42 protein-coding genes and 1 other RNA gene (1 of these 43 only partly in view) are annotated in these 50,261 nt (G+C 65.4%); 16 read left to right on the top strand and 27 right to left on the bottom strand.

Annotation, left to right across the window (positions count from 1 at the left end):
- Positions 1-112 precede the first annotated feature (112 nt).
- The 5 genes from pyk to gcl form a co-directional block, all read right to left on the bottom strand.
- Positions 113-1,528 (bottom strand): pyruvate kinase, encoded by a 1,416-nt coding sequence (gene pyk / locus LU671_RS21185; protein ID WP_232856782.1) that lies wholly within the window; start codon positions 1,526-1,528, stop codon positions 113-115.
- Positions 1,525-2,799, bottom strand: a complete 1,275-nt coding sequence (locus LU671_RS21180; protein ID WP_232856781.1) for a glycerate kinase type-2 family protein — start codon at positions 2,797-2,799, stop codon at positions 1,525-1,527. The genes pyk and LU671_RS21180 overlap by 4 nt, the downstream gene beginning before the upstream one ends.
- 218 nt (positions 2,800-3,017) lie before the next feature.
- Positions 3,018-3,911: a 2-hydroxy-3-oxopropionate reductase gene (locus LU671_RS21175; protein WP_232856780.1), complete on the bottom strand. Its 894-nt coding sequence runs from the start codon at positions 3,909-3,911 to the stop codon at positions 3,018-3,020.
- 179 nt (positions 3,912-4,090) lie between these two features.
- On the bottom strand, positions 4,091-4,873 hold the full coding sequence (hyi, locus tag LU671_RS21170) for a hydroxypyruvate isomerase (protein ID WP_028692836.1): 783 nt from the start codon (positions 4,871-4,873) through the stop codon (positions 4,091-4,093).
- A 54-nt stretch (positions 4,874-4,927) separates the two neighbouring features.
- Entirely contained in the window at positions 4,928-6,703 is a 1,776-nt protein-coding gene (gene gcl / locus LU671_RS21165) for a glyoxylate carboligase (RefSeq protein ID WP_232856779.1), read from the bottom strand.
- A 257-nt stretch (positions 6,704-6,960) separates the two neighbouring features.
- Between gcl and LU671_RS21160 the strand changes: the two genes are divergently transcribed.
- The gene (locus tag LU671_RS21160; protein WP_028692837.1) at positions 6,961-7,401 is read left to right on the top strand and encodes a GlcG/HbpS family heme-binding protein; all 441 of its coding nucleotides are present in this window, start codon (positions 6,961-6,963) and stop codon (positions 7,399-7,401) included.
- Between the two features lie 126 nt (positions 7,402-7,527).
- On the opposite strand, the gene LU671_RS21155 is transcribed toward LU671_RS21160, so the two are convergent.
- Positions 7,528-8,139, bottom strand: coding sequence for a TetR/AcrR family transcriptional regulator (locus LU671_RS21155; protein WP_102684647.1), 612 nt, complete (start codon positions 8,137-8,139; stop codon positions 7,528-7,530).
- A gap of 130 nt (positions 8,140-8,269) precedes the next feature.
- Here LU671_RS21155 and LU671_RS21150 point away from each other — a divergent pair, with 130 nt between their 5' ends.
- Positions 8,270-9,184 carry a DUF808 domain-containing protein gene (locus tag LU671_RS21150; protein WP_203651736.1) on the top strand — a complete coding sequence of 305 codons (915 nt, stop codon included), beginning with the start codon at positions 8,270-8,272 and terminating at the stop codon, positions 9,182-9,184.
- A gap of 145 nt (positions 9,185-9,329) precedes the next feature.
- On the opposite strand, the gene LU671_RS21145 is transcribed toward LU671_RS21150, so the two are convergent.
- From LU671_RS21145 to puuE, 7 genes are all read right to left on the bottom strand, one after another.
- Complete coding sequence (locus LU671_RS21145) at positions 9,330-10,112, bottom strand: outer membrane protein OmpK (RefSeq protein WP_046856491.1); 783 nt, start codon at positions 10,110-10,112, stop codon at positions 9,330-9,332.
- Positions 10,113-10,462: 350 nt separating this feature from the next.
- Positions 10,463-11,248 (bottom strand): outer membrane protein OmpK, encoded by a 786-nt coding sequence (locus tag LU671_RS21140; RefSeq protein ID WP_186715585.1) that lies wholly within the window; start codon positions 11,246-11,248, stop codon positions 10,463-10,465.
- A gap of 118 nt (positions 11,249-11,366) precedes the next feature.
- Positions 11,367-12,722: a nucleobase:cation symporter-2 family protein gene (locus LU671_RS21135; protein WP_028692843.1), complete on the bottom strand. Its 1,356-nt coding sequence runs from the start codon at positions 12,720-12,722 to the stop codon at positions 11,367-11,369.
- A gap of 179 nt (positions 12,723-12,901) precedes the next feature.
- Positions 12,902-14,221 carry a urate hydroxylase PuuD gene (locus tag LU671_RS21130; RefSeq protein ID WP_186715589.1) on the bottom strand — a complete coding sequence of 440 codons (1,320 nt, stop codon included), beginning with the start codon at positions 14,219-14,221 and terminating at the stop codon, positions 12,902-12,904.
- A gap of 45 nt (positions 14,222-14,266) precedes the next feature.
- A complete protein-coding gene (locus tag LU671_RS21125; protein ID WP_050706598.1) occupies positions 14,267-14,770 on the bottom strand; it encodes an ureidoglycolate lyase in 504 nt (167 codons plus the stop codon).
- 47 nt (positions 14,771-14,817) lie between these two features.
- Positions 14,818-15,333 carry a 2-oxo-4-hydroxy-4-carboxy-5-ureidoimidazoline decarboxylase gene (uraD, locus tag LU671_RS21120; RefSeq protein WP_028692845.1) on the bottom strand — a complete coding sequence of 172 codons (516 nt, stop codon included), beginning with the start codon at positions 15,331-15,333 and terminating at the stop codon, positions 14,818-14,820.
- Complete coding sequence (puuE, locus tag LU671_RS21115; protein ID WP_232856778.1) at positions 15,333-16,259, bottom strand: allantoinase PuuE; 927 nt, start codon at positions 16,257-16,259, stop codon at positions 15,333-15,335. The genes uraD and puuE overlap by 1 nt, the downstream gene beginning before the upstream one ends.
- Positions 16,260-16,636: 377 nt before the next feature.
- On the opposite strand from puuE, the gene uraH reads away from it, so the two are divergent.
- On the top strand, positions 16,637-16,990 hold the full coding sequence (uraH, locus tag LU671_RS21110) for a hydroxyisourate hydrolase (RefSeq protein ID WP_028692847.1): 354 nt from the start codon (positions 16,637-16,639) through the stop codon (positions 16,988-16,990).
- Between the two features lie 278 nt (positions 16,991-17,268).
- On the opposite strand, the gene LU671_RS21105 is transcribed toward uraH, so the two are convergent.
- Positions 17,269-18,618 carry an NCS2 family permease gene (locus tag LU671_RS21105; RefSeq protein WP_203651739.1) on the bottom strand — a complete coding sequence of 450 codons (1,350 nt, stop codon included), beginning with the start codon at positions 18,616-18,618 and terminating at the stop codon, positions 17,269-17,271.
- 359 nt (positions 18,619-18,977) lie between these two features.
- On the opposite strand from LU671_RS21105, the gene LU671_RS21100 reads away from it, so the two are divergent.
- Positions 18,978-19,733 (top strand): GntR family transcriptional regulator, encoded by a 756-nt coding sequence (locus LU671_RS21100; RefSeq protein WP_203651740.1) that lies wholly within the window; start codon positions 18,978-18,980, stop codon positions 19,731-19,733.
- 227 nt (positions 19,734-19,960) lie between these two features.
- Positions 19,961-20,659, top strand: a complete 699-nt coding sequence (gene aqpZ, locus LU671_RS21095; protein ID WP_203651742.1) for an aquaporin Z — start codon at positions 19,961-19,963, stop codon at positions 20,657-20,659.
- 47 nt (positions 20,660-20,706) lie between these two features.
- Here the strand turns inward: aqpZ and guaD are convergent, their stop codons facing one another.
- The 4 genes from guaD to xdhA all read right to left on the bottom strand — a co-directional run bounded on the left by guaD (position 20,707) and on the right by xdhA (position 26,866).
- Positions 20,707-22,011 carry a guanine deaminase gene (gene guaD / locus LU671_RS21090; protein ID WP_203651744.1) on the bottom strand — a complete coding sequence of 435 codons (1,305 nt, stop codon included), beginning with the start codon at positions 22,009-22,011 and terminating at the stop codon, positions 20,707-20,709.
- Between the two features lie 10 nt (positions 22,012-22,021).
- Entirely contained in the window at positions 22,022-22,867 is an 846-nt protein-coding gene (xdhC, locus tag LU671_RS21085) for a xanthine dehydrogenase accessory protein XdhC (RefSeq protein ID WP_232856777.1), read from the bottom strand.
- Between the two features lie 152 nt (positions 22,868-23,019).
- Positions 23,020-25,419 (bottom strand): xanthine dehydrogenase molybdopterin binding subunit, encoded by a 2,400-nt coding sequence (gene xdhB, locus LU671_RS21080; RefSeq protein ID WP_232856776.1) that lies wholly within the window; start codon positions 25,417-25,419, stop codon positions 23,020-23,022.
- Entirely contained in the window at positions 25,412-26,866 is a 1,455-nt protein-coding gene (xdhA, locus tag LU671_RS21075; RefSeq protein WP_232856775.1) for a xanthine dehydrogenase small subunit, read from the bottom strand. Before xdhA ends, xdhB begins: the two co-directional genes overlap by 8 nt.
- A gap of 272 nt (positions 26,867-27,138) precedes the next feature.
- Between xdhA and LU671_RS21070 the strand changes: the two genes are divergently transcribed.
- From LU671_RS21070 to LU671_RS21040, 7 genes are all read left to right on the top strand, one after another.
- On the top strand, positions 27,139-27,798 hold the full coding sequence (locus LU671_RS21070) for a GntR family transcriptional regulator (RefSeq protein ID WP_232856773.1): 660 nt from the start codon (positions 27,139-27,141) through the stop codon (positions 27,796-27,798).
- 3 nt (positions 27,799-27,801) lie between these two features.
- Positions 27,802-31,290 (top strand): chromosome segregation protein SMC, encoded by a 3,489-nt coding sequence (gene smc, locus LU671_RS21065; RefSeq protein WP_232856771.1) that lies wholly within the window; start codon positions 27,802-27,804, stop codon positions 31,288-31,290.
- Positions 31,291-31,495: 205 nt separating this feature from the next.
- A complete protein-coding gene (gene zipA, locus LU671_RS21060) occupies positions 31,496-32,386 on the top strand; it encodes a cell division protein ZipA (protein WP_203651753.1) in 891 nt (296 codons plus the stop codon).
- Positions 32,387-32,486: 100 nt separating this feature from the next.
- Positions 32,487-34,829, top strand: a complete 2,343-nt coding sequence (ligA, locus tag LU671_RS21055) for an NAD-dependent DNA ligase LigA (protein WP_232856769.1) — start codon at positions 32,487-32,489, stop codon at positions 34,827-34,829.
- A 188-nt stretch (positions 34,830-35,017) separates the two neighbouring features.
- Positions 35,018-35,114, top strand: an RNA gene (gene ffs / locus LU671_RS21050) — signal recognition particle sRNA small type.
- Between the two features lie 163 nt (positions 35,115-35,277).
- Positions 35,278-35,673, top strand: a complete 396-nt coding sequence (locus LU671_RS21045) for a hypothetical protein (RefSeq protein WP_203651755.1) — start codon at positions 35,278-35,280, stop codon at positions 35,671-35,673.
- A 23-nt stretch (positions 35,674-35,696) separates the two neighbouring features.
- Positions 35,697-37,646, top strand: a complete 1,950-nt coding sequence (locus tag LU671_RS21040) for a hypothetical protein (protein WP_232856786.1) — start codon at positions 35,697-35,699, stop codon at positions 37,644-37,646.
- 30 nt (positions 37,647-37,676) lie between these two features.
- Here LU671_RS21040 and LU671_RS21035 read toward each other — a convergent pair whose 3' ends face one another.
- Positions 37,677-38,081, bottom strand: a complete 405-nt coding sequence (locus tag LU671_RS21035) for a helix-turn-helix domain-containing protein (RefSeq protein WP_232856767.1) — start codon at positions 38,079-38,081, stop codon at positions 37,677-37,679.
- Positions 38,082-38,165: 84 nt separating this feature from the next.
- Here LU671_RS21035 and LU671_RS21030 point away from each other — a divergent pair, with 84 nt between their 5' ends.
- Positions 38,166-38,672, top strand: coding sequence for a DUF2938 domain-containing protein (locus tag LU671_RS21030; RefSeq protein ID WP_232856784.1), 507 nt, complete (start codon positions 38,166-38,168; stop codon positions 38,670-38,672).
- 358 nt (positions 38,673-39,030) lie between these two features.
- Here LU671_RS21030 and LU671_RS21025 read toward each other — a convergent pair whose 3' ends face one another.
- Positions 39,031-39,789: a substrate-binding periplasmic protein gene (locus LU671_RS21025; RefSeq protein ID WP_232856765.1), complete on the bottom strand. Its 759-nt coding sequence runs from the start codon at positions 39,787-39,789 to the stop codon at positions 39,031-39,033.
- 131 nt (positions 39,790-39,920) lie between these two features.
- On the opposite strand from LU671_RS21025, the gene dnaX reads away from it, so the two are divergent.
- From dnaX to recR, 3 genes are all read left to right on the top strand, one after another.
- Positions 39,921-41,975 carry a DNA polymerase III subunit gamma/tau gene (gene dnaX / locus LU671_RS21020; RefSeq protein ID WP_232856764.1) on the top strand — a complete coding sequence of 685 codons (2,055 nt, stop codon included), beginning with the start codon at positions 39,921-39,923 and terminating at the stop codon, positions 41,973-41,975.
- Between the two features lie 63 nt (positions 41,976-42,038).
- Positions 42,039-42,374 carry a YbaB/EbfC family nucleoid-associated protein gene (locus LU671_RS21015; RefSeq protein WP_023632783.1) on the top strand — a complete coding sequence of 112 codons (336 nt, stop codon included), beginning with the start codon at positions 42,039-42,041 and terminating at the stop codon, positions 42,372-42,374.
- Between the two features lie 88 nt (positions 42,375-42,462).
- Complete coding sequence (recR, locus tag LU671_RS21010) at positions 42,463-43,065, top strand: recombination mediator RecR (protein WP_028692866.1); 603 nt, start codon at positions 42,463-42,465, stop codon at positions 43,063-43,065.
- A gap of 246 nt (positions 43,066-43,311) precedes the next feature.
- Here the strand turns inward: recR and LU671_RS21005 are convergent, their stop codons facing one another.
- From LU671_RS21005 to LU671_RS20975, 7 genes are all read right to left on the bottom strand, one after another.
- Positions 43,312-43,860 carry an adenine phosphoribosyltransferase gene (locus tag LU671_RS21005; RefSeq protein ID WP_232856763.1) on the bottom strand — a complete coding sequence of 183 codons (549 nt, stop codon included), beginning with the start codon at positions 43,858-43,860 and terminating at the stop codon, positions 43,312-43,314.
- Positions 43,861-43,912: 52 nt separating this feature from the next.
- Complete coding sequence (gene fnrA / locus LU671_RS21000) at positions 43,913-44,647, bottom strand: Crp/Fnr family transcriptional regulator FnrA (RefSeq protein ID WP_232856762.1); 735 nt, start codon at positions 44,645-44,647, stop codon at positions 43,913-43,915.
- A gap of 187 nt (positions 44,648-44,834) precedes the next feature.
- On the bottom strand, positions 44,835-46,217 hold the full coding sequence (gene hemN / locus LU671_RS20995) for an oxygen-independent coproporphyrinogen III oxidase (protein ID WP_050706579.1): 1,383 nt from the start codon (positions 46,215-46,217) through the stop codon (positions 44,835-44,837).
- 128 nt (positions 46,218-46,345) lie between these two features.
- Positions 46,346-47,029, bottom strand: coding sequence for a sulfite exporter TauE/SafE family protein (locus tag LU671_RS20990; protein ID WP_203651764.1), 684 nt, complete (start codon positions 47,027-47,029; stop codon positions 46,346-46,348).
- A complete protein-coding gene (gene ccoS, locus LU671_RS20985; protein ID WP_050706577.1) occupies positions 47,022-47,234 on the bottom strand; it encodes a cbb3-type cytochrome oxidase assembly protein CcoS in 213 nt (70 codons plus the stop codon). The genes LU671_RS20990 and ccoS overlap by 8 nt, the downstream gene beginning before the upstream one ends.
- Positions 47,216-49,687, bottom strand: a complete 2,472-nt coding sequence (locus tag LU671_RS20980) for a heavy metal translocating P-type ATPase (RefSeq protein ID WP_232856761.1) — start codon at positions 49,685-49,687, stop codon at positions 47,216-47,218. Before LU671_RS20980 ends, ccoS begins: the two co-directional genes overlap by 19 nt.
- 148 nt (positions 49,688-49,835) lie before the next feature.
- Positions 49,836-50,261, bottom strand: partial view of a FixH family protein gene (locus LU671_RS20975; RefSeq protein ID WP_232856760.1) — the 3' portion only. 105 nt of this gene lie beyond the right edge of the window; only the last 426 of its 531 coding nucleotides appear in the window; the start codon falls outside the window, past its right edge; its stop codon occupies positions 49,836-49,838.

Raw genomic sequence — 50,261 nt, 5'->3', positions numbered from 1 at the left:
CACTGATTTTGCCTCCAATTGGGCGCCATCATAGCGCCCGATGAAGGTGTCCAAAATCATTAGGCCAGTTCACCTTGTGCCGCGAAAGGGGCGCAGGGCGCCCCAGGCGATCTCAAACCAAGGTCTCGATCCGCAAGGTGTTAGTCGAACCCGGCTTGCCGAAAGGCACACCGGCGGTGATCAGCAGCGTGTCGCCACGGCTGGCCATGCCTTGCGCCTGGGCGATTTCCAGCGCCGTGGAGACCACCTCGTCGACCTGGCGCAGGCGGTCGTTGACCACCGAATGCACGCCCCAGGCCACGCTCAGGCGGCGTGCGGTGTTGAGGTTCGGCGTCAGGTTGAGGATCGGCGCCCGTGGCCGCTCGCGGGCGGCGCGCAGGGTCGAGGCCCCCGACTCGCTGTAGTTGACCAGCACCGCCACCGGCAGGATGCCGCTGATGCGACGGATCGCGCAGCTGATGGCGTCCGACACCGTGGCCTCGGCCTTGGGCCGGCCGACGTCGAGCTGGGCCTGGTAGTCCGGGCCGTTTTCCACCTGGCGGATGATCTTGCTCATCATCTGCACCGCTTCCAGCGGGTAGTCGCCCGAGGCGGTCTCGGCCGACAGCATCACAGCATCCGCGCCTTCGGCCACGGCGTTGGCCACGTCGGTGACTTCGGCGCGGGTCGGGGCCGGGGAGAAGCGCATCGATTCGAGCATCTGGGTGGCCACCACCACCGGCTTGCCCAGCTGGCGGCAGGTGCCGATGATGCCTTTCTGGATCTGCGGCACGCTTTCGGCAGGCACTTCCACACCCAGGTCGCCGCGGGCGACCATGATCGCGTCGGACAGCTCGGCGATGGCCTGCAACTGCTCGACCGCCGAGGGCTTCTCGATCTTGGCCATCAGGTAGGCGCGGTCACCGATCAGCTGGCGCGCCTCGACGATGTCTTCGGGGCGCTGCACGAACGACAGCGCCACCCAGTCCACGCCAAGCTCCAGGCCGAAGGCCAGGTCGCGGCGGTCCTTCTCGGTCAGCGGGGAGAGGTCAAGCACCGCCTGGGGCACGTTGACGCCCTTGCGGTCGGACAACTCGCCACCGGCCAGCACTTCGGTGTCGATGGCATCGCCGTGCTTGGCGGTGACGCGCAGGCGCAGCTTGCCGTCGTCCAGCAGCAGGTCCATGCCCGGCTCCAGCGCGGCGATGATTTCCGGGTGCGGCAGGTTGACCCGGCGGCTGTCGCCCGGGGTTTTGTCCAGGTCCAGGCGCAGGGCCTGGCCGCGTTGCAGTTGGACCTTGCCGTCGGCGAAACGGCCGACGCGCAGCTTTGGCCCCTGCAGGTCCATGAGGATGCCCAGCGGATAGTTGAGCTGCTGCTCGACTTCGCGGATCCACTGGTAGCGCAGGGCGTGGTCGGCGTGTTCGCCGTGGCTGAAGTTGAGGCGGAAGATATTTACCCCGGCCTCGACCAGCTGGCGGATGTCATCGATGCCTTTGATCGCAGGCCCGAGGGTGGCGAGGATTTTGACTTTTTTATCAGGCGTCATGATTGCGGAGTCTCGAGGATCAGGATGGCACGGAAGTCGTTGACGTTGGTGCGGGTCGGCTCGGTGACGATCAGCGCGTCGAGGGCGGCGAAGTAGCCATAGCCGTTGTTGTTGTCCAGCTCATCGCTGGCCGACAGGCCCAGGGCCTCGGCGCGAGCGAAGCTGTCCGGGGTCATGAAGGCGCCGGCGTTGTCCTCCGAGCCATCGATGCCGTCGGTGTCGCCGGCCAGGGCGTACACGCCGGGCAGGCCCTTGAGGCTTTCGGTGAGGCTGAGCAGGAACTCGGCGTTGCGCCCGCCACGGCCGTTGCCGCGCACGGTGACGGTGGTCTCGCCGCCGGAGAGGATCACGCAGGGTGCCTTGAGCGGCTGGCCGTGCAGGACGATCTGCCGGGCGATGCCGGCATGCACCTTGGCCACTTCGCGCGACTCGCCCTCCAGGTCGCCGAGGATCAACGGGCTGAATCCGGCCTGGCGGGCTTTCACCGCGGCGGCCTCCAGCGACTGCTGGGGCCTGGCGATCAGCTGGAAGTGGCTGCGGGCCAGGGCCGGGTCATCGGCCTTGACGGTCTCGGAGGCCGGGTTGTTGAGCCAGTCGACGACGGCCTTGGGCGCGTCGATGTTGTAGCGCTTGATGATCGCCAGGGCGTCGGCCGAGGTGCTCGGATCGGACACGGTGGGGCCGGAGGCGATGACCGTGGCGAGGTCGCCGGGCACATCGGAAATCGCGTAGGTGTAGACGGTGGCCGGCCAGCAGGCCTTGGCCAGGCGGCCGCCCTTGATCGCCGAGAGGTGCTTGCGCACGCAGTTCATCTCGCCGATGGTGGCGCCGGACTTGAGCAGGGCCTTGTTGATCTGCTGTTTGTCGGCCAGGGTCAGGCCTTCGGCGGGCAGGGCCAGCAGGGCCGAGCCGCCGCCGGACAGCAGGAAGATGACGCGGTCGTCTTCGCTCAGGTTGCTGACCAGGTCGAGCACCCGCTTGGCCACGGCCAGGCCGGCGGCATCGGGGACCGGGTGGGCGGCTTCGACCACCTCGATTTTCTGGCAGCTGGCGCCATGGCCATAGCGGGTGACCACCAGGCCGGAGACTTCGCCGTGCCAGCTTTTCTCGACCACTTCGGCCATGGCCGCGGCGGCCTTGCCGGCGCCGATGACGATGACCCGGCCGCTGCGGTCGGCGGGCAGGTGGGGTTCGAGGACCTGGCGGGGGTGGGCGGCGGCGATGGCTGTGTCGAACAGTTCGCGCAGGAGTTTTTGTGGATCGACCGACATGGCAGGCTCCCAGATTCTTGTTGTTCTGCAAAATCGAAAACGCCCCTGGAACTGCCTCCGTGCAGGCCGAACCAGGGGCGGGTGTTGCTCGGTTTCACCTGATGGGCCTGTGGTTGCAGGTTCATCGGTGTTGGCTTCTTCGCGGGGCAAGCCCGCTCCTACACGGACCACGCATTTCTGTAGGAGCGGGCTTGCCCCGCGAAGAGGCCGGTACAGGCTTACTTGTCGTCGCGGATCGAGAAGTTGGCCATGTGCTCCAGGCCCTTGATCAGCGCCGAGTGGTCCCAGTTGCCGCCGCCCAGCGCCACGCAGGTGCTGAACACTTGCTGGGCGTTGGAGGTGTTGGGCAGGTTGATGCCCAGCTCCTTGGCGCCTTGCAGGGCCAGGTTCAGGTCCTTCTGGTGCAGGTTGATGCGGAAGCCCGGATCGAAGGTGCCCTTGATCATGCGCTCGGCATGCACTTCGAGGATCTTCGACGAGGCGAAGCCGCCCATCAGCGCTTCACGCACCTTGGCCGGGTCCGCGCCGTTCTTGGCGGCGAACAGCAGCGCCTCGCCGACGGCCTGGATGTTCAGGGCGACGATGATCTGGTTGGCCACCTTGGCGGTCTGGCCGTCGCCGTTGCCGCCGACGCGGGTGATGTTCTTGCCCATGGCTTCGAACAGCGGCAGGGCGCGCTCGAAGGCTTTCGGGCAGCCGCCGACCATGATGCTCAGGGTCGCGGCCTTGGCGCCGACTTCGCCGCCGGACACCGGGGCGTCCAGGTAGGCGGCGCCGGTGGCCTTGATCTTCTCGGCGAAGGCCTTGGTGGCGGTGGGGGAGATCGAGCTCATGTCGATCACCACCTTGTTCGGGCCGACGCCTTCGGCGACGCCGTTCTCACCGAACAGGACGCTTTCGACCTGCGGGGTGTCCGGGACCATGACGATGATGAACTCGGCTTCCTGGGCCACTTCCTTCGGGTTGGCCAGGGCCACGGCGCCGGCGGCGATCAGGTCGGCCGGTGCTGCGTCGTGGTGGGTGGAAACGAAGATGCTGTGACCTGCCTTTTGCAGGTTCTGGGCCATGGGCTTGCCCATGATGCCGGTGCCGAGGAAACCGATTTTAGCCATGAGAGTTCTGCCTCTTTGTATTTGTATGAACAGGCGACCAGGCCCCTGTAGGAGCGGCCTTGTGTCGCGAAAGGGGCGCGTAGCGGCCCCACGATCTCAATCACGCCGGTAGATTGCCGGGGCTGCTGCGCAGCCCTTTCGCGGCACAAGGCCGCTCCTACAAGGGGCCGGCGTGTGTCTCAAATTGCGTTGTGGGTCTTGAGCCAGCCCAGGCCCGCCTCGGTGGTGGTCTTGGGCTTGTACTCCGCGCCCACCCAGCCCTGGTAGCCGATGCGGTCCAGGTGCTCGAACAGGAAGCGGTAGTTGATCTCGCCGGTGCCCGGCTCGTGGCGGCCCGGGTTGTCGGCCAGCTGCACGTGGTTGATCAGCTTCAGGTTGGTTTCCAGGGTGCGGGCCAGGTCACCTTCCATGATCTGCATGTGGTAGATGTCGTACTGCAGGAACAGGTTGTCGCTGCCCACCTCGGCCTGGATTTCCAGGGCCTGTTTCGTGGTGTTCAGGTAGAAGCCCGGGATATCGCGGGTGTTGATCATTTCCATGACCAGGCGGATCCCGGCGGCCTTGAGCTTGTCGGCGGCGTAGCGCAGGTTGTCGACGAAGGTCTTGCGCACGGTGGCGCAGTCCAGGCCCTCGGGGCGAATGCCGGCCAGGGCGTTGACCTGGGTGTTGCCCAGCACCTTGGCGTACTCGATGGCCTTGTCGACGCCAGCGCGGAATTCTTCGACGCGGTCGGGGTGGCAGGTGATGCCGCGCTCACCTTTCGACCAATCGCCCGCAGGAAGGTTGAACAGCACCTGGGTCAGGCCGTGGGCGTCAAGCTGCTGCTTGATCTCGGCGGCGCTGAAATCGTACGGGAAGAGGTATTCGACGCCGCTGAAACCAGCGTCGGCGGCGGCCTTGAAGCGGGCCAGGAAGTCCTGTTCGGTGAACAGCATGGACAGGTTGGCGGCGAAGCGAGGCATAAGTCGTCTCCTTGCGTTGAAGACCCCCGCGCAATGCGCGGGGGCGTCAGGCGATCAGTCCAGCAGCGAGATGGCGGTTGGCGCGTCGTTGCCGACCAGGGCGAGGTCTTCGAATTCGTTGACCGCGTTGATCTCGGTGCCCATGGAAATGTTGGTCACGCGCTCGAGAATCACTTCGACCACCACCGGCACGCGGAACTCTTCGGCCATCTTCTGCGCCTTGAGCAGGGCAGGGGCGATGTCGGCCGGTTCGAACACGCGCAGGGCCTTGCAGCCCAGGCCTTCGACCACGGCGACGTGATCGACACCATAGGTGGCGGCGTCGGTGGAATTGATGTTCTCGAAGGCCAGTTGTACACAGTAATCCATGTCGAAGCCACGCTGGGCCTGGCGGATTAGGCCGAGGTAGGCGTTGTTCACCAGCACGTGGACGTACGGCAGGTTGAACTGCGCGCCTACCGCCAGCTCTTCGATCATGAACTGGAAGTCGTAGTCACCGGACAGCGCGACGACCTTGCGCTTCGGGTCGGCCTTGACCACGCCGAGGGCGGCAGGGATGGTCCAGCCCAGCGGGCCGGCCTGGCCGCAGTTGATCCAGTGGCGTGGCTTGTACACGTGCAGGAACTGTGCGCCGGCGATCTGCGAAAGACCAATGGTGCTGACGTAGCAGGTGTCCTTGCCGAATACCTGGTTCATCTCTTCGTACACGCGCTGCGGCTTGACCGGCACATTGTCGAAGTGGGTCTTGCGCTGCAGGGTGGCCTTGCGCTGCTGGCAGTCTTCCAGCCAGGCTTTGCGGCACTTGAGTTTGCCGGCGGCTTTCCACTCGCGGGCCACTTCCAGGAACACATCCAGCGCCTTGCCGGCATCGGAAACGATACCCAGGTCAGGGGTGAACACGCGGCCGATCTGGGTTGGCTCGATGTCCACGTGCACGAACTTGCGGCCTTCGGTGTAGACGTCGACGGAGCCGGTGTGGCGGTTGGCCCAGCGGTTGCCGATACCGAACACCAGGTCGGACTTGAGCATGGTCGCGTTGCCGTAGCGGTGCGAGGTCTGCAGACCGACCATGCCGACCATCAGTTCGTGGTCGTCCGGAATGGTGCCCCAGCCCATCAGGGTCGGCACAACTGGCACGCCGGTCAGCTCAGCGAACTCGACCAGCTTGTCGCTGGCGTCGGCATTGATGATGCCGCCACCGGCCACCAGCAGCGGGCGTTCGGCGTCATTGAGCAGGGCCAGGGCCTTTTCGGCCTGTACGCGGCTGGCTTGTGGCTTGTGTACTGGCAGCGGCTCGTAGGCGTCGATGTCGAACTCGATCTCGGCCATCTGCACGTCGAACGGCAGGTCGATCAGCACCGGGCCTGGGCGGCCGGTACGCATTTCGTAGAAGGCCTTCTGGAAGGCGTAGGGCACCTGGCCCGGCTCCAGGACGGTGGTCGCCCACTTGGTCACCGGCTTGACGATACTGGTGATGTCGACGGCCTGGAAGTCTTCCTTGTGCAGGCGCGCGCGCGGGGCCTGCCCGGTGATGCAGAGGATCGGGATGGAGTCGGCCGAGGCGCTGTACAGGCCGGTGACCATGTCGGTGCCGGCAGGGCCGGAGGTGCCGATGCATACACCGATGTTGCCCGGGTTGGCGCGAGTGTAGCCCTCGGCCATGTGCGAGGCACCTTCGACGTGGCGAGCGAGGACGTGATCGATGCCACCGACTTTCTTCAGGGCCGAATACAGCGGGTTGATGGCAGCCCCCGGAATGCCGAACGCGGTATCTACACCTTCACGGCGCATGACCAGAACGGCTGCATCGATTGCTCTCATTTTGCTCATGGTTTGTGCCTCATCGATTTTGTAATTGTATACAACTTGTGTTGCGGCAGAGTGTATTCATGCTCGGCGCAAAAGGTCAATCCATTTTCGTCGGCGGCGTTGACTGAGCGGTCATTGGGCGATGAGGCGGCATTTCGTCGCACTTGGCAAGATTGATTCAAATAATTGTATACAAAGCGTGTCTTCGTTGTGTTCTATTCTGTCTACTGGTTTTCAACTGCCCTCAGGGCTTCTCACAACAAGAAGAGGACCTTTTCATGAACGCATTGACCCTCAAAGATGCTGTCGGCGTGGTGAACGCCGCGCTGGCCGCGGGCCGCAAGATCAACGCCGCGCCGCTGACCGTGGCGGTGTTGGACGCCGGCGGGCACCTGCTGGCGCTGCAGCGCGAGGATGGCGCCACCCTGCTGCGTCCGCAGGTGGCCATCGGCAAGGCCTGGGGTGCGGTGGCCCTGGGCAAGGGCTCGCGCCTGCTGGCGCTGGATTCGCAGCAGCGGCCGGCGTTCTATGCCGCGCTGAACGGGCTGGGCGAGCGGCCGGTGGTGCCGGTACCGGGCGGGGTGCTGATCCGTGATCGGGACGGCAAGGTGCTGGGGGCTGTCGGGATCAGCGGGGATACGTCGGATATCGACGAGCAGTGCGCGATCAGTGCGATCGAAGAGGTGGGGCTGACGGCCGATGCTGGAGTGGCAGCTTAAGGCTCAAGGTGTCGGGGCCGCCTTGCGGCCCATTCGCGGCACAAGGCCGCTCCTACAAGGGATAGCGGTCTCCTGTAGGAGCGGCCTTGTGCCGCGATGGGCTGCGTAGCAGCCCCGTTGGCTCGGTCAGGCCGCCTCGGGCTCGCAGCCCTTCAATACCAGGCGGATGATGGTCTCCGCCGCCGCGTCGTAGTCGCTGTCGGCCAGCTTGGCCTTGCCGGTGACCACGGCGATCTGCCAGTCGAAATCCGCGTAGGTCTGCGTCGCCGCCCAGATGCTGAACATCAGGTGGTGTGGGTCGACGTGGGCGATCTGGCCGCGCTCGATCCAGCGCTGGATGCACTCGATGTTGTGCCGGGCCTGCTCGTTGAGCTGCTCGACCTGGCGCGGCGACAGGTGCGGCGCGCCATGCATGATCTCGCTGGCGAACACCTTGGAGGCGTGGGGCAGGTCGCGGGAGATGCGGATCTTCGAGCGGATGTACGAACTGAGCACCTCTTTCGGATCACCGTCGGCGTTGAACGGCGTCGAGGCCTGCATGATTGGCGCGATGATGCTCTCGAGCACCTCGCGGTAGAGGTTTTCCTTCGACTTGAAGTAGTAATACACGTTCGGCTTGGGCAGGCCGGCCTTGGCCGCGATATCGCTGGTCTTGGTGGCGGCGAAGCCCTTGTCGGCGAATTCTTCACTGGCCGCGCGCAGGATCAGTTCCTTGTTGCGCTCGCGAATGGTGCTCATTGTCGGGGATCGTCCTCGTGTCTGGCCGCCTCAAAGAGGGATCGGGCATGGTAGCACCGGCGCAGATGAGCGCTCAAGGCAGCCGCTTTCGGCTAGAATCGCAGCCTTTGAACCCCTCTGGATAAAGAACATGGCAGGAAGCAGTCTACTGGTACTGATCGACGACATCGCCACGGTGCTCGACGATGTCTCGGTGATGACCAAGGTCGCGGCAAAGAAGACTGCGGGGGTGCTGGGCGACGACCTGGCGCTCAACGCCCAGCAGGTCACCGGGGTACGCGCCGAGCGCGAGATCCCGGTGGTGTGGGCGGTGGCCAAGGGCTCGCTGGTGAACAAGGCGATCCTGGTGCCGGCGGCGCTGTTGATCAGTGCCTTCATTCCCTGGGCGGTGATTCCGCTGCTGATGGTCGGCGGCGCCTACCTGTGCTTCGAGGGCTTCGAGAAGCTGGCGCACAAGTTCCTGCACAGCAAGTCCGAGGACGACGCGCAGCACGAGGCGCGCAAGGCGGCCGTGGCCGACGAGCAGGTCGACCTGGTGGCGTTCGAGAAGAGCAAGATCAAGGGCGCGGTGCGCACCGATTTCATCCTCTCTGCCGAGATCATCGCCATCACCCTGGGCACCGTGGCCGATGCGCCGCTGAGCCAGCAGATCATCGTGCTGTCGGGCATCGCGCTGGTCATGACCATTGGCGTCTATGGCCTGGTGGCAGGCATCGTCAAGCTCGATGACCTGGGGCTGTGGATGACCAAGAAAGCCTCGGCGCTGAGCCAGGCGGTGGGCAACGGCATCCTGCGCGCCGCACCGTACATGATGAAGAGCCTGTCGGTGATCGGCACCGCGGCGATGTTCCTGGTCGGCGGCGGCATCCTGGTGCACGGCATCGCGCCGCTGCATCACGCCATCGAGGCGTTCAGCGAAGGGCGGGGCGGGGCGTTGACCGGGGCATTGCTCAATGGTGTGGCGGGGGTGATTGCGGGGGCGGTGGTGCTGCTGGTGGTGAGCGTCGTTGGCAAGCTGTGGCAGGCGGTAAAACCGGCAAACTGAGGCGCTTACCTGTAGGAGCGGCCTTGTGCCGCGAAAGGGCCGCGAAGCGGCCCCAGGTTCTCGGCATCATGCAAAATCGCCGGGGCCGCTGCGCAGCCCTTTCGCGGCACAAGGCCGCTCCTACAGGTTATGCACTGGCCTCAGATCAGAAGTGAACCTTGACCAGGAAACTCATGGTGTTCTGATCGGTGGTAAAGGCATCGCTGTCCTTGATGCCGTACTTGTTCTTCCAGTAGTCGTACTCGATACCCACGTACAACTGCTTCTCGCCCAGGTGCAGCGCCTTGCCCAGGTCGTACTTGACCTGCGGGTTGAAGTGCAGGTTCGCCTGGTAGGTGCCGCGACGGTTCTCGTCGTTGTCGACCACCCAATCCATGAAACCGTCGATCAGGATGTCGGACGAGCCCACAGGGATGGTGTACGACCAGACCGGGGTGATCTGCCAGACATTGTCGCCTGGACGGCTGCCGTCGGTGGTGCGCTGGTAGAAGTTCAGCTGGAAGTAGTCGAAGCCGGGGATGGCCAGGTCGAAGCCGGGGCCGATCAGGTAGGACTCGGTGTCACCCTCGCCGAACTCGTAGGTCATGGCCAGGAGCACGTCTTTCACCGGGCCGAACTCGAGCTTCTGGTCGAAGATCTTGCCGAACGACAGGCGCGGGCTGAACTCGCCGTAGTAGGTGTTGGGGCCGTTGCTGGCGTCCTTCTTGCCCTGGTAGAAGATCTTGTCGAAGAAGAAGAAGTTGTCGCCGTACTTCCACGCATCGGCGTGCTCGAAGGTGACGGTCTGCTGGATCTCGGGGTTGACCTTGAAGTTCTTGCCCCACAGGTAGGTCAGGCTGTTGTTCTGCCATTGCAGCAGGTCGCCGGCTTGGCTGGCGCCGCAGGCCAGCAGGCCACCGGCGAGGATCAGGCTATTGATGGTACGCATTGCGAGTGTCGCTCCCTTGATTGGATCTGTTGTCAGCGCTCGGGCGCTGTTCTTGTCTTTTGGGTCAGCTTTTTTCAATTGGCCACAGCTGTTTGGCAAGAGCTGCGCCAACTTTTCCACGTTGGGCACAACCATCCTGCTCGACGTCTTTCTGAACGGATGAAATGGGTATTTCACGCTGGCAACACGTTGGCCAACCGCCCGGAAACATTGACTGAGCGGTCAGCAAACGCGGGCGGGATCCTTCCCGCCCCGATCGAGGGGGCGCGCAGATTACTCACTTGCGCGCCGGGCCTCAAGTGCTCCGTCCTGGAGCACAGTGGTGCAAATTTGGGCGTTCGGTCAGTTTTTCAGAAATGCACCTTCACCAGGGCGCTGGCCACGCTCTGGTTGCTGTCGACGTTGCCGCGGCTGTCGATGCCGTACTTGTCCTTCCAGTAGCTGTATTCGAAGCCGACATAGAGCTGCTTGGCGCCCAGGTTCAGGGCCTTGCCCAGGTCGTACTTGACCTGCGGGTTGAACTGCAGGTTGGCGTGGTAGGTGCCGCGACGGGTCTGGTCGTTGTCGACCACCCAGTCGATATAGCCGTCGATCAGGATGTCGGACTTACCCACCGGGATGGTGTACGACCAGGCCGGGGTGATCTGCCAGACGTTGTCGCCGGGGCGGCTGCCTTCGGTGTTGCGCAGGTAGAAGTTCAGGGTGAAGTAGTTGAAGCCGGGCACGTTCAGGTCGAAGCCGGGGCCGATCAGGTAGGCCTCGTTGTCGCCTTCGCCACGTTCGTAGGTCATGGCCAGCAGCACATCCTTGATCGGCCCGAAGGCCAGGTTGCGCTCGAAGATCTTGCCGAACGACAGGCGCGGGCTGAACTCGCCGTAGTAGGTGGTCACGCCTTTGCCGGGGTCGGCCTTGCCGTTGTAGAAGATCTTGTCGACGAACAGGAAGGTGTCGCCGTACTTCCACTTGTTGGCATGTTCGAAGGTGATGGTCTGCTGGATGTCGGGGTTGACCTTGAAGTCCTTGCCGTACAGGTAGGACAGGCTTTCGCCGTGCCATTGCAGCCATTCGCCGGCATGGGCGGGGAGGGTGGCCAGCAGGCTGCTGCCCAGCAGGACGGACGTGGTGATGCGCTTCATGTTGTGATTCCCGGACTTATTGTTTTTATGTGGGTGTTGCCTTCTCGCGGGGCAAGCCCGCTCCCACGTGCGGGCGTGTATCCAGCGTGGGAGCGGGCTTGCCCCGCGATAGGGGACTTCAGTGCTGATGACAGGCGTCGTTATGCGCGGCGCGGTCGGCGCCGCCGAGGATGTTGAACAGCAGGTTCAGCACCAGGGCGCTGAGGGTGGCCATGGCGATGCCACTGTGGGTGATGGGTTCCATCCACTGTGGCATCTGTGCGAAGAACTCCGGCCGCACCACCGGGATCAGGCCGAAGCCGACGCTGACCGCGACCAGCAGCTGGTTGCGCCGGTCGGCGATGTCCGCTTCCTGGAGGATCTTGATCCCGGTGGCGGTGACCATGCCGAACATGGCGATGGACGCGCCGCCCAGTACCGCGGGCGGGATCGAGGCGATCAGGAAGGCCGCCTTGGGCAGCAGGCTAAGTAGGATCAGCAGGGCGCCGGCCATCACCGTGACGTAGCGGCAGCGAACCCCGGTCATCTGCACCAGGCCGATGTTCTGGGCGAACGAGGAGTGGGTGAAGGTGTTGAAGAACCCGGCGATGAACGACGCGCCGGCATCGCACAGCAGGCCGCGACGCAGCATGCCGGGCGTGACTTCGCGGTCGGTCACCTTGCCCAGGGCGAGGAACATCCCCGTGGACTCGACGAAGATGATCACCACCACCAGGCACATCGACAGGATCGGCGCCAGGCTGAAGGTCGGCATGCCGAAGTGCAGGGGGGTGACCACCTGCAGCCACGGCGCCTCGCTCAGGCCCGACAGGTCGACCATGCCGATGGAGCCGGCGAGCACGTAGCCCAGGCCCATGCCCACCAGTACCGACACATTGACCCAGAAACCGCGCATGAAGCGGTTGATCAGCAGGATCACCGCCAGCACCAGGCCGGCGACCATCAGGTAGATCGGCGCGCCGAAGGCTTGCGCCTCATGGCCGCCGCCGGCCCAGTTGACCGCCACCGGGAACAGCGACAGGCCGATGGAGGTGATGACCGTGCCGGTCACCAGCGGCGGGAAGAAACGCACGACCTTGGACATGAACGGCGCGATCAGCATGCCGAAGAAGCCGGCGGCGATGGTCGCGCCGAAGATCCCCTGCAGGCCGACGCCAGGCATGCCGGCCATGGCCACCATGCTGCCGACCGCGGCGAAGCTGGCGCCCATCATGACAGGCATGCGGATGCCCACGGGGCCGATACCGAAGGATTGGATGATGGTGGCAACGCCGGCGACCAGCAGGTCGGCGTTGATCAGGAAGGCGACTTCTTCGCGGGACAGGCCCGCCGCCTGGCCGATGATCAGCGGCACCGCGATGGCGCCCCCGTACATCAGCAGAACGTGTTGCAGACCCACCAGGATCAGCTGGAACAAGGGCAGGGGCTGTCGTGGCGGCGCAACAGGGATGTACGCCTTGGGTGACTCGGACATGCAGCACCTCGAGTTTTGTTTTTATTCTCGGATCCAAGCGGGCGGCTTCAGGCGGAAGATTCCCGCCTGAAGTCGAACGCTCGATGCTTGCTTGTTGCGTAAACCTTGAAACAGAGGCCGGGTCTGCCGGCCTCTTCGCGGCGCAAGGCCGCTCCTACAGTCTTTGCACGCCGTGTCGGTCAGTTGACCTGCGCGCCTTTGGCGATCCAGTCGCCGACCAGCTTGCGTTCTTCAACGGTCATCTGGGTGATGTTGCCCAGCGGCATGATCTGGCTGGCGACGGCCTGCGCCTGGATGCGCGCGGCCTGGGCCTGGATCTGCTGCGGGGTGTCGAACATCACGCCGCCAGGGGCGGCGCTGAACAGCGGGCTGGTCGGCTTGGCCGAGTGGCACACAGTGCAGCGTTCCTGGATGACGGTGTGGATCTTGTCGAAGCTGCCGGTGGCCGCCTGGGCCGTGGCCTGGGCAGGCTCTGCGGCCGGTGCCTGGGCAGGCTTGGCGGCCTCCTCGGCGCGCAGCTCGGCGGCGGTCTTGCCACCCACGGCAGTGGCCGGCAACGGCTGGTACTCGACCTTGGCGGCGGCTTGTTCCGGGGCGGTCGGCAGCGGCTTGGGACCGGTCACGTAGGCCAGGCAGATCATCGCCAGGGCGCCGACGGGCAGGGTCCAGGCGTACTTGTTGCTGTCGTGGCGGGTGTTGAAGTAGTGACGGATCAGTACCGCGGCCACCGCGATCCCGGCCAGGATCAGCCAGTTGTACTGGCTGCCGTAGGTGCTCGGGAAGTGGTTGCTGATCATGATGAACAGCACCGGCAGGGTGAAGTAGTTGTTGTGACGCGAGCGCAGCAGGCCCTTGGCCGGCAGTACCGGGTCGGGGGTCTGGTTGTTCTCGATCGCCGCCACCAGCTGGCGCTGGGCCGGCATGATGATGCGGAACACGTTGCCGACCATGATGGTGCCGATGATCGCGCCGGTGTGCAGGTAGGCGCCACGGCCGCTGAACACCAGGCTGAAGCCCCAGCAGGCGGCGATGATCAGCACGAACAGCACGCCGCCCAGCAGGGCCGGTTGCTTGCCCAGGGGCGAGTCGCACAGGAAGTCGTAGATGAACCAGCCGGCAACCAGCGAACCGATCCCGATGGCCACGCCTTCGGCACCGCTCAGGGTGCTGCCGGGCGCCAGCAGGTAGAGGCTCGGGTTCCAGTAGAACACCACGCACAGCAAGGCGATCCCGGACATCCAGGTGAAGTAGGCTTCCCATTTGAACCAGTGCAGGTTCTCGGGCATTTTCGGCGGCGCGAGCTTGTATTTCTCCAGGTGGTAGATACCACCACCGTGAATGGCCCAGAGGTCACCCGACAACCCATCGCGCGGGTTGCTTCGATTCAGGTGGTTCTCCAGCCAGACAAAGTAGAACGATGCACCGATCCAGGCGACACCGGTGATCATGTGAACCCAGCGAATGCTCAGGTTCAGCCATTCGTGAAGGTGTGCTTCCACAGTATGTACCTCTCGCCAGTCACCCTATCGATGACCGACCCTTTCTTATTGGTGGGGATTGAGGATCAACATCTGTTCCTCGGGGAAGTAATGCTCATCGCAGTTGTTGCCGGAACCACTGCGATCAACCACCAGGAAGTCATCCCGCTTTTCGATCGTCAGCACCGGGTGGTGCCAGACGCCGCGATGGTAATTGACGCCCTGCCTGCCATTACTGCGGAAGGCACGGACCAGGCCTGATACAGGTGCATCGCCAACCGGCGCGACCACGATCAGAAAGGGGTTGCCGAGCAGCGGGATGAAAGCCTGGCTGCCCAGCGGATGGCGCTCCAGCATGCGTACGGTCAGCGGCATGTCCAGCGCGTCGGCGCGGAAGATGCTGATGATCGCCTTGTCCTCGGGCTCGGCGGTCTCGACCGTGGCGAGCTTGTGGAAGCGCATGGTCGAGCCATTGTTGATCATGAAGTGGTCGCTGCCGTCGGTTTCGATCACGTCACCGAAGGGGGCGAAGGCTTCTTTGCTCAGGGGCTCGATCATCAGGGTGCGCATGCGGGTCTCTCTTATATGTTCGTTGTACTGAAAAGTTCGGCTGTCGCTTACAGCTGCAGCAGGCGGAACAGGGCGATCAGGTTGATCTGCGCCAGGGCTTCCTTGAACTCGGCATCCTGGTCGTTGTGGATGCGTTTTTCGAAGGCGGCGAGGATCTGGTGCCGGTTGCTGCCCTTGACCGCCATGATGAACGGGAACTGGAACTTGGCCTTGTAGGCGTCGTTCAGCTCGGTGAACCGGGCGAACTCCTCGGCGGTGCACTGGTGGATGCCGGCGCCGGCCTGTTCATTGGTGCTCGATTCGGTCAGCTCGCCCTGGATGGCGGCCTTGCCGGCCAGGTCCGGGTGAGCGTTGATCAGGGCCAGTTGCTCTGCGTGGCTGGCGCTGAGCAGGATGTCGCTCATGCGCTGATGCAGCGCCTCGATCTCGTCCAGCTCGGCCAGCTGGCCCAGGTCGTAGGCTTTCTCGGCGACCCACGGCGAGTGCTCGTAGATGTCGGCGAAGGCGGCGACGAAGGCGGCGCGCTCGAGGGTGGAAGGCTTGAGGGTCTTGAAGGCGGTCATCAGGCGTTCTCTTTCTTGTACGGGTGGGTGGCGTGCCAGTGGCGGGCGATGTCCACGCGACGGGCGAACCAGACCTGCTCGTGGCTCTTGGCGTAGTCGACGAAGCGCTTGAGCGCGGCCAGGCGTGCCGGGCGGCCGACCAGGCGGCAGTGCAGGCCGATCGAGAGCATCTTCGGTGCCTCGGCGCCCTCGGCGTAGAGCACGTCGAAGGCGTCCTTCAGGTACTGGAAGAACTGCTCGCCGCAGTTGAAGCCCTGCACCTGGGTGAAGCGCATGTCGTTGGTGTCCAGGGTGTAGGGGATCACCAGGTGCGGCTTGTCGGTGGGGTTGTTCGGCTCCCAGTAGGGCAGGTCGTCGTCGTAGGTGTCGCTGTCGTAGAGGAAACCGCCTTCCTCCATCACCAGGCGCCGGGTGTTCGGGCCGGTGCGGCCGGTGTACCAGCCCACGGGGCGCTCGCCGGTAATCTCGGTGAGGATGCGGATGGCCTCGAGCATGTGCTCGCGCTCTTGCGCTTCATCCATGTACTGGTAGTCGATCCAGCGGTAGCCGTGGCTGCAGATCTCGTGGCCGGCCTCGGCCATGGCACGGATCACGTCGGGGTGGCGCTGGGCGGCCATGGCCACGGCGAAGATGGTCAGCGGCACGCCGCTGTCCTTGAACAGCTTGAGCAGGCGCCAGACGCCGGCGCGGCTGCCGTATTCGTAGAGCGACTCCATGCTCATGTTGCGCACGCCCTGCAACGGCTGGGCGGCGACCATTTCGGAAAGGAACGCTTCGGACTCCTTGTCACCGTGCAGGATGTTGCGCTCGCCACCTTCTTCGTAGTTGAGCACGAAGGACAGCGCAATGCGGGCATTCCCCGGCCATTGCGGATGAGGTGGGTTGTTGCCGTAACCGATCAGGTCGCGTGGGTAGTCAGCGCTCACTGCAGTCTTCCTTCTTGTACGTTAATGCGGGTGGTGGGCGCGCCGCGTCGGGATGTCGCACCACCGGATGGGCTGATTGTATACAACTTCTTAAATCTTTTGTAAGCCTGTTTTTCCGCATTTCTTCCCATTTGTCGCGTGAGAATGACTTGCAAGAAACCTGCCTGATTGGTCAGGTAATGCCAAGGATGGCGGCATGGCGCGTGTCTTTGCGACTGGCGGCCTGTTCTGTTGAGGTTGCGCGGGAGGGGATAAAAAATTGTGTACAATTTATCGGTAAACTGTCTTAATGGCTTCATTCCCGCACGCCGCAGGCCTCGTGCCCGGTGATTGCCGTGTATTTTTTGCCCACGCATACGACAAGAGGCGACAAGCAAATGGGACGTTTGACCACACATGTACTGGACGCCGCGCATGGCTGCCCGGGGAGCTCGATCAAGGTCGAGCTGTACCGCGTCGAAGGCCAGCAGCTGGAACTGGTGAACACCGCCCTGACCAACAGCGATGGCCGCGTCGATGCGCCGCTGCTGCAGGGTGACGATTACCGCACCGGCGTCTATCAACTGCAGTTCAGCGCCGGTGACTACTACCGCGCCAAGGGCGTGAAGCTGCCGGACACCGCGTTCCTCGACGTGGTCGTGCTGCGCTTCGGTATCGACGAGCAGCAGGAGCACTACCACGTGCCGCTGCTGATCTCGCCGTACAGCTATTCGACCTATCGTGGAAGCTAGTTGGTCGCTAGAAGAATCTTCGTAGGTCCTTGGCCCGCTCTCACACTGGCGGGCTTTTTTTCGTCTGTTGTTTTTACACTTCGGGCGCGACCTGCCCTGTAGGAGCGGCCTTGCGCCGCGAATGGGCTGCGTAGCAGCCCCTGGATCTCAGCGTCTACGCATGGATTGCCGGGGCCGCTGCGCGGCCCATTCGCGGCGCAAGGCCGCTCCTACAGGGGGATCGTCATGAGCAGGCAAAAAGAAAGGGCGCCGAGGCGCCCTTGGTTGTTGCAGCCGGGTCAGAGGAATACAAACTTGGCAATGAAGATCAGGCACAGCACCCACAGGCTCGCCGAGATCTCCTTGTACTTGCCAGTCCCGGCCTTGAGTGCCACATAGCTGATGAAGCCCAGGGCAATGCCGTCCGCCACCGAGAAGGTCAGCGGCATCATGATCACCGTGACGATCGCCGGAATGCTGTCGGTGGCTTCGTCCCACTCGATATGCGCCATGCTGCCCATCATCAGCATCGCCACATAGATGAGTGCACCGGCGGTGGCATAGGCCGGGATCATCCCGGCCAGCGGGGCGAAGAACATCGCGGCAATGAACAGCACGCCCACCACCACGGCCGTCAGGCCGGTACGCCCACCCGCCGCCACACCCGCGGCACTTTCCACATAGCTGGTCACTGGCGGCACGCCGACCACCGCGCCGAACACGCTGGAGGTACTGTCGGCCTTCAGCGCCCGCGACAGGTTCTCGATGCGTCCGTCAGGCGCCACCAGGTTGGCGCGCTGGGCCACGCCCATCAGCGTGCCGGCGGTGTCGAACATGTGCACGAACAGGAACGCCAGCACCACGCTGATCATGCTGACGTTGAACACCCCGGCCACGTCCATGGCCATCCAGGTCGGCGCCAGGCTCGGCGGCATCGACATCACCCCGCCGAACTTGACCAGGCCCAGGCCCCAGCCGGCCAGGGTGACGCCGATGATGCTGATCAGGATCGCGCCGAACACCCGCTTGTAGCTGAGGATAGCGATCGACAGGAAGCACACGGCCGCCAGCAGTGGGCCGGGCTCATGCAGCGAGCCCAGCTTGACCAGGGTGGCCGGGCTGTCGACGATGATGCCGGCGGTCTTCAGGCCGATCAGCCCGAGAAACAATCCGACGCCGGCCCCCATGGCATGGCGCAGGCTTACCGGGATGCTGTTGAGCAGCCACTCGCGCACCCGCGAAACGGTCAGGAACATGAACAGCACGCCCGAGACGAATACCGCCCCCAGCGCCGTTTCCCAGTTGTAGCCCATGGTGCCGACCACGGTGTAGGTGAAGAAGGCATTGAGGCCCATGCCCGGCGCCAGGCCCACCGGCCAGTTGGCGTACAGGCCCATCAGCAGGCAGCCGAGGGCGGCGGCGATGCAGGTGGCGACGAATGCCGCACCGTGGTCGATGCCGGCGTCGGCCATGATGTTGGGGTTGACGAAGATGATGTAGGCCATGGTGATAAAGGTGGTCACCCCGGCGATCAGTTCGGTCCTGACGGTAGTGCCATGTCGCTTGAGTTTGAAAATCCGCTCCAGCCAGCCCGTTTCGAGCGGTGGGGCGAGATCCAGCGTAGGTGCTTCGGATTTGCGGCTTTCCACAGCGAGTACTCCTCAAGTCTTTCTTGTTGTTCGAAGCCTGGTCCTGAGCTGATGCACTTGGGGGCTTCGCGAGGGAGGGTGTGGCAGACGTCCGACCATTTTGTTGACTTCTGGGTCAGGAAGTTGCTCGCAGGATTATGCTTTTGTGTACAAATAAAGCAAATAATGTTTTATCTTTTGTGCGTACAAACGGTCGTACAACGGCTATATAGGTAAAAGGCCACCTGCAGAATCGGGTCAGCCTGTGTACAATGGCGCCATACCTTGGCCCTTCATCTTCATTTCCGGACTTGCCATCCCCCCGTCGACAGGCAGTACAGTCACGGTCCGACTGGCAGATCCCCTGTGCTCGAGCGCCCATGAACGAACAGCTGCAACCTCTGAAAAAACCTGTGCGCACTGGCAAGGCCGGCCGCAGCGGTACCCAGGACGACATCGTCTACGCGCACATCTTCGAGGCGATCCTCGAGCAGCGCCTGGCTCCGGGGACCAAGTTGAGCGAGGAAGCACTGGGCGAGATCTTCGGCGTCAGCCGCACCATCATCCGCCGCGCGCTGTCGCGCCTGGCCCACGAAAGCGTGGTGCTGCTGCGGCCCAACCGCGGCGCAGTGGTGGCCAGCCCGACGGTGGAAGAGGCGCGCCAGGTGTTCTTCTCCCGGCGCATGGTCGAGCGCGCCATCACCGAACTGGCCGTGCAGCACGCTACCGTCGAGCAGCTCAACGAACTGCGCCAGATGGTCCGCGAGGAGCGCGACAGCTTCTCCCGTGGTGACCGTGGCGCCGGCATCCGCCTGTCCGGCGAGTTCCACCTCAAGCTGGCCGAGGCGGCGGGCAACGCGCCGCTGGTGAGCTTCCAGCGCAGCCTGGTGTCGCAGACCTCGCTGATCATTGCCCAGTACGAGAGCGGCAACCGCTCGCACTGCTCGTACGACGAGCACATGCAACTGATCGACGCCATCGAGGCGCGTGACGCCGAACAGGCGGTGAGCCTGATGATGCACCACATGGACCATATCGACAGCAAGCTCAACCTCGATGAGGAGAGCGCCTCGGACGATCTGCACGCGGTGTTCTCGCACCTGCTGAAAAAGCCCAAGGCCACCGCCAAGGGTTGAACGTTTGCCTGCCTGACTCAGGGCCCTTTCGCGGGCAAACCCGCTCCCACAGGAAATGCGTTGCCATCAAGCAGGGCATTGTCCCTGTGAGAGCGGGTCTACCCGCGAAAAGGGCCTTGGTCGTTTCTGGCCACTTGTCAAAGCTCTGCTAGATTTCTCCTCAGCAAACCTTCATCAAGCAGTTGGGCTTGCGCAGTCGTTGCGTCCAATTACTTGAGGAATGCTCCATGAGTTCGTCCCTGGGTGTACGCATGGGTGCCGAGTTGGTCGGCACGTTCTGGTTGGTCCTTGGCGGGTGTGGCAGCGCGGTGCTGGCGGCCAGCTCCCCGGTCGGCATCGGGGTCCTCGGTGTCGCCTTCGCCTTTGGCCTGACGGTCCTGACCATGGCCTTCGCCATCGGTCATATCTCCGGTTGTCACCTCAACCCCGCCGTGTCGTTCGGTTTGGTGGTGGGCGGGCGCTTCCCGGCCAAGGAATTGCTGCCCTATGTGATCGCCCAGGTGATCGGCGCGATCCTCGCCGCGGCGGTGATCTACTTCATCGCCAGCGGCAAGGCCGGTTTCGAGCTGGCCAACGGCTTGGCCTCGAACGGCTACGGCGAGCACTCGCCCGGTGGCTACAGCTTGGCGGCAGGCTTCACCAGCGAAGTGGTGATGACCGCGATGTTCCTGGTGATCATCATGGGCGCCACGGATGCCCGGGCGCCGGCGGGGTTCGCGCCGATCGCTATCGGCCTGGCGCTGACCCTGATCCACCTGATCTCGATCCCGGTGACCAACACCTCGGTGAACCCGGCGCGCAGCACGGGGCCGGCGTTGTTCGTCGGTGGCTGGGCCGTGCAGCAGCTGTGGCTGTTCTGGCTGGCACCGCTGATCGGCGCGGCGATCGGCGGGGCTTTGTACCGCGGGTTGGCGAAGCAGCCCTAGCTGCCTATCGCGGGGCAAGCCCGCTCCCACGGAGCCCCGCGATCTTGTCAGCGCTGGTGCACGCAGCGCCCGGCGGCGTAGGTTTCGCGCACGGTGCGGTCGTCGCCCAGGGTGGTGAGCACGAACAGGGTCTCCTCGATGTTCTTCGACTGCTGCAGGCGGTAATCCAGCAGCGGGGTGGCCTTGTAGTCGAGCACCACGAAGTCGGCGTCATTGCCCGGGCGCAGGCTGCCGATGCGGTCGTCCAGGCGCAGGGCGCGGGCGCCGCCGAGGGTGGCCAGGTACAGCGACTTGTAAGGGTGCAGGCGTGCGCCTTGCAGCTGCATCACCTTGTACGCCTCGTTCAGGGTGTTGAGCAGCGAGAAGCTGGTGCCCGCGCCGACGTCGGTGCCCAGCCCCACATTGACCTTGAAGCGCTCGGCCTGAGGCAGGTTGAACAGGCCGCTGCCGAGGAACAGGTTGGAGGTCGGGCAGAAGGCGATGGCCGAGCCGGTCTCGGCCAGGCGCTGGCACTCGTCGTCGCACAGGTGCACGCCATGGGCGAACACCGAGCGCTCGCCGAGCAGCTCGAAGTGGTCGTAGACGTCCAGGTAGCCTTTCTGCTCGGGGAACAGCGACTTGACCCAGTCGATTTCCTTGAGGTTCTCCGACAGGTGGGTATGCATGTACACGCCCGGGTGCTCCTTGAGCAACTGGCCGGCCACGCTCAATTGCTCCGGCGTGCTGGTCGGCGCGAAGCGCGGGGTGACCGCGTAGTGCAGGCGGCCCTTGCCGTGCCAGCGCTCGATCAGCGCCTTGCTGTCGCGGTAGCTGGATTCGGCGGTGTCGGTCAGGTAGTCGGGGGCGTTGCGGTCCATCATCACCTTGCCGGCGATCATGCGCAGGTCGAGGCGCTCGGCCTCCTCGAACAGGGCGTTGACCGACTCCGGATGCACGCTGCCGAACACCAGGGCAGTGGTGGTGCCGTTGCGCAGCAGTTCCTTGAGGAAGATCTTCGCCACCTGGTCGGCGTGGCCCTTGTCGGCAAACTGCTTCTCACAGGGGAAGGTGTAGGTGTTCAGCCAGTCCAGCAGTTGCTCGCCGTAGGAGCCGATCATGCCGGTCTGCGGGAAGTGGATGTGGGTGTCGATGAAGCCCGGGGTGATCAGGGCGTCCTGGTAGTGTTGCACCGGGATGTCGGCGTCGAGGGTCGGCAGCAGCTCGCTGGCATGGCCCAGTGCACTGATGCGGCCGTTGTCGACCACCAGCAGGCCGTCTTCATAGTATTCGCAGGACGCCTCAAGGCCGACCTCGGCGGGGTCGGCGATGCTGTGCAGGATGGCGGCTCGGTAGGCTTTGCGGGTTGCGCTCATGGGGCTCTCGTCAAAGGGTCTGGCTGCGTCGCGAGGACGGCAGCAACTGGGCGATGGGGCCTGAATTGGCGGCAGCGTCGTGCTGGCCGAAGCAGGCGTTGTAGGTGGCAATGATCTCGGCGGCGATGGACACGGCGATCTCGATCGGCAGCTTGCCCTTGACCTCGGCCAGGCCCATCGGGCAGCGCATCCGCGCCATCAGCGTGTCGTCGAAACCGCGCTCGCGCAGGCGGTGCTCGAACTTGACCCGCTTGGTCTTCGAGCCGATCAGGCCGAACCAGGTGAAATCGTTGCGCTTGAGGATCGCGGCGGTCAGTTCCAGATCCAGCTGGTGGTTGTGGGTCATGACGATGCAGTAGCTGCCGGCGGGCAGGTCGGCGACTTCGTCGACCGGCTCTTCGCTGACGATCCGGCTCACCCCGTTGGGGATGGCGTCGGGGAACTCCTGCTCGCGCGAGTCGATCCAGCGCACCCGACAGGGCAGCGCGGCGAGCAAGGGTACCAGAGCGCGCCCGACATGGCCCGCGCCGAACACGGCGATCTCGGCCTGCACGCCGGTCATCGGCTCGAACAGCAGCACGGTGGCGCCGCCGCAGCACTGGCCCAGGCTGGCGCCGAGGCTGAAGCGCTCCAGGTGCGGGGTGTTGCGGTGTTCCTCGAGCATCTGCCGGGCGATGTGCAGGGCCTTGAACTCCAGGTGGCCGCCGCCGATGGTGTCGTACAGCGCGCTGGCGCTGACCACCATTTTCGAGCCGGCGTTGCGCGGCGTGGAGCCGCGTTCCTCGATGATGGTCACCAGGACGCAGGGTTCGCCGCGGGCTTGATGGTCGGCGAGGGCGTTGATCCATTGGTGCATGTCTTCAATCCTCCTCGATCCCTTGTGTAGGAGCGGCCTTGTGCCGCGAAAGGGCTGCGCAGCAGCCCACAAATCTTCATTGCGGCACAGATCCAGGGGCCGCTGCGCGACCCTTTCGCGGCGCAAGGCCGCTCCTACAGAGGGGCGCGCTGTCAGTGCGTCACCGGTTCCAGTTCCTGTTCCACAGGCTGCTGCGCAGCCACCGCCTTGCGCATCTGCTCGCACCCCAACAACACCCGCTCCGGCGTCGACGGCGCGTCGATCTCGGGCTGCACACGGTAGTCGGCGATGCTCGCCACTGCGTCCTTGATCGCGCACCAGGCGGCGATACCGAGCATGAACGGCGGCTCGCCCACGGCCTTGGAATGGAACACCGTGTCCTCGGGGTTCTTGCGGTTTTCGACCAGCTTCACACGCATGTCGATCGGCATGTCGGCCACCGCCGGGATCTTGTAGCTGGCCGGGCCGTTGGTCATCAGCTTGCCCTTGGCATTCCACACCAGCTCCTCGGTGGTCAGCCAGCCCATGCCCTGGACGAAGCCGCCCTCGACCTGGCCAATGTCGATGGCCGGGTTCAGCGAGTCGCCGACGTCGTGCAGGATGTCGGCGCGCAGCATCTTGTACTCGCCGGTCAGGGTGTCGACGATCACCTCCACGCACGCCGCGCCGAAGGCGAAGTAGTAGAACGGCCGGCCACGGGCCTGGGAGCGGTCGTAGAAGATCTTCGGCGTGCGGTAGAAACCGGTGGTCGACAGCGACACCTGGGCGAAGTAGGCCTGCTGCACCAGTTGCTCGAAGCTGACGATCTGGTCGCGCACGCGCACATGGCCGTTGCGGAACTCGACGTCCTCCTCGGTGACGTTGTAGTGCCGGGCGGCGAACTCGGTCAGGCGCTTCTTGAGGATCTCGGCGGCGTTCTGCGCTGCCTTGCCATTCAGGTCGGCGCCGCTGGAGGCCGCGGTCGGCGAAGTGTTGGGCACCTTGTCGGTGTTGGTGGCGGTGATCTGGATGCGGTCGAAGTCGACCTGGAACACCTGGGCCACCACCTGCGCAACCTTGGTGTTCAGGCCCTGGCCCATCTCGGTGCCGCCGTGGTTGAGGTGGATGCTGCCGTCGGTGTAGATGTGGATCAAGGCACCTGCCTGGTTGAGGAAGGTGGCGGTGAACGAGATACCGAACTTCACCGGGGTCAGCGCCAGGCCCTTTTTCAGTACCGGACTGTTGGCGTTGAAGCGGCGGATCGATTCGCGGCGCTCATGGTAATCGCTGCTCGCCTCGATCTCGGCGGTCATCTCCTCGAGCATGTTGTGCTCGACGGTCTGGTAGTAGTGGGTGACGTTGCGCTCGGTCTTGCCGTAGTAGTTGGCCTTGCGCACCGCCAGCGGGTCCAGCGCCAGGTGGCGGGCGATATGGTCCATCACCTGCTCGATGGCGACCATGCCTTGCGGGCCACCGAAGCCGCGGTAGGCGGTGTTGGAGGCGGTGTTGGTCTTGCAGCGGTGGCCGTGCACCGTGGCGTCGCCCAGGTAGTAGGCGTTGTCGGAGTGGAACATGGCGCGGTCGACGATCGAGCCGGAAAGGTCGGGCGAGTAGCCGCAGTTGCCGGCCAGGTCGAAGTTGATGCCGTGCAGGCGGCCGCTGTCGTCGAAGCCGACGTCGTACTCGACGTAGAACGGGTGGCGCTTGCCGGTCATCATCATGTCTTCGACGCGGGGCAGGCGCATCTTGGTCGGCTGGCCGGTCAGGCGCGCGATCACCGCGCACAGGCAGGCGGGGCTTGCGGCCTGGGTTTCCTTGCCGCCGAAGCCACCACCCATGCGGCGCATGTCGACGACGATCTTGTGCATCGGCACGTCGAGCACCTCGGCGACCAGCTTCTGCACCTCGGTGGGGTTCTGCGTGGAGCAGTAGACGATCATGCCGCCGTCTTCGCTGGGCATCACCGAGCTGATCTGGGTCTCCAGGTAGAAATGCTCCTGGCCGCCGATGTGCAGGCTGCCCTGGATGCGGTGCGGGGCGCTGGCCAGGGCCGTGTCCGAATCACCGCGCTTGTGGGTGTGGCTGTCGAGCACGAAGTGCTTCTTGCGCAGCGCCTCGACCACGTCGAGCACCGGTTCCAGGTCTTCGTACTCGACGATCGCCGCCATCGCCGCGCGGCGCGCGGTGTCCAGGTCGCGGGCGGCCACGGCGAGCACCGGCTGGCCGAAGAACTCGACCTTGTCGATGGCCAGCAGCGGGTCGCCGGCCACCACCGGACCGATATCCTTGAGCCCCGGGATGTCCTCGTGGGTGATGGCGATGCGCACGCCTTCGAACTGATAGCAGGGCGTGGTGTCGATGCGCAGGATGCGCGCATGGGCGCGGTCCGCGGTGCGCGCATAGACGTGCAGCTGGTTGGGGAATTCCAGGCGGTCGTCGATGTACACCGCCTCGCCCGCCACGTGCTTGTCGGCGCTGTCGTGCTTGAGGCTGCGGCCGACCCCGGTGGTCAGGTCCTGGCTGAACAATGCGGCCATCTCGGCCTGGCTCTTGACGGCGTGATGATTAGACATAGGCGGTCACCCGGGTTTCGATGTGCGGCGTTTGCAGTTCGATGAAGTACTTGCGCAGCAGGTTCTGCGCGGTCAGCAGGCGGTACTCGCGGCTGGCGCGGAAGTCGCTGAGCGGGGTGAAGTCCTCGGCCAGGGCCTGGCAGGCACGCTCGATGTTGGCCTGGTTCCACGGCTTGCCGCGCAACGCGGCTTCGCAGGCGCGGGCGCGTTTCGGAATCGCCGCCATGCCGCCGAAGGCGATGCGCACGCCGCTGACCACGCCGTTCTCGATGCTCAGGTTGAACGCCGCGCACACGGCGGAGATGTCGTCGTCCAGGCGCTTGGACACCTTGTAGGCGCGGAACGCCCAGTCATTGCTGGCGCGCGGCACGATGATCTTCTCGATGAACTCGCTGTCCTGGCGCGCGGTGATGCGGTAGTCGATGAAGTAGTCTTCCAGGGCCAGGGTGCGCTGGCGTTCGCCCTGACGCAGGACGATCTGCGCGTCGAGGGCGATCAGCAGGGGCGGCGAGTCGCCGATCGGCGAGGCGTTGCCGATGTTGCCGCCCAGGGTGCCCTGGTTGCGGATCTGCAGCGAGGCGAAGCGGTGCAGCAGGTCGCCGAAGTCGGGGTATTCCTCGTTGAGCGCGGTGTAGCAGTCGGTCAGCGGGGTGGCGGCGCCGATCTCCAGGTGGGTGGCGGTCTTGTCGATGCGCTTGAGCTCGGCGACATGGCCGACGTAGATCATCACCGGCAGGGTGCGGTAGAACTGGGTGACCTCCAGCGCCAGGTCGGTGCCGCCGGCCAGCAGGCGCGCCTCGGGGTGCGAGCTGTACAGGTCGGCCAGGTCGGCCACGGTCAGCGGCACCAGGCAGCGCTTGTCGCCGCTGTTGAGTTCGCCGGTCTGTTGCGGGGCGATGGCCTTGAGGCGGGCGATGGTCTGCGCCTGCTGGGCGTCGAACTGGTCGCGGCAGGGGCGGGCGCAGCTCTGCTCGGCGGCTTCGAGGATCGGCCGGTAGCCGGTGCAGCGGCACAGGTTGCCGGCCAGGGCCTCCTGGGCCTGGTGCAGGTCGTGGCCCTCGCTGTTCTTCTGCAGGGCGAACAGCGACATGACGAAACCGGGGGTGCAGAAGCCGCACTGCGAACCATGGCAGTCGGCCATGGCTTTCTGCACGCTGTGCAGTTCGCCCTGGTGCTTGAGGCCCTCGACGCTGATCAGCTGCTTGCCGTGCAGGGAGGACACGAACGTCAGGCACGAGTTGAGGCTGCGGTAGCGGATGGCGTCGCCGCCCTGGTCGTTCTGGACGAGTTCGCCGACGACCACGGTGCAGGCGCCGCAGTCGCCGCTGGCGCAACCTTCCTTGGTGCCGGGTTTGCCCAGGTGCTCGCGCAGGTATTGCAGCACCGTCATGTTCGGGTCCAGGGCGTGCTCGTTGCGCAGCTCCTGGTTGACGAGAAACTGGATCACGGGGGAGGGCCTCGCAATGGTTTTATTGTTGTTCGGGCGGACTCTAAGCAACGCTTGACCCTGAGGTCAATAATTTTCTGACTCAAAGGTCAAGATTTCGTCCAGAGGCCTTCCGAACCGCTTCATCGAGCCTTTCTCCAAGCATAGTTCGCGCCGAGTGGGAAAGTTGACCCGCCAGTCGCACAAAGCGCGTCGCGCCGCTGCGCGGGCACGGGACAAGTGCGCTACAATCGCGCCCTTGTGCACAGCTACCCAGATCGCGAAGGAAAACCATGACGTTCAAGGCGCCGGACAGCCTCTCCGAGCAAATTGCCCACTACCTGGCCGAGCGGATCATCCGCGGCGAACTCGCACCCGGCGAGCGCATCCAGGAGCAGAAGGTCACCCAGGCCCTCAACGTCAGCCGCGGCTCGGTGCGCGAGGCGCTGCTCATTCTCGAACGCCGTCACCTGGTGGCGATCCTGCCGCGCCGTGGCGCCCATGTGACCGAACTGGACGAGAACAGTGTGCGCAGCCTGTGCACCCTGATGGGCGAGTTCTACATCCTGCTGGGCAACGCTGTTGCCCAGCATTGGCGCAGCGACAGCGACCTGCGCCCATTCCTGGACATCCAGCAGCGCCTCAAGCAGGCCCATGTCGCCAAGGACATCAAGACCTTCGTCGGCGACAGCTTCGCGGTGATGCGCGCCGCCTACCCGTTCGCCAACAACCCGTACCTGCAGGAAACCGTCGAGAACCTGCAGCCGGCCATGAGCCGCGCCTACTACCTGGCCCTGGACCAGCGCCAGGCCAACATGGTCGATTACCTCGAGCTGTTCGCCCGCCTGCTCGAAGCCGTGGTCGCCCGCGACCTGCCGCGCATCCGCGAGGTGCTCACCGCCTATTGCCAGCGCAGTTGCGAACTGGTGCTGGCGGCGCTGGCGCGGGTCTGACCGATGCGCCTGAAGTGCATCCGCCTGGCCGGATTCAAGTCCTTCGTCGACCCGACTACGGTCAATTTTCCCAGCAACATGGCGGCCGTGGTCGGTCCCAATGGCTGCGGCAAGTCCAACATCATCGACGCGGTGCGCTGGGTGATGGGCGAAAGCTCGGCCAAAAACCTGCGCGGCGAGTCGATGACCGATGTCATCTTCAACGGCTCCACCAGCCGCAAACCGGTCAGCCAGGCCAGCATCGAACTGGTGTTCGACAACAGCGACAACACCCTGGTCGGCGAGTATGCCGCCTACGCCGAGATCTCGATCCGCCGCAAGGTCACCCGCGACGGGCAGAACACCTATTACCTCAACGGCACCAAGTGCCGGCGCCGTGATATCACCGATATCTTCCTCGGCACGGGCCTGGGGCCGCGTAGCTACTCGATCATCGAGCAGGGCATGATCTCCAAGCTGATCGAGGCCAAGCCCGAGGAGCTGCGCAATTTCATCGAGGAGGCGGCCGGCATCTCCAAGTACAAGGAGCGCCGCCGCGAGACCGAGAACCGTATCCGCCGCACCCAGGAGAACCTGGCGCGCCTGACCGACCTGCGCGAAGAGCTGGAGCGCCAGCTCGAGCGCCTGCACCGACAGGCCCAGGCCGCCGAGAAGTACCGCGAGTACAAGGCCGAGGAACGCCAGCTCAAGGCGCGCCTGGCGGCCCTGCGCTGGCGCGACCTGGACCAGCGGGTGCGCCAGCGCGAGGCGGTCATCGGCGACCAGGAGATCGCCTTCGAGGCGCTGGTGGCCGAGCAGCGCAATGCCGATGCCAGCATCGAGCGCCTGCGCGACGGCCATCATGAGCTTTCCGAACGCTTCAACCAGGTGCAGGGCCGCTTCTATTCAGTGGCCGGCGATATTGCCCGGGTCGAGCAGAGCATCCAGCATGGCCAACAACGCCTGCGTCAGTTGCACGACGACCTCAAGGAAGCCGAGCGCAGCCGCCTGGAAACCGAATCGCACCTGGGGCACGACCGCACCTTGCTGGCGACCCTCGGTGAAGAGCTGGCGATGCTCGAACCCGAGCAGGAACTGACCCTGGCTGCGGCCGAGGAGGCCGCCGCGACCCTGGAGGAGGCCGAGCAGGGCATGCACGGCTGGCAGGAGCAGTGGGACAGCTTCAACACCCGCTCCGCCGAGCCGCGCCGCCAGGCCGAAGTACAGCAGGCGCGCCTGGCGCAGCTGGAGGCCAGCCTGGAGCGTCTGGCCGAGCGCCAGCGCAAGCTGGGCGAAGAGCGTGACCAGCTCGGCGAGGATACGCAGGATACCGAGACCAGCGACCTGGGCGAGCAGGTGGCCGGCAGTGAGTTGCTGCTCGAGGAACTCCAGCTGCAGGAGCGGCAGGTGGTCGAGCAGCTGGATGCGTTGCGCGAGCAGATGCAGCAGGCCAGCCAGGCGCAGCAGCAACAGCAGGGTGACCTGCAGCGCCTGGGCGGGCGCCTGGCGTCCCTCGAAGCCTTGCAGCAGGCCGCGCTGGAACCGGGTGTCGGGGCCGCCGACTGGCTGCGCGCCCAGGGCCTGGAACAGCGCCCACGGCTGGCCGAGGGGCTGCGGGTCGAGCCCGGCTGGGAGCTGGCGGTGGAAACGGTGCTGGGCGCCGATCTGCAGGCAGTGCTGCTGGATGATTTCGCCGGCCTGGAGTTCGCCGCGCTGGAGCAGGGCGAACTGCGCCTGCTGATGGCGGGGGGAGGGGGCGCGACCGTCCCCGGCAGCCTGCTCGACAAGGTCGAAGGGCGCGTCGACCTGTCGCCCTGGCTGGGCCAGGTCATGCCGGTGGACACCCTGGAGCAGGCCCTGGCCCGGCGGGCGTCGCTGAACGATGGGCAGAGCCTGGTCAGCCGTGACGGCTATTGGGTCGGGCGACACTTCCTGCGGGTCAGCCGAGGAAGCGAGGCCCAGGGTGGCGTGCTGGCACGTGGCCAGGAGATCGAGCGCCTGGGGCTGGAACAGTTGGAACAGGAGGCCTTGCTCGAACAGCTCGACGAACAGTTGCAACGCCTGCGCGAGCAGCAGCTCGACCTGGAGGAGCAACGCGAGCAGCTGCGTCGTCGCAGTCAGGACGAAGGCCGTCAGCACGGCGAGCTCAAGGCGCGCCTGTCCGCCGGCCGTGCCCGTGCCGAGCAGCTGGAGCTGCGCCGCCGGCGCCTGCAGGAAGAACTGACCGAGCTGCAGGAGCAGCGCGCCCTGGAGCACGAGCAACTGGGCGAGGCGCGCCTGTTGCTGCAGGAAGCCCTGGAACTGATGGCCCAGGACACCGAGCAGCGCGAGCTGTTGATGGCGCGCCGCGACACCCTGCGCGAAGGTCTCGACCGCATCCGCCAGGAGGCCCGCCAGCACAAGGACCACGGTCACCAGCTGGCCGTGCGCCTGGGCTCGCTGCGCGCCCAGCATGACTCGACCCGTCAGGCCCTCGAACGCCTGGAACAGCAGGCCGCACGCCTGGGCGAGCGCCAGGAGCAGTTGAACCTGAACCTGGAGGAGGGCGAGGCGCCGCTGGAAGAATTGCGCCTCAAGCTCGAAGAGCTGCTGGAGCGACGCATGAGCGTCGACGAGGAAATGCGCCAGGCGCGCCTGCACATGGACGAGGCCGACCGTGAGCTGCGCGATGCCGAACGGCGCCGCACCCAGGCCGAGCAGCAGTCGCAACTGTTGCGCGGCCAGCTGGAGCAGCAGCGCCTGGAGTCCCAGGGCCTGGACGTGCGACGCAAGACCTTGCAGGAACAACTGCTCGCCGACGGCTACGATCTTCAGGGCGTGCTCGCCACGCTCGAGGCCGATGCCAGCGAGCAGGGTACCGAACAGGCACTGGAGCAGATCGAGGCGCGCATCCAGCGCCTGGGCGCGATCAACCTGGCGGCCATCGAGGAATACGAACAGCAGTCCGAACGCAAGCGTTACCTGGACGCCCAGGACGCCGACCTGGTTGAGGCGCTGGAGACCCTGGAAAACGTCATCCGCAAGATCGACAAGGAAACCCGCAACCGCTTCAAGGATACCTTTGATCAGATAAATGCCGGATTACAGGCACTTTTCCCAAAAGTTTTCGGTGGCGGCAGCGCTTATCTGGAACTGACGGGCGAAGATCTACTCGATACAGGGGTGACGATCATGGCGCGTCCACCGGGCAAGAAGAACAGCACCATCCATCTGTTGTCCGGCGGCGAGAAGGCACTGACGGCCCTGGCCCTGGTGTTCGCCATCTTCAAGCTGAACCCGGCGCCGTTCTGCATGCTCGACGAGGTCGACGCGCCGCTGGACGACGCCAACGTCGGGCGCTATGCCCGCCTGGTCAAGGAAATGAGCGAGACCGTGCAGTTCATCTACATCACCCACAACAAGATCGCCATGGAAATGGCCGACCAGCTGATGGGGGTGACCATGCACGAGCCGGGTTGTTCACGTCTTGTTGCAGTTGATGTGGAAGAGGCAATGGCCATGGTCGATGCGTAAGGGGTAAAGAATGGGTGTGAACATGTAGGCAAAAGCCTCAGCAGATGCGACAGACGGTGTAAAGTTGCCTTTGGTCGTGCTAGCTTAATGTCACTTGTTTTTTGCGTGGGTAAAACGCCTGTCAGAACATAGAGTTGGCGCCACGTGTTAAAGGCCTTTGAAGCCTTTGTTTTCAAGCATATTTTTTATAGAGGCACGGGATTACATGGAAATCGGTCTGCGCGAGTGGCTGATCGTCATCGGCATCATTGTCATCGCCGGTATTCTTTTCGACGGCTGGCGCCGCATGCGCGGCGGCAAGGGCAAGTTGAAGTTCCGTCTGGACCGTAGCTACGCCAACGCCCCGGACGACGACAGCGGCAGCGCCGAGGTGCTCGGCCCTGCGCGTGTGCTGGATACCCATAAAGAGCCCGAGCTGGACGAGTCCGACCTGCCGTCGGTGAGCGTCCCTGCGCGTGAACGGGAGCGCGAGCGCGAACCCAAGCCGGCCAAGGCCAAGCGCGGCAAGCGCAACCACAGCGAGCCGCAGCAGGGTGACCTGAACCTGGCCGCCGAGCCCCGCGAGCCCGACCTGTTCGAGGGTGGCGACGACGATTTCGCCGCCGACAACACCCGCGCCAACGGCTTCACCGCGCCGAGCACGCCGGCCAAGGAGCTGCCGCCGGCCGAGGAAGTGCTGGTGATCAGCGTCATTTCCCGTGACGAAGGTGGCTTCAAGGGCCCGGCACTGCTGCAGAACATCCTCGAAAGCGGCCTGCGCTTCGGCGAAATGGACATCTTCCACCGCCACGAGAGCATGGCCGGCCACGGCGAAGTGCTGTTCTCCATGGCCAACGCGGTCAAGCCCGGCGTGTTCGACCTGGACGACATCGACCATTTCAGCACCCGTGCGGTGAGCTTCTTCCTCGGTCTGCCTGGCCCGCGTCATCCCAAGCAGGCCTTCGACGTGATGGTGGCCGCCGCCCGCAAGTTGGCCCACGAGCTCAACGGTGAGCTCAAGGACGACCAGCGCAGCGTGCTGACCGCCCAGACCATCGAGCACTACCGCCAGCGCATCGTCGAGTTCGAGCGCCGCGCCCTGACCCAGAAACGCTGATGTTTACGAGCGGGCGGATCCTGCCTCGATCCGCGCCGCGATGATTCAAGCAAAAGAGCAGCCAGGGGCTGCTCTTTTGCTTTGCAAGAGAAGACAAGCCATGAACGCCGAATCCCGAATCCATGCCCTGCGCGCCGAACTCGACCAGCACAACTACCGCTACTACGTGCTCGACGAACCCAGCGTGCCCGATGCCGAATACGACCGCCTGTTCAACGAACTCAAGGCGCTGGAGGCGGAGCATCCGCACCTGGTGACCCCGGACTCGCCGACCCAGCGCGTCGGTGGTGCGGCGCTGGCGGCTTTCAGCCAGGTCCGCCACGAGGTGCCGATGCTCAGCCTGGGCAACGCCTTCGAGGAGGATGACCTGCGCGATTTCGGTCGCCGCGTCGTGGAGGGTCTGGACCTGCCGGGCGGTGATCAGGCCGCGGTGGACTACAGCTGTGAGCCGAAACTCGACGGCCTGGCGGTGAGCCTGTTGTACCGCGATGGCCAGCTGGTGCAGGGCGCCACCCGCGGCGACGGCACCACCGGCGAGGACATCAGCACCAACGTGCGCACCGTGCGCAACATCCCGCTCAAGCTGCAGGGCGAGGGCTGGCCGGCGGTGCTGGAGGTGCGCGGCGAGGTGTACATGAGCAAGGCCGGTTTCGACCGGCTTAACGCCGCCCAGGCCGACGCCGGCGGCAAGACCTTCGCCAACCCGCGCAACGCCGCGGCCGGCAGCCTGCGCCAGCTGGACTCGAAGATCACCGCCAGCCGCCCGCTGGAATTCTGCTGCTATGGCGTCGGCCAGGTATCCGAGCCTTTTGGCGACAGCCATATCGGCATCCTCGAAAAGCTCAAGACCTGGGGGTTGCCGATCAGCCGCGAGCTGCGCCATGCCGCCGGCATCGAGGAGTGCCTGGCCTACTACCGCGATATCGGTGCCCGTCGCAATGGCCTGCCCTACGAGATCGACGGTGTGGTGTTCAAGGTCAACAGCCTGGCCTCCCAGCGTGAGCTGGGCTTCCGCGCCCGCGAGCCACGCTGGGCGATCGCCCACAAGTTCCCGGCCATGGAAGAGCTCACCGAGGTACTCGACGTCGAGTTCCAGGTTGGCCGCACCGGCGCGGTGACCCCGGTGGCGCGGCTCAAGCCGGTCAAGGTGGCCGGCGTGACCGTGTCCAACGCCACCTTGCACAACATGGACGAGATCGCCCGCCTGGGCCTGCGCATCGGCGACACGGTGATTATCCGCCGCGCCGGCGATGTGATCCCGCAGGTGATGCAGGTGGTGCTCGACCGCCGTCCGCAGGACGCCCGGCCGGTCGAGGTGCCCACGCAGTGCCCGGTGTGCGGCTCGCAGGTCGAGCGCACCCAGCTGGTCAAGCGCAGCAAGGGCAAGGAAACCACCAGCGAAGGCGCGGTGTACCGTTGCGTGGGGCGCCTGAGCTGCGCTGCCCAGCTCAAGCAGGCGATCATCCACTACGTATCGCGCCGGGCCATGGACATCGACGGCCTGGGCGAGAAGAGCGTCGAGCAGCTGGTCGACGAGAACCTGATCCGCTCACCGGCCGATCTCTATCACCTGACCTTCGACCAGGTGGTGGCGCTGGAAGGCTTTGCCGAGGTATCGAGCAACAAGCTGCTGGCCGCCATCGAGGCGAGCAAGGGCCCGAGCCTGGCGCGCTTCATCTATGCGCTGGGCATCCCCGATGTCGGCGAGGAGACCGCCAAGGTCCTGGCCCGCTCCCTGGGCAGCCTGGCGCGGGTGCAGGTGGCGTTGCCGCAGGTGCTGACCTATCTGCCGGACATAGGCCTAGAGGTTGCCCACGAGATCCACAACTTCTTCGAGGACGCGCACAATCGCGAGGTCATCGCGCAGTTGCTGGCCAGCGGCATGCAGTTGCAGGACGAGGGCGAGCTTGCCGCCGAGTTCGCCGCCAGCACCACGCTGGCCGGGATGCTGGCCAAGCTCGACATCCCCTCGGTCGGCCCGACCGGCGCCGAGAAGCTGGTGGACAAGCTGGGTACGCTGGACAAGATCATCGCCGCCGATGGCATCGACTTGCGCCAGGCCCTGAATACCAAGGCCGCCGACGGGGTGCGCGAGTTCTTCAAGGTCGAGGCCAACCAGCAGCTGGCCCACGCCATCGAGGCCCAGTTGCTGGAATTCGGCATGCACTGGTCGTGTGAGAAGAAAACCGCCGAGGGCTTGCCGCTGGCCGGACAGACCTGGGTGCTGACCGGCACCCTGGAACGCATGAGCCGCGATATCGCCAAGGAGAAGCTGGAAAGCCTGGGGGCCAAGGTGGCGGGTTCCGTGTCGGGCAAGACCCACTGTGTGGTCGCCGGCCCCGGCGCCGGCTCCAAGCTGGCCAAGGCCGCTGAGCTGGGCGTGGCGGTGTTGGACGAGGAGGCGTTCGTGGGCTTCCTGGCGGAGCGCGGCATCAGCGTCTGAACCCGCAGGCCTTATCGCGGGGCAAGCCCGCTCCCACGGGTGATGATGCGTGGGAGCGGGCTTGCCCCGCGATAGATTTGCCACAAGTCCTTGAGAAATGATGGTTTTTTCACGATCAAAGGTTGTAACTTCGCCCCGGCGCTGTACAATGGCGCGGCTCGTCAGCTGACGAGCCGTCGTGGTGGCCCCATCGGTCCCCCCGCATTGATTACCCGTTAACCTGGTCAGGCCCGGAAGGGAGCAGCCATAGCGGGAACATCGAGTGCCGGGGTGTGGCTGGTGGGGCCGCCTCCATTTTGGGCGCAGGGGTTTTCCGGCGTACCTGTCAGGCGTCGCCCATCAGACGCTTTTCTTTACACCCTCGCACTGTTTTCCGCCTGCACGATCCCGCGCAGCGCCTTATCATGCATCCCATCGTGTCAGCCCATTCGGCCAGGAGATAGCGACCGTGGAACATGTCGACGACCTCACCCGCCAGAAAATCCGTGAGTGGCAGATGCGCCGCCTGGAAATCAAGGACCAGATGGCCGCCAGCCCCGAGCGTGTGCTGGAGTTGTCGCAGGTGCTCGACCAGATGGAAGAAGAGCATGAGCGCATCCTCGAGGAAGCGGCTGCCCCTGTGGCAGTGACGGCTGACGCGGCGGCCTTCGCGTTGCAGGTGCAGGTGTCGGCGCACTCGGTGCGTGACTTGCGCAAGTTGCTGGAACTGGCCCTGCATGAGCTCGATGGCGTACTTGATGCGCCGCAGGCGGGTATCAGCTATCCCGGCGACATGGCGGGGTCGTTGGGAGCCTACCGCTTCGAACTGGTGGTGGGGCAGGCCGCTGAATCCGACAACCCTTGAGTGATCCCCGGACCCGTACCGATATGCAGCCCGAGCACTTCGACTTTTCCCATCCGGTGTACCTGCCGGTCAGCGCAGAGGTATGCCAGGCCTTGCTGCAGGCCGAGGGCGCGCCTGCGCTCGACGCCTTGGGCGAGCCGGAGCTGGCAGCAATACTGGTGATCCAGAACCTGGCCCAGACACCGGGCCAGGTCGATGCGCGGGCGGCGGAAAAGGTCCTGGGCAAGCTGCTGGCGTGGGCGGTCGATGGCGCGCACTCGCCTGGCGTGGGCTTGCTGTCCGAGGCCCGTCGGCTGTTCGATGCGCGCAAGCTCTATTTCGGCCTCGAGGTGATCAAGGGCTCGAAACTGCGCCTGCTCGATGCCGAACAGGTGCAGGCGCGGGAGTACCTGCTGGCGGATGGCAAATGGGATTTTGACTACCGCATCCGCCTGCATCACAGTGACAACCCGTTCAGCCAGCGGGTGACCACCGGCTTCGACAGCGAGCGCTGGCTGACCGTCGAGCAGGACAAGCTGCTCAAGGTCATCCAGGCCAACCTCGACGAGGATATCCACGTGCAGGGCTATGCCGGGATCGGCAAGAGCTACCTGCTCGGCGCCCTGATGGAATGCCTGCCGCGTGGGCGGGTGTTGGCCCTGGCGCGCACACCGGCCAAGCTCGGTACCCTGCGTCGGCGCATGGGGCTGGATGCCCAGGCCAAGGTCGGCATGACCTTCGGCCAGTTCGCCCGGGCCCTGCTCAAGGATAACCGGCCGGTTTCCGCCCGGACGGCGCCGCGCGGCCCCGGCAAGCGCCGGCTGGCCGAAGAGCTGGGGATCGTCGGGCTGCGCCAGTACGACGCCGAGCACGCCCTGGATATCTGCCTGGAAGTGCTGCGCAACTATTGCGAGTCGCGGGACTACAGCCTGTCCAACCGCCACCTGCCGCACTTTCGCCAGGCGCTGTCCAGCCTCGATGCCCAGGTGCTGCTCGAGTACGCCAGCCGCCTGTGGCGTTACCTGGAGGCGCAGCCGAGCTGGGGTACGCAGACCGGGTTCGAGGCGTTGCTGTTGCTCAAGCGCGCCAGCCTGGGTGGCTGCAGCGTGCCCGGGCGCTTCAGCCATGTGATCATCGACGAGAGCCAGGATGTGCCGGCCTCGCTGCTGCAGGTCATCGAGCGTGGCCGCCAGGTGCTGATCACCCTGGGCGACGAATACCAGAAGGCCAGCGGCGAGGTGGTCAGGCGCGAGCGTCAGGTGCGCCAGAAGGACATGGCCTTCGCCGTGCGCTCCGGGCCCAAGGTGGAGCGCCTGATCAACCCGTTGATCGGTGTGCACTCGAAAAAATCCAAGGTCGCGTTCGAGGCGGCGCGGCATGTCGATGTCGGCATCGAGCACTTCCCCGAAGGTTTTGTCCCGCCCGAGGGCTGCGTGGTACTGACTGCCTCGCGCTGGGACACGATGCGCTGGGCCATGGAGATGGCCGAGTCCAACTGCCTGCTGAACTTCCCCGACTGGCCGGACATGCGCCGTTTCATGGTCACCGCGATTGGCCTGTTCAGGTCGGCGTTCTATGCGCCGGGGCAGGACGCCGAAGGGCCGCATGGGTACTTCGCGCACCTGCTCGACTGGCAGCAGGTGCGCGAGTCCGAGCGTTTCGATGCCGCGTTCCAATGGGTCGAGGCGCGGCTGGAGGCGGGTTTCAAGCTTGCCGACCTGACCGGTCTGGATGCGCGCGTCGCCGCGCAGCCTGCCAGCCTCACGCTGTTGATGGCCGAGGAGGCCGGTGGCCTGGAGTTCGATAAGGTGCTGTTGACGCCGGAGCTGATGACCACTCAGCGCTTCAAGGACGCCTACGCCTTCGATGCGCGGATCTGCGCGGTGTACATTGCCCTGTCGCGGGCGCGGCGGCAGTTGTACCTGCCCTATGACGTGGAAGAGTGGATCAATTACCACAAGGGCCAGCCGTTCCGCGAGTTGCACGGCTACTGAACCCGCCGCCGTGCTCTGGTCTGGTGGGCCTCATCGCGGGGCCAGGCGACTCCCACGCTTGCCCCTGCTGGCCGACACTTGCATCAATCGCTGGAAGGTCGGGCACTGCAGGTGGTTCTCCTCGGGGCACACCGCCGCATGCCGCAGCCCTTTGCTCATCGCCTGCAGGCGCTTGATCTTCTGCTCGATCTCATCGGCCTTGGCCAGCAGCAGCGCTCGGTCGACCCGTTGCTCGTCCAGCATCGCCGCCACTTCGTCCAGCGAAAATCCCGCCGCCTGGCCCAGGGCGATCAGGGCCAGGCGTTCGGGCGTATCCGCCGGGAATTGCCGGCGCTGGCCGCGGCCAGCGAGTGATGTGAGCAAGCCCTTGTTCGCGTAGTAACGCAATGTCGACGCCGGCACTCCGGTGCGCCTGGCGACATCGGCAATGTCCATCGCGGCTCCCTTGACTTGAAGTTGACTTCAACTTGCATGCTGCTCGGCATCGACCTTTCCGTCAATCTGCCAAGGGCTTTTGTCATGAGCGTTTCTTCTCTCGTATTTTCCATTCTGCTGATCGGCATCGGCGCCACCCTGGTCATGGACCTGTGGACCCTGCTGCTCAGGCGCCTGGGCATTACCACCCTGAACTACGCGATGGTCGGGCGCTGGGCGGGCCACCTGTTCGCGGGGTGCTGGCGGCATGCGGCGATCGGCAAGGCTGCGCCGGTCAGGGGGGAACTGGCGTGGGGCTGGTTGCTCCATTACGCCACGGGGCTGGTGTTTGCGGCGTTACTGGTGGCAATTGCAGGGGAGGGGTGGTTGCAGGGGCCGCTCCTGTGGCCCGCGTTGCTGTTCGGGGTGGTCTCGGTGCTGGTGCCGTTGTGTGTGGTGCAGCCCGCGTTTGGGGCGGGGTATTTTGCCAGCCGTACCCCGACGCCGCTCAGGAGTTGCCTGCGTAGCTTGGCCACGCATGGCGTGTTCGGTTTTGGGTTGTTCCTGAGTGCGGTAGTGCTGGCAGGGGTTCGGGGAGGGCTGACAGGCTAAACAGGTGTGTTTGGATCAATGGAGCCTGCGTCATGCTTGCCTTGGGTGAGGGCCTCCAGATGTCCGCTGCAACCCCTGCAGCGCCTATCAGATCGAGCGCCGCCCGCGCGGCGCATCGCGGGACAAGCCCGCTCCTACATTTTTTGCAACGTGCCGAACCTGTCAGGCCATGGTTGCCCGCCTTGGTGCATGTCTTGAGACAGATGAGGCGGCAGTGGTGCCCACGCTGAAACCGTGTCGGACCAACAAGGCGGACCAGGTAATGGCACAGGATTGACTGGCCCGAAACAGATGTAGGAGCGGCCTTGCGCCGCGATGCGCCGCGCGGGCGGCGCTCGAACTGATAGGCGCTGCAACACTAACGTCGAGCACCTTGAAAGACCTGGCCGTCGGTATACCGCTCGACAATCCGCTTCATCTCCCCGGACTCCTTGATCCGCACCAGCGCCCTGAGCACACCTTGGGTCGGTAGTTGGGGATCATTGCGCACCATGCAGCCCAGCGCTTGCTCTTCCAGCACGGCCAAGGCTTGCAGGCGTTGCCCCGGCGGCAGGGAGCGGTTGTACCATTGCAATGACAACTGGTTGCTGATCGCGTGGCGAAAGCGTCCGGCCTGGAGCTTCTGCAGGGCCAGCAACTGGTTGCGGCTGTCCTCGCGTTGCAGGCGGCCCTGGCTGAACAGGGGTTCGAGGGTGGGGTAGGTGTAGCCGAGTACAGTGCCGATAGCCTGCGGCGGCAGTGCTTCCGGGTGGGTGGGGCCGCTGTCGCCGGGGCGGCCGATCAGCAGGTCACGCTGTTCGATGACGGGGATGCTCCACAGGAAGTCGCCCGGCCGGTCGGTCAGCCACTGGGTGGAGACGTAGCAGCGCACGTCGATTTCGCCGGCCTGCATCGCCTCCTGCAGGCGCAGGCGGGCCATCACGTGGTATTGCGGGCGGGCGTCGACCTCCCGGGCAATGGCCTGCATCAGCTCGAAAAGGATGCCTTCCACCGGTTGCTGGTCCTCGGTGCGCATCAACGGCATGCTCCAGCTTTCGGCGACGGAAAAGCGCAGCACCGGCGGGTGCGCCAGGCTTTGGGTGGTCCACAGCAACAGGATAGCCAGGACTCGCCGCACGCCTCATCCTCCCTGATCCGCCGTCCGTGTGCCCGCTACTGAGCTTAGTCGAGATCGGCAGGGTGCAATTTCGGCCCCGCTCCGCTAGCATTAGCGCTCTTTCCGCCCGCTCCGGTCACGATGGTTTTTTGATGAGTTATCAGGTTCTTGCACGTAAATGGCGTCCGCGCTCGTTCCGCGAAATGGTCGGCCAGACCCATGTGCTCAAGGCTTTGATCAACGCCCTGGACAACCAGCGCCTGCACCACGCCTACCTGTTCACCGGTACCCGGGGCGTGGGCAAGACCACCATTGCGCGGATCATCGCCAAGTGCCTGAACTGCGAGACTGGCATCACCTCCACGCCGTGCGGCACCTGTTCGGTGTGCCGGGAGATCGACGAGGGCCGATTCGTCGACCTGATCGAGATCGACGCCGCCAGTCGCACCAAGGTCGAGGACACCCGCGAACTGCTCGACAACGTGCAGTACGCGCCAAGCCGCGGGCGCTTCAAGGTCTACCTGATCGACGAAGTGCACATGCTCTCCACCCACTCGTTCAACGCCTTGTTGAAGACGCTGGAAGAGCCGCCGCCCTACGTCAAGTTCATCCTCGCCACCACCGACCCGCAGAAGCTGCCGGCGACCATCCTGTCGCGCTGCCTGCAGTTCTCGCTGAAGAACATGAGCCCGGAACGGGTGGTCGAGCACCTGACCCATGTGCTGGGCGCCGAGAACGTGCCGTTCGAGGACGACGCCCTGTGGTTGCTCGGTCGCGCCGCCGATGGTTCGATGCGCGACGCCATGAGCCTGACCGACCAGGCTATCGCCTTCGGCGAGGGCAAGGTGCTGGCCGCCGATGTGCGGGCGATGCTCGGCACTCTCGACCATGGCCAGGTGTACGGTGTGCTGCAGGCGTTGCTCGAGGGCGATGCCCGGGCATTGCTGGAGGCGGTGCGCGATCTGGCCGAACAAGGTCCGGACTGGAACGGCGTACTGTCGGAAATGCTCAACGTGCTGCACCGGGTGGCGATTGCCCAGGCCCTGCCCGAGGCGGTCGACAACGGCCAGGGCGACCGTGAGCGCGTGCTGGCGCTGGCCCAGGCCCTGCCGGCCGAGGATGTGCAGTTCTACTACCAGATGGGCCTGATCGGCCGACGCGACCTGCCGCTGGCGCCGGACCCGCGTGGTGGCTTCGAAATGGTCCTGCTGCGCATGCTGGCCTTCCGCCCGGCCGACACCGACGATGCACCGAAGCCGGTACTAAAGCCGGTGGGGATCAGCCAAGCCACAGCTGATCCGGCCCAACCGGTGGCAGCGGCGCCTGCGGTCGTGGCGCCGCCCGTTGCCGCCAGCCCTGTCGCTGAAACGGTCGCGCCGGAGCCCGTGGCTGAGCCATCTGTACAGCCAGAGCCGCCAGTCGTCGAAGTGCCGGCCGTTGCCGAGGTTATCGAGGCACCGCAACCGCAATCGGAACCAGAGCCCGAGCCGCAGCCCGTCGAGGAGGTCATCGACCTGCCTTGGGAGGAGCCCGTTGCCGCGCCGGCACCGGTTGCGCCCGAGCCTGCACCTGCGGTCGAAGCCGCCAACCCGCAGCCGGACTACGACGAGCCGCCATTCGATCCGTCGGCCTACAGCCCGGCGGGCATGGAGCGCGACGACGAGCCGCCGGCAGACGAGGACTACTACACGCCCGACAGCGACCCGGCCGGCTTCAGCTACCTGGACGAGTTGGCCGAGCACGTGCAGGAAGAGGCGCCCGCCCAGGCGCCGGAGCCGCTGCCGGCGGCCATGCCCGCGAGCGGCCTCGCCCTGCAATGGCTGGAATTATTCCCACAGTTGCCTGTCTCCGGTATGACAGGCAACATCGCCGCAAACTGTACGCTGATCGCCGCCGATGGCGATGACTGGCTGTTGCACCTGGACCCGGGGCAGGGCGCGCTGTTCAACTCGACGCAGCAGCGCCGCCTGAACGACGCGCTCAACCAGCAGTTGGGTCGCGAGATCCGCCTGAAGATCGAGTTGATCCGCCCTGAGCAGGAGACCCCGGCCCAGGCCGCCTCGCGCAAGCGTGCCGAGCGTCAGCATGATGCGGTTGTGTCGATCGAGCAGGATCCGCTCATCCAGCAGATGATCCGGCAGTTCGGCGCGACGGTCAGGCAGGATACTATTGAGCCTGTAGACGCCCTGGCCAGCCAGGGCCAATGAACGGATAACCATGTGGCCCGCCTGTGCCGGGCCGCATCACATGACCCAATCGAGGTATACCCCATGATGAAAGGTGGCATGGCCGGCCTGATGAAGCAGGCCCAGCAGATGCAGGAAAAGATGCAGAAGATGCAGGAAGAGCTGGCCAACGCGGAAGTCACCGGCCAGTCCGGCGGCGGCCTGGTCAGCGTGGTGATGACCGGTCGCCACGACGTCAAGCGCGTCAGCATCGACCAGAGCCTGATGTCGACCGACGCCGACGACAAGGAAGTGCTCGAGGACCTGATCGCCGCCGCGCTGAACGACGCCGTGCGCAAGATCGAGCAGAGCAGTCAGGAAAAGATGGGCGGCATGACCGCTGGCATGCAGCTGCCGCCTGGTTTCAAGATGCCGTTCTGATCGGCTTCTGGCTTCAAATGGGGAGCAACGACCCGACGGTCGTTGCTCCCTTGTTCATTCTGTTTCCTGAATTGGCAGGCCTGCACACATGAGCTTCAGCCCCCTGATCCGTCAACTGATCGACGCCCTGCGCATCCTGCCCGGCGTCGGTCAGAAAACCGCCCAACGCATGGCCTTGCAGCTGCTCGAACGCGACCGCAGCGGCGGCACGCGCCTGGCCCAGGCCCTGAGCCAGGCCATGGAAGGCGTTGGCCACTGTCGACAGTGCCGGACCCTGACCGAGCAGGAGCTGTGCCCGCAGTGCGCCGATCCGCGCCGCGACGACAGCCAGCTGTGTGTGGTGGAGGGGCCGATGGATGTGTACGCGGTGGAGCAGACCGGCTATCGCGGTCGCTACTTCGTGCTCAAGGGGCACCTGTCGCCGCTCGATGGCCTGGGGCCAGAGGCCATCGGTATTCCGCAGCTGATGGCGCGGATCGAGGAGCAGGGCACCTTCAGCGAGGTGATCCTGGCCACCAACCCTACGGTGGAAGGGGAGGCGACGGCGCATTACATCGCCCAGCTGCTGGCCGAGAAGGGCCTGGCTGCCACGCGTATTGCCCATGGCGTGCCGTTGGGCGGGGAGCTGGAGCTGGTGGATGGCGGGACGCTGGCCCATGCTTTCGCGGGGCGCAGGCCGATTTCGTTGTAAGACCAAGCCCTTTCAAGGTGTCGATATTTGGCGTTCGGCTTGGATGTGCCGGGGCTGCCTTGCAGCCCTTTCGCGGCACAAGGCCGCTCCTACAGGCGACTGTGCCCCCCTGTAGGAGCGGCCTTGTGCCGCGAAAGGGTCGCAAAGCGACCCCGGCAATCCTGAGTTGGAACGGTCATATCCAAAAATCGCAAAACCTTGAAGGAGGCTGGCTGTAAGCCCTCGCAAAGCATCGCCAACGCGAACTCAGTATTCGCTCAGGGAAAACTCGGTCAGGCAGAAGGTCGGCACCCCGGCCGCCTGCAGGCGGCGCGAGCCTTCCAGCTCCGGCAGGTCGATGATCGCCGCCGCCTCGAACACTCGGGCGCCGGTGCGACGCACTAGGTTGGCCGCGGCCAGCAAGGTGCCGCCGGTGGCGATCAGGTCATCGAAGATCAATACCGAGTCGCCATCGCACAGGCTGTCGGCGTGCACTTCCAGGAAGGCCTCGCCGTATTCGGTCTGGTAACCCTCCGACAGCACGTCGGCCGGCAGCTTGCCCTGCTTGCGGAACAGGATCAGCGGCTTGTTCAGCTGGTGGGCGATGATCGAGCCGATCAGGAAGCCCCGCGCGTCCATGGCGCCGATATGGCTGAACTCGGCCTCGACATAGCGCTCGATGAACTGGTCGGCGACATAGCGCAGCCCGCGCGGCGACTGGAACAGCGGGGTGATGTCGCGGAAGATCACGCCCGGCTTGGGGAAGTCCACTACCGGGCGGATCAGGGCTTTGAGGTCGAAGGTGTCGCTGTACATGGGCGGGTATCCTGGAAAAACTCGGCGCCAGTATACCCCGTCCGCAGGGCAATCAGGCGTCCAGCGCACCACCGGCCAGCGCACACAGCTGGATCGGATCGAGGATGTGCACTTCCTTGCCCTCGGCCTTGAGCAGGCCGTTCTGCTGGAAGCGGGTGAACACCCGCGACACGGTTTCCACCGCCAGGCCCAGGTAGTTGCCGATCTCGTTGCGCGACATGCTCAGGCGGAACTGGTTGGCCGAGTAGCCGCGGGCACGGAAGCGTGCCGACAGGTTGACCAGGAAGGTGGCGATGCGCTCGTCTGCGGTCTTTTTCGACAGCAGCAGCATCATCTGCTGGTCGTCGCGGATCTCGCGGCTCATCACCCGCATCAGCTGGCGGCGCAGCTGCGGCAGCTGCACCGACAGCTCGTCGAGGCGCTCGAAGGGGATCTCGCACACCGAGGTGGTTTCCTGGGCCTGGGCCGACACCGGATAGGCCTCGGTGTCCATGCCGGACAGGCCGACCAGCTCGCTGGGCAGGTGGAAGCCGGTGATCTGCTCTTCGCCGGCATCGCTGAGGCTGAAGGTTTTCAGGGCGCCAGAGCGGACCGCGTAGACCGAGCCGAAATTGTCACCCTGGCGGAACAGGAACTCGCCTTTCTTCAGCGGGCGACCGCGTTTGACGATTTCATCCAGTGCATCCATGTCTTCCAGGTTCAGGCACAGGGGCAGGCACAGGGGGGCCAGGCTGCAATCCTTGCAGTGGGCCTGGTTGTGTGGGCGCAGTTTTACTGGCTCGGACATTTCTTTCGATCCTTGTGGGAAAGCACACATAAGCCGTAAGGATAACCTGCGGCATGGGCTGTAGGCCAGTGTGCGCATTTTTGGTGCACGCTAGCGGCGGTGCGGAAGGGGTGTTCCGCTACCGTTCAACTGGCCATAGTGTGCCCCGAAAGGCGGGCTGTCCATGCGGTGAAACGCCTCAATCGCCTCAGATCACCCGGGAGAAACGCTGGCGATTCTGCTGCGCGAGGTAGGCGTCGAACACCATGCATACCGAGCGCGCCAGCAGGCGACCGGCTGGCAGGATGCGGATGCCTTTGCTGTCCAGGCTGATCAGGCCGTCGCGCTGCATGGCTTGCAGCTGTGGCCACAGCTCCTTGAAGTAGCCACGAAAATCGATGGTGAAGGCCTGCTCGAACGCCTCGAAATCCAGTTCGAAGTGGCAGATCAGTTGCTGGATCACCGCCCGGCGCAGGCGGTCGTCCTGATTGCAAAGAAGGCCGCGCTGGGTCGCCAGCTGGGCGGTGGAGAGCGTGTCCTGGTAGGTATTGAGGTCGCTGCTGTTCTGGCAGTACAGGTCGCCAATCTGGCTGATCGCTGACACGCCCAGGCCGATCAGGTCGCAGTGGCCATGGGTGGTGTAGCCCTGGAAGTTGCGCTGCAGGGTGCCTTCTTCCTGGGCAATGGCCAGCTCGTCGTCGGGCAGGGCGAAGTGGTCCATGCCGATGTAGCGGTAGCCGGCGGCGGTCAGTTGGTCGATGGTAGCGTGGAGCATTTCCAGCTTGGCCGCCGGCGCTGGCAGGTCGGCGCTATCGATACGCCGCTGGGGCATGAAGCGCTCGGGCAGGTGTGCGTAGTTGAATACCGACAGACGGTCGGGCTGCAGGCGGATCACTTCCTCGACGGTGCGGGCAAAACCTTCCGGGGTCTGCTTGGGCAGGCCGTAGATCAGGTCGAGGTTGATCGAGCGAAATTGCAGGGTGCGCGCCGCCTCGATCAGGGTGCGGGTCTGCTCCAGGCTCTGCAGGCGGTTGACCGCGCGCTGCACGGCCGGGTCGAGGTCCTGCACGCCGAGGCTGACGCGGTTGAAGCCCAGCTCGCGCAGCAGGCCCATGGTCGACCAGTCGGCCTCGCGCGGGTCGATCTCGATGCCGTAGTCGCCGGAGTCGTCGTCCAGCAGGTGGAAGTGCTGGCGCAGGGTGGCCATCAGCTGGCGCAGTTCGACATGGCTGAGGAAGGTCGGCGTGCCGCCGCCGAAGTGCAGCTGCTCGACCACCTGTTTCGGGTCGAGGTGGCAGGCGATCAGCTGGATCTCCTGCTCCAGGCGCTGCAGGTAGGGCGCGGCGCGGCCACGGTCCTTGGTGATGACCTTGTTGCAGGCGCAGTAGTAGCAGATGTTGGCGCAGAACGGCACGTGCACGTACAGCGACAGCGGGCGCGTGGCGCGGCGGCTTTCGCGCAGGGCGTGAAGCAGGTCGAACGAGCCCACTTCGCCGTGCAATTGCACGGCGGTCGGATAGGAGGTGTAGCGTGGCCCGGCCAGATCGTAGCGACGAATCAGGTCGGCGTCCCAGCGTAGGTCGTCGAGCATGTGGGTGGTCCCCGGATAGAGCTGCAGTGTCCGGAGTCTAGGGGCGGATGTAAGAAGTCGTGTTGATTTGTATCAAGGTGAGTTGGCGGCCGTCGCGGGGCTGGCGTGGGAGCGGGCTTGCCCCGCGATCAATGTCCCATCAACCAATGCTGGTGAGGTCCGGGCAGTGTCCACAGGCCAAAGAGGATCACCAGCACGCCGCCGGCCATGCGCACCCCGCGCTTGCGCAGCAGGCGACCCACGCGCTCGGCGGCAAGCCCGGTGGCCAGCAGCACCGGCCAGGTGCCGACGCCGAACGCCAGCATCAGCGCCGCGCTGTGCAGCGCATCGCCCTGGCTCGCCGCCCACAGCAGGGTGCTGTACACCAGCCCGCACGGCAGCCAGCCCCACAGGGCGCCCAGCAGCAGGGCGCGAGGCAGGCTGGACACCGGCAGCAGGCGGGTGGCGATCGGTTGCACATGGCGCCACAGGCCGCGGCCGAGCGCCTCGATTCGGGTCAGGCCGCTCCACCAGCCGGCCAGGTACAGGCCCATGGCGATCAGTAGCAGTGCCGCGACAACGCGCAAGCCGATGGCCAGCGGGCTACTGGCCAGCGCCACGCCGGCAAGGCCCAGCAACAGGCCGGCGGCGGCATAGCTGAGGATGCGCCCGAGGTTGTAGGCCAGCAGCAGGCGCAGGCGGCGGCCGCGCTGTTCAGCAGGGATGGCCAGGGTGAGGGCGCCCATCAGGCCGCCGCACATGCCCAGGCAGTGGCCGCCACCAAGCAGGCCCAGGACCAGCGCCGAGCCCAGCAGTGGAATCAGTTCAGGCACGTGGCGCGGGGTCCTTGTCGTCGGGCTGTTCGTCCCCGGGCTTCACGGCGGCCTGGTGGCGCGGGTCCTGGTCATCGAACAGGATGCTGTGGGCCGGGCCTTCGAGGTCGTCGTACTGGCCGCTGTCCACCGCCCAGAAGAAGATGTACACGGCGACGCCGACCAGCAGCAGGGCGGCGGGGATCATCACGTAGAGGGCGGGCATAGCGGTTTCCTTTCGAGCGACGTCGGCTCGCGCGCGCCCGGCGCCGCCTCGGCGGGCAGCCGGGTCAGGCGCAGGGCGTTGAGCACCACGATCAGCGAACTGACCGACATGCCGATCGCCGCCCACACCGGGGTGATCCAGCCGAGCGCGGCGAACGGCAGCATGAGGCCATTGTACAGCGTCGCCCAGAGCAGGTTCTCGACAATGTTGCGGCGGGTCCGGCGAGCCAGGTCGAAGGCCTGCACCAGCGCCTGCAGGCGGTTGGACAGCAGCACCGCGTCGGCGCTGGTCTTGGCAAGGTCGGTGGCGCTGCCCATGGCGATGCTGATGTCGGCGGCGGCCAGTACCGGCACGTCGTTGACGCCGTCGCCGAGCATCAGCACCTTGCGTCCTTCGCCTTGCAGGGCCTTGAGGCGGGTCAGCTTGTCGTCCGGGCGCAGGCCGCCGATCGCCTGGTCGATGCCCAGTTGCGTGGCCACTTCAGCAACCATTGGCGAGCTGTCGCCGGACAGCAGCAGCGTTTGCCAGCCCCGGGCCTTGCAGGCGGCCACCAGATCCTGGGCGTCGTCGCGCAGGCGGTCGTCCAGTCCGAACCAGGCCAGCGGCCCTTGCCGGTCGCCCAGCAGCAGCCATTGCCCGCGTGGCTCCGGCACGGCGGGGACCTCGGCGCCGCTGAGGGCGCAGACGAAGGCGGGCTGGCCGATGCGCAGGCGCTGGCCGGCCAACTCGCCTTCCAGGCCCAGCCCCGGCATGGTGCTGACGCTTTCGGCGGCCTCGGCGGCGCGGCCAAAGGCGCGGGCGATGGGGTGCTCGGAGCGGTTCTCCAGCGCGGCGGCCAGCGCCAGGCACTGGTCGCCGTCCAGCCGGCCCAGTGGGCGCACGCTGCGCAAGGCCAGGCGGCCCTCGGTGAGGGTGCCGGTCTTGTCGAAGATCACCGTGTCGATCTGGTTCAGCCCCTCCAGTACATGCCCGCGGGTGACCAGCAGGCCGAGCTTGTGCAGGCTGCCGGTGGCGGCGGTAAGGGCGGTCGGCGTGGCCAGCGACAGGGCGCAGGGGCAGGTGGCGACCAGCATGGCCAGGACGATCCAGAACGCCCGGGGCGCATCAAGCTGCCACCAGACCACACCGATCACGGCGGCCGCCACCAGGGTGAACAGCAGGAACCATTGCGAGGCGCGGTCGGCGATTTCCGCCAGGCGCGGCTTTTCCGACTGGGCACGCTCCAGCAGACGGACGATGGCCGACAGCCGCGAGTCCTGGCCCAGGGCCTGGACTTCGACCGTGAGGGTACTCTCGACGTTGAGGGTGCCGCCGGTCACCCGGTCGCCGGCGCGGCGGGCCAGGGGCAGGTATTCGCCGGTGAGCAGCGACTCGTCGACGCTGGAGCGCCCGTCGACGATCAGCCCGTCGGCCGGGATCACCGCGCCGGGCAGCACCTGCACCCGGTCGCCGCACTGCAGTTCGCCAAGCAGGATGCGCTCGCCCTGGCCGTTGGCGTCCAGGCGCAGGCACGAGGCCGGCAACAGGTTGACCAGTTGCGCGGTGGCCGCCGCAGTGCGCTCGCGGGCCCGGCGCTCCAGATAGCGGCCGGTGAGCAGGAACAGGGCGAACATGCCGACGGTGTCGAAGTACAGCTCGCCGCTGCCGGTGATCGCGGTCCAGATCCCGGCGCAGTAGGCCAGGGCGATGGCCAGCGACACCGAGACGTCCATGGTCAGGTGGCGGGTACGCAGGTCGCGGGCCGCGCCCTTGAAGAACGGCGCGCAGCTGTAGAACACGATAGGGGTGGTGAGGAACAGCGCGACCCAGCGCAGGATGGTGTGCAGCTCGGGCGACAGGTCGATGTTGAATTCCGGCCAGGTGGCCATGGTCGCCATCATCGCCTGGAACCACAGCAGCCCGGCCACGCCCAGGCGGCGCAGGGCGCTGCGGTTTTCCCGGGCCAGCTGTTCGGCGGCCTGGTCGGGTTGGTAGGGGTGGGCGGCGTAGCCGATCTGGCGCAGCTCGGCCAGCAGCCTGGACAGCGGCAGTTGCTGGTCGTCCCAGCTGACCAGCAGGCGGTGGTTGGACAGGTTCAGGCGGGCGTCGTCGACGCCGGGAAGGTTGCGCAGGTGCTTCTCGATCAGCCAGCCGCAGGCGGCGCAGCTGATGCCCTCGACCATCAGGATGGTTTCGGCCAGCTCGCCTTCATGGCGAACGAACGTCTGTTGCACGTCGCTGCGGTCGTACAGCGCCAGTTCATCCTGGAGCTGGCGGGGCAGGGCTTCGGGGTTGGCGCTGGTGTCGCTGCGGTGCTGGTAGTAGTGCTCCAGGCCGCCGGCGACGATGGACTCGGCCACTGCCTGGCAGCCGGGGCAGCAGAACTGTCGCGGCTCGCCGAGGACCACGGCGGTGAAGCGGTTGCCGGCGGGGACGGGCAGGGCGCAGTGGTAGCAGGGGGTGGGTTGGGTCATCTTGGGTCTGTCTTTTGGCTTGGAATGGCCGGGGGCGCTTTGCGCCCCTTTCGCGGCACAAGGCCGCTCCTACAGAAGCACGCGTTCCCCTGTAGGAGCGGCCTTGTGCCGCGAAAGGGCTGCAAGGCAGCCCCGGCGGTGCGGCGGTTCATTGCTGGTGCTCGGCACCTTGCAACGCCTCATCCCCCAGCTGCAAGGTCACCCCATGCTCGACCTTCTCCTCCTCGAACAACCGCCACACATGCTCATCCTGGCTGCCCAGCAGCTCGACGAAGCGCCGCCCCTGGACCTTGTCGTCGAGCTGGCCGACATAGCGGCCCTGCTCGGTGCGGATCAGCGGCACCTTGCGGTCCTTGTCCGGCTGGGTCGGCGAGATCAGGTTCAGCTCCAGCGTCTGCGGGTCGCTGTTGCCGGTCAGGCGTACTTCCACTTCGCCGGTCAGCTCGTCCAGGTGCACGCTGGCCTTGAGGTTGAGGGTCTGGGCCAGCAGTTCGCGGTCCAGCGAGCGGTTGATGCCCTTGCCGGCCTCGTAGTAGTTGTCGTTGACCAGGTTGTCCGGGTTGCGCACGGCAAT

Source organism: Pseudomonas sp. NMI760_13 (assembly GCF_021283245.1).
In the GTDB taxonomy this organism is placed as follows: domain Bacteria; phylum Pseudomonadota; class Gammaproteobacteria; order Pseudomonadales; family Pseudomonadaceae; genus Aquipseudomonas; species Aquipseudomonas peradeniyensis.
Note: the sequence above shows the minus strand (reverse complement) of the source record. Positions and strands in the feature narration are given on the sequence as shown.

Coding starts and splice junctions, on each gene's coding strand:
- LU671_RS21005 (WP_232856763.1), bottom strand. CDS start 43,860: ATGTACAGCGACACCTTCGACCTCAAAGCCCTGATCCGCCCGGTAGTG.
- LU671_RS21015 (WP_023632783.1), top strand. CDS start 42,039: ATGATGAAAGGTGGCATGGCCGGCCTGATGAAGCAGGCCCAGCAGATG.
- aqpZ (WP_203651742.1), top strand. CDS start 19,961: ATGAGTTCGTCCCTGGGTGTACGCATGGGTGCCGAGTTGGTCGGCACG.
- pyk (WP_232856782.1), bottom strand. CDS start 1,528: ATGACGCCTGATAAAAAAGTCAAAATCCTCGCCACCCTCGGGCCTGCG.
- LU671_RS21135 (WP_028692843.1), bottom strand. CDS start 12,722: ATGTCCGAGTCACCCAAGGCGTACATCCCTGTTGCGCCGCCACGACAG.
- hemN (WP_050706579.1), bottom strand. CDS start 46,217: ATGCTCGACGACCTACGCTGGGACGCCGACCTGATTCGTCGCTACGAT.
- LU671_RS21070 (WP_232856773.1), top strand. CDS start 27,139: ATGACGTTCAAGGCGCCGGACAGCCTCTCCGAGCAAATTGCCCACTAC.
- LU671_RS21125 (WP_050706598.1), bottom strand. CDS start 14,770: ATGCGCACCCTGATGATCGAGCCCCTGAGCAAAGAAGCCTTCGCCCCC.
- LU671_RS21145 (WP_046856491.1), bottom strand. CDS start 10,112: ATGCGTACCATCAATAGCCTGATCCTCGCCGGTGGCCTGCTGGCCTGC.
- smc (WP_232856771.1), top strand. CDS start 27,802: ATGCGCCTGAAGTGCATCCGCCTGGCCGGATTCAAGTCCTTCGTCGAC.
- LU671_RS21140 (WP_186715585.1), bottom strand. CDS start 11,248: ATGAAGCGCATCACCACGTCCGTCCTGCTGGGCAGCAGCCTGCTGGCC.
- ligA (WP_232856769.1), top strand. CDS start 32,487: ATGAACGCCGAATCCCGAATCCATGCCCTGCGCGCCGAACTCGACCAG.
- hyi (WP_028692836.1), bottom strand. CDS start 4,873: ATGCCTCGCTTCGCCGCCAACCTGTCCATGCTGTTCACCGAACAGGAC.
- LU671_RS21100 (WP_203651740.1), top strand. CDS start 18,978: ATGAACGAACAGCTGCAACCTCTGAAAAAACCTGTGCGCACTGGCAAG.
- LU671_RS21030 (WP_232856784.1), top strand. CDS start 38,166: ATGAGCGTTTCTTCTCTCGTATTTTCCATTCTGCTGATCGGCATCGGC.
- xdhC (WP_232856777.1), bottom strand. CDS start 22,867: ATGCACCAATGGATCAACGCCCTCGCCGACCATCAAGCCCGCGGCGAA.
- dnaX (WP_232856764.1), top strand. CDS start 39,921: ATGAGTTATCAGGTTCTTGCACGTAAATGGCGTCCGCGCTCGTTCCGC.
- xdhB (WP_232856776.1), bottom strand. CDS start 25,419: ATGTCTAATCATCACGCCGTCAAGAGCCAGGCCGAGATGGCCGCATTG.
- LU671_RS20980 (WP_232856761.1), bottom strand. CDS start 49,687: ATGACCCAACCCACCCCCTGCTACCACTGCGCCCTGCCCGTCCCCGCC.
- uraD (WP_028692845.1), bottom strand. CDS start 15,333: ATGACCGCCTTCAAGACCCTCAAGCCTTCCACCCTCGAGCGCGCCGCC.
- guaD (WP_203651744.1), bottom strand. CDS start 22,011: ATGAGCGCAACCCGCAAAGCCTACCGAGCCGCCATCCTGCACAGCATC.
- uraH (WP_028692847.1), top strand. CDS start 16,637: ATGGGACGTTTGACCACACATGTACTGGACGCCGCGCATGGCTGCCCG.
- LU671_RS21150 (WP_203651736.1), top strand. CDS start 8,270: ATGGCAGGAAGCAGTCTACTGGTACTGATCGACGACATCGCCACGGTG.
- ccoS (WP_050706577.1), bottom strand. CDS start 47,234: ATGCCCGCCCTCTACGTGATGATCCCCGCCGCCCTGCTGCTGGTCGGC.
- LU671_RS21155 (WP_102684647.1), bottom strand. CDS start 8,139: ATGAGCACCATTCGCGAGCGCAACAAGGAACTGATCCTGCGCGCGGCC.
- LU671_RS21160 (WP_028692837.1), top strand. CDS start 6,961: ATGAACGCATTGACCCTCAAAGATGCTGTCGGCGTGGTGAACGCCGCG.
- LU671_RS21180 (WP_232856781.1), bottom strand. CDS start 2,799: ATGTCGGTCGATCCACAAAAACTCCTGCGCGAACTGTTCGACACAGCC.
- LU671_RS21040 (WP_232856786.1), top strand. CDS start 35,697: ATGCAGCCCGAGCACTTCGACTTTTCCCATCCGGTGTACCTGCCGGTC.
- gcl (WP_232856779.1), bottom strand. CDS start 6,703: ATGAGCAAAATGAGAGCAATCGATGCAGCCGTTCTGGTCATGCGCCGT.
- zipA (WP_203651753.1), top strand. CDS start 31,496: ATGGAAATCGGTCTGCGCGAGTGGCTGATCGTCATCGGCATCATTGTC.
- fnrA (WP_232856762.1), bottom strand. CDS start 44,647: ATGTCCGAGCCAGTAAAACTGCGCCCACACAACCAGGCCCACTGCAAG.
- recR (WP_028692866.1), top strand. CDS start 42,463: ATGAGCTTCAGCCCCCTGATCCGTCAACTGATCGACGCCCTGCGCATC.
- LU671_RS21175 (WP_232856780.1), bottom strand. CDS start 3,911: ATGGCTAAAATCGGTTTCCTCGGCACCGGCATCATGGGCAAGCCCATG.
- LU671_RS21035 (WP_232856767.1), bottom strand. CDS start 38,081: ATGGACATTGCCGATGTCGCCAGGCGCACCGGAGTGCCGGCGTCGACA.